This is a genomic window from Lentibacillus sp. CBA3610 (assembly GCF_013373365.1).
Classification (GTDB): domain Bacteria; phylum Bacillota; class Bacilli; order Bacillales; family Amphibacillaceae; genus Lentibacillus.
The window spans coordinates 3686871-3744541 of the sequence record NZ_CP035925.1; the positions used below are offsets into that span (position 1 = coordinate 3686871).

Genomic DNA, 57671 nt, shown 5'->3' on the forward strand with positions numbered 1-57671 from the left:
ACATGGTTTCGCCGAAGCTAAAACAGTACATGGGCTGGATCGTGCCAACAGCAGAGGGCTGGACTGTATGCAGGAACAAGCACTCTGTACCGCCATCGTTCAAAATCTTAAGAAGTTAAGCCGGTTCAAAGGTAAAAGGCCCAGGACCGGTGTTTCAGCATGCGCTGAAACGAAAAATCGGGATGAAAGAAACCACGACAATCACTTTATTTCCTTTATTTTTAAGAGAATCCGGGAAAAATTCGGATCTTTGTACGCATCTTTGGTGGATGAAAAACTATAATTTCAGCTAAAAATAATATGACGTCCTACTGTATATCCTGAAAATATAAAATCAGATATTAGCACTTTTACCTTTGTGCCAACTTTTGTATGGTACTTGCTGAAATATCGAGTCCACGGTATTTTGCTGTTAACCGGGCTTATTCTCTTGCCTCTGACTTTTTTCACCGGCCTTCTAAGAGAAAGCGAATAAACTATCGGATTTCAATCTTTAAGAATAGGGCGGGATAATCGAATAGTGCGCAGGAAAATTTATTAATTTGTTGAATTCTCTTAAAGAATTTATATAAAGGAGTTGATGTTTGTATGAACAGAATTAATCTCATTACTTTAGGTGTAAGAGATATTGGAAAATCGCTGAAATTTTACCGCGACATCGGTTTTGAAGCGTCGGTCACAGGTGATGAGGAAAAACCCGTTATTGTGTTCTTTAAGAATGAAGGATCAAAGTTAGAGTTATTTCCAATTGAAGAATTGGCAAAGGATATCAATGAGGAAAATCCTCCCGAATTATCAGAAGGGGGTTTCTCGGGTATCACCCTTGCTTATAATGCGAAATCTGAAACTGAGGTTGATGATATTCTTCAATCAGTAAAAAAAGTCGGTGCCAGGGTTGTGAAGGAGCCCAAAAAATTATCATGGGGAGGATATGGAGGATATTTCATCGACCCTGATGGTTATTATTGGGAGGTTGCTTACGGCTCAAACTGGGAATTCGATGACTCAAATCATTAGATTTAAAAATCACCATTAATCCAATCGGTAATAGATGGCACTCGTTTTACAACGAATACCGGTCTTCAATTAAAGGGCGCGATAACCGAATAAATATGTGCTGCAATAGGGCCATTTAATGGAATAACTCTAAGTGTATTTTCAACCCAACGATTATTGGTTGTAGGCCATGATTCCTTTATCGCTTGACATTCTCTTGCATATGCTATATTTTAATTTTAAGTATTAGACCGATTAAATTCGTTGACGAGAACGAGTATGCATAACCCCTGTTCCACAGAGAGTTGGTATCTTGCTGAAAGCCAATGTTCAGATTATGTTGAAAATCTTCTCTGAGAAGAAAAGTTGAAGGTTTACTGTAGGCTTTTCCGGGAATCCGTCGTTAAAAGGATTGCGTATGATAGTACGTTGAATGAGTGCTGGATCATTGCCTGAAAAGGTGATTTCCAGAATCAGGGTGGTAACACGGGTTAAAAACTCGTCCCTATTTATAGGGGCGAGTTTTTGTATTTTATAAAGAAATAAGGAGTGATGTTATGGAAAAGGTAGATACAAATGAAAGCCCTTTACAGCGAGAAAATCGGGTTAAAGCTTTATGGGATAAGGAAAAAACGTTTGAGAAATCCATTTCCAATCGTGAAGGAAGTGAAACGTTTGTTTTTTATGAGGGACCGCCTACAGCAAATGGACTGCCGCACGCCGGTCATGTGTTAGGGCGGGTTATTAAAGATTTTATTGCACGATACAAAACAATGCAGGGATACCAGGTTATCCGAAAAGCTGGTTGGGATACACACGGCCTTCCAGTTGAGCTAGGTGTGGAAAAGAAAATCGGTATTTCTGGAAAAAAAGAGATTGAAGATTATGGAGTAGAAAAATTCATTGAAGAGTGTAAGAAAAGTGTTTTTGATTATGAACGTCAATGGCGTATTTTTACAGAGGCAATCGGTTATTGGGTCAACATGGATGATCCGTATGTAACACTTCATAATGAATATATCGAAAGTGTTTGGTATATCCTGTCGACGATTCATAAAAAAGGATTGTTGAACCGCGGGCATCGCGTTACCCCTTACTGTCCTAGCTGTCAAACCTCCTTAAGCTCGCATGAAGTTGCTCAAGGCTATAAAGATGTTAAAGATTTATCTGTTACAGCCAAATTTAAAGTGGTAGGTGTGAAAAATGAATATTTTCTAGGCTGGACGACAACACCTTGGACACTGCCGGCCAATGTTGCACTTGCTGTTCATAATGATTTGGATTATGTGAAAGTAAAGCAAGGCGACGAGGTATATATTGTTGCACAAAATCTTGTGGATCAAGTGTTGGACAAAGGAATCGAAGTCATAAGTAAGCACAAAGGGAGTGAGTTCATAGGCTACTCTTATCAGCCGCCTTTTGACTACTGAAAGTGGATACTGGTACTGGGTTTCATCTTGCACCGGGGCAACATTGGTGACGGGGGATGACTACGATGTAGGTTAAATGGTAAACGGACTTGGATTTCGTAAATAATGTCGTTGATCAAGCAGGGTGGCTATAACAAGGATTTTTCCCACCATTGGGCCGGTGATTTGCGAAGGATAGCGATGTTGCCATTATAAAAATGCTGGCAGACAAAAGGGTGTGTTTATATCTAAAAAAAATATGAACACAGCTATCCGCATGTCTGGCGCGTACTCTCCACTTATTTTATTATGCGATGGAGGGGTGGGTTTGTAAAAACAACTGCAGTTAAAGATACCATTCTTCGCAATACGAATCAATTTACCCTGGCATCCGGATCATATGAAGCACGGTCGTTTCGGGAAATTCCTTGAAAACATGGGTCGATTGGATTTAGGGCCGCATTCGTTTATTTGGGGAACACCACTAAACGTTTGGATTTGTAAATCTTGTGACCACCAATACGCACCCAAGAGCGTACAGGATCTTAGAAATCATGCCAATCATTCGGTTCCTGATGATTTGGAACTTCATAAGCCGTACGTGGATAAAATCACTCTTACCTGTCTGAAGTGCCAAGGGGAAATGGAACGTACAAAAGAGGTGATCGATGTATGGTTTGATAGTGGCTCTATGCCATTCGCACAATATCATTATCCATTTGAAAATAAAGGGTTGTTTGAAAAACAATTTCCCGCAGATGTCGTTGTAGAAGGAGTTGACCAAACGCGCGGTTGGTTCTACAGTCTTCTGGCGGTGTCTTCTCTTTTTACAGGTAAACCATTCTTTACAAACGGGTACTTTTCTCTTGGTCACATTCTTGATGAAGATGGCAGAAAATGTCCCAAAAGTAAAGGGAATGTGATCAACCCAATGGATTTTGTAGAGAAATATGGGCAGATGCACTTCGTTGGTCCCTCTTTCTGGTCGATAGTGCGCCATGGAACATAAGCGCTTCTCTTACAATATCCGTTATCAAGGCGAAATCAAAACTGGTTGACACCCTTGTCAATGTACATTCCTTTTACACGCTTTATGCGGCAATTGATCAATTTAATCCTGATGAACATGATACAGGAGTAAAATCATTATTAGATGAATGGGTGTTGTCAAGACTTCATACGGTTACTAAACAAGTCAAAAGCACTCTTGATAACTATGATTTCACTGCTGCGGCAAGAGAACTTGCAGTTTACGTGGAGCAGATAAGCAACTGGTATATCCGCAGGTCTCGTGATCGCTTTTGGAGTGAGGGAATAAATCATGACAAATTGGCTGCTTATCATACGTTATATAAGGTGTTAACAACGACAAGTAAACTGCTTGCACCATTTACACCATTTGTTACGGAGGATATTCATACCAATCTAACCAGCGAAAGTGTTCATCTGTCAGAATTCCCTAAACCAGACGAAGCATGGAAAAATCAGAAACTTGAGGAGGAAATGGAGGGTGTTCTTCAGGTTGTTGAACTTGCTCGCCGTGCTCGAAACGTATCGAATATCAAAACGAAACAACCTCTATCTGAATTGACTGTTGTTGGGGATGATCGGGTTACAAATTATTTAGCTAAGTATAGTTATATTATTGAAGATGAAGTCAATGTAAAGCAGGTTAATTTTCAGGAAAATGCTGGGGGATCTGTTCAGTATGAAATTAAATTAAACTTTCCAACCGCAGGACCAAAGTTAGGAAAGCAAGTTGGAAGTGTTCAAAGGGCTCTAAAAGAGTTATCGGTTGGTGAAGCAAAAAATGTTGCAGAAAAAGGTTATTTTGAGTTGGAATCTCAATACGGGGAATCTATTCGTGTTGAAAAAGAAGATTTACTCATGAATCAAACGACCCGGCAAGGGTTGGAGATGGCTACCAATGATTCCTACATTGTGCTCCTAAACACTGAAATTAATGATAATCTTCGTAGGGAAGGTATTGTACGTGAACTTATTCGTGCTGTTCAACAGTATCGCAAAGAATTAAATTTGCCTGTTGAGCAACGGGTAAATCTTACATTTCATTTAGATGACTCATTAAAAGTGGCTATTGAACAATATAAAGATCTTCTGGAACGTAATCTGTTAATCAAAAGTATAAGGTTTAATGAAAGCCTAAATATGAAATATGTTGAGGTTGAAAACAAAACAGTTGGAATTGAGATTACCATTTGATATTTAATCGTTCAAATTAAATCTTAACTAATTGAAAATGATGGGCTGTGCTTAAACAGTCCATCTTCCATTATCGGGCGCATTTAAGGAGTAACTACAACACTTTCCAGTCGAGGGGAGGTTTATTATGGAGGAGAGTAAGTTTACTGTAATTTCGTATTTGTTATTTATTGTTCCTTTAATCTTCATTATCAATTTCCTTTTTGATTTTGTTCCACTTGAAGAAATACAGGGTTTACCCATATTCTTTCCATTTGTATTTTGTAGTGTCGGTTTATATTTTGCTTCAAAAGCATATCGAGTACAAAAGAGTTCTTTGTCCATTGGTGCTGTTATTGCAAACATAGTCTTATTGGCATTTCCCTTTATTTATATGATTGGCGGTACTGTGATATTTGGTGTTTAGCTGGTCGGAGCTTTTTCTTAAATTCTTCTGGAAAAGGGCGCTTATATATAAGAAATATGTAGTTCTATGTTATCTGAAGGGAACTGTTTAAAGGAGAAGGTTGAAGTGAAACTGATTGACAAAATTCAGGAAAGATATAAGGAAAGAAACAAGGTATTTTTGACTTTGGATATACTCTTTACCCTTTTATCGATGGGGGTTGCAATTTGGATGCTATTTCTTGCAATACCCGCGTTAACAGGATCAAGTCAATCAACCCATTTTTTAGTTATTCTCACCATTGTTATGACGATTTTTTTAGGAATGACTTATGGTATTCGGGTTATTGAAATGATAGTTACAGGTAAGAGGGAATATTTTGCTTTAATGCTTTTTGTTACAATTCTTATGTTCGGAATTGCAACATTTGAATGGTGGCTGTTAGTTTAACAGGTTTAAGCAAACGGGCGCGCTAATGTAATAACTTTGTGCGTGAATCGGAGCCTTTAGTTGAATAAGTTTTCTTGAAGAAGGGAGCAAAAGTAATGTCCAAAGGTTTAAAAATAATGTTATTTTGGTCACTTGGATTTCCAGTTATTCTTACTGCTCTTCGCATTACTACAGATTACTTTTTAGGTCGTGACGTTGAATTATTCTCATATTCGGCAGTTTTCTTGGGGACAGCTGCCGCAGGATTAATTTTTGCTGGGCCTTTGAATTATTATATATCAAAATCACAAGAAGAATAAAAATAGCTTATCAGCGTTCTTCTGTTATAGGGTGCGCTAATCGAATAGCGGTCCTTTCAATAGGGCCAATGGATTACTGTAAAACGGAAGTGAGGTTCAAAGATGAAGATTGTTAATCAAGAAACCCGAGATTTTTCGATTAAATCCTTGGAATCAACTTTTAATAAACTTTCAAACGCTTATAAAAGCATGACAGAGAAAGGTTCAAATACAAACCAAGTCAAAAAGAGAAAAAATGCTGTACAAATTGGTTTAGAAAGCCTTAAAGATTCTTGGAATGGGGAAGGTTTTCCCCACGACGAAGAAACCACATTGACCGCAAAGGAAGTTCTACAAAGTCTCATTCCATCTATCGAAAAGCAGATAGCAAAAGCAAATGAAGGTAGTTCTCAAAAAACATTAAATGAGCGTCGTTTAATTGCATTTAAACTGGCAATTGAATCCTTGGAGAACCGTCTTAAATAATTCCGTTTGTCGATTATCATAGTTCTGAGGACGCTAATCAGGACATAGTTAAAGAATTTTTAGTAATTCAATTCGCTGTTGATTCATCGAAGAAATAACTTACATAGATCTGGCAAATCGTCTTGCTTATTATAGAAACGGGAGCCATTCCGGAATAGGACTCGGCACCTATTCTACGCACAAGAGCCATATTGTGGAGAAAAATGGAAAGCGATTGTTGTATAATTGATTATTTAGGGGGGAGGTATTTTGAAGAGGGTTCTAGTATTAATACTGTGCTGTTCGCTTCTTTTTACCACTTTATCTGCTTGCCAAAAGGAATATAACGGAGAATATATAGAATGGGGAGAAAATACGACGAATAGCAATGCTACCGAATTGCTAGAGGATCATAATATACCTTATGAGATAAGAGATGGAATGATATATATTCCAGAAGACACTTTTGACAAAGCTATTTATTGTTGTTCTTAATAATCAATGTGAATTATTATCGAGCACTTTTCCCTAATAAGTAATAGTGCCGATACTGTATTAGGACCAGATGCTGGATAATTTATCAAATAAGGATGTAATGATTTCTATGAAATATGTTTAAAGGATTTATTGCAGCCTATTTTAAACTTCGGAACAAATGAAATTACCTATGCTTTGATTCTTCACGCATTTTTGGGTGTTCCTATAGTACTGTTAGGAGCCTTAATAATAGAATCGATAAACAATTCAAACACATCAAAAAAACTGATGAACATATTTGCTGGTTTTATTTACGGGGTATCGTATTCCTTACTTTTTAGTGGCGGGGTTGATTTAGATTATTACATTTTAGTAAGTACTGGTTTTTTTTTCCTGTTTAGGATTTTTCGTTTATTTATATTTTAGAAGGGGAAAATCTACCAGCCAATAGCAGAAAAGACTATTTCATTATCGGGCGCCTAATTAGCCTGTTCACCAATCGGGCGCAAGAATTGAATAAGAATTGTGCCCTTTCCTGGTTTATAGGCACTTCTGGAATAAATGACAGCGCCCAACTGACCATTAACAAGTGATATGGAAACAATGGTGATAAGGAGTTGGATTTTATTGAATGATAAACTTTGGAAAACCTTGCAGTATTCGAGTATTACAACAATGATTATAATAGCGGTGTTTGGCTTGACAGCTTTTCCGAGAGAACGAACCCCTGATGGAGGTTGGCAGTATTATTTTCCTAATGCATTTTTGCAATACACTATGGCTGTAGTTGTGCTTTGTCTCCTATTTCTTTTTATGTTTTCAACATTTGTCAGAAGAGAAGAAGAAGTATCTATTGGGGTGGCAAAAAAATCATTAACTTATATAGTAGGTATTGGTATTTGGTATCTTTTTATTAAATGGGTGATATAAAAGAGCAATTTTTTACATAAACGGGCGCATTTCAGGAATAACATTATGCCAATGAATATATAACAAGGAAATCGTTAGGGATGGATTTTTATGAAAGAAAAGGGGTCTCCCTTTGTTATTGCAATTGCTGGGGTTTCTGGTGGAGGAAAGACAGCAGTTACAGCACGATTGATTCAGGAACTAAATAATTCAAAGGCACTTTATTTTGATGACTACGATTTTAAAGGTCCTGAGGATATTATAAAGTGGGTCGAGAGTGGATCCGATTATAATTTATGGAATTTAACACCTCTCATAAGGGATTTAGAGATGCTTTGCGACCTCAATTATATTGTCTTGGATTTTCCATTCGCCTATAAACATTTCAAAACAAGTAAATTTATTGACCTCACTGTATTTATTGATACTCCATTGGATATTGCGTTAGCGCGCCGGGTTGCAAGGGACTTTAAACAGGCATCTACCGAAGATATCCTGTCAGATATGAAGAATTACATCTCTCAAGGAAGAAAAGGTTATATTGAAATGTTAAATACAATTAAGCCAAACTCCGATATTATCATTGATGGAACACAACCGATATCAAAAATTGTAGATCGAATATACGAACAGGTAGAATAATTTTATGAATATCTTCTGTCTAAGAATGGGCGTATGTAATTTTATTGAGAGAGGTGATTGCCTTTGCTTATAAGAAAAGCTGAAAAAGGTGATAATGAAAGCAATTTGGAAAAGTGCATTACAGATGCTATAAAGAATGTTGGCAGCTTCTCATTATTACCCCCATCAAGTAAATGCCTGGGCAGGAAAAATAAAGCCAAATTCTTATTTGGAGAGCATTGAAAATAAGGAAATGCTCGTAGCAGAAATAAATGATGAAATCGTGGGATTTGGTCAACTTAATCTTAGTAATGGTGAAATTGAAGCCATATATGTTAGCTCGAATAATCTTAAAATGGGTCTAGGTCAGCAGTTGTTCCAAAATCTTGAAAGTATTGCCAAAGATAATAGACTGCAAAAGTTAAACTTGATTTCTTCACTAAATGCTTTGGGATTTTATAATCGGTTGGGTTTTATTCCAAAGAAAGAAATGGTTCATAATATTTCAGATGAAACGATCTTGGAATGTGTAGAGATGGAAAAAGATATTTTAAAATAGTTAATAGAGAAACTTCCGTTATTACGGATCGGCGCGATTGCGGAAGAACACAGCGGGCAATGATCAAAATTATTTTATAAAAATTGTATACTAATTCATAAGGAGATGAAATCCATTTGATCAATCTTTTCAAACGGATCTTTTTATTTGCCCTAGAAAACTAGAATGGGTTTTTGCGGGAATATTTTGATTAAAACATTTCCAAAGCTACATAAGTCGGGTACACAGATGCACGATGTGAATTAATAATTTAGTTGTATTTTTTCATGCGTGATAGTGCCACAGAGATCATGCTCATGGATTCCTGTGACGTCCCGTCGCAAGATACTTCGGCGTTTTTTCCGCACACCGCACCGCCCTCCTCGACAGACGTCTAACAGAGGTCCGGTCCTACAGACCGGTGTGCGTACAGGTTGTTTGTCGCGTGCGTACATAATATCGGAATATATTCCGATATCCTTCGAGCGCGAGCTCGAACTTACGCACGCGGTTTTAAACGATTTGTATTTGCGGAGCGGGAGTACCGAAATAGTTTTCGGTACGGGAGCGAAAGCGCTGCTTTTTATAATTAGAAAGCGACGAACAGGAGCTTTCGAATGAGCAGTCCGGAGCGCAGCGTAGGACCAAGATTACAGACGCGTAAGCGTCTCGTAATCGCAGTAAGAAACCCGGTCAGCTATGCTGACTGACATGGAGCGAAGCGAAATGTCATACGGGTTTCTTATGCTCTTTCCCCTACACCATACCGAAATACCACACCGTCATCCCGAAGCAACCCCGAACCCCCGGTGCGACAGGCGGTACGGCATACCGGGGCGATATCCACCCCAATAGCCACCACGTCCATCGCACCCGCAGAACCCGCACCGTTAAGCGATTCGTCGAATGCCACGTACCCCTTCCAATCAGATAATGCGTATGACGAATGCCATCGGCCCACCCCGGCACGCAATTCCGCCCCGAGATGCCCTTATCAGGGGCGTGTTTCGTGCTGAGATTACGGTGCGGGATTTCGTCTGAAAAAATAGATGCACATAGATAAGAGGGAGGAGGAGCTGCCAGAAAATCAGGTAGGGGAAGTTGTCAAAAAAGTGGTAGAGAAGCGGAGCGGATCGTCAGGAAAAGAATGTCGAGAGATCGAACCTGGAGTCCAACAGCGTGCCTGATTGAAATAAAGCGAGGCGGTTGTATGTCAAAAAATCGCACTCTGTACGCACGGATGTGCGAGTAGAAAAAGTCAGGAAAAACCACCGAGCGGAGGAAGGTTCCGCGCTGCTTGGGTGAAAGGTTTTTTCGTGAATTCTGGACGGGAAGCCCGGAGCGGTTATATGAGCGATAGCGAAAAAGTCAACAAATACCACCGACGGGCGCGGGACCCGGCCAGAAGTCACGGGTTGAATTTGATTAGATTGATCTTTTCGCGCATTGCGGGACGGGGAGGAACGAGCGGTTATATGAGCGAAGCGAAAAAGTCGATAAAGACCACTAAGTGACGCAGGACCCGGACCGAAAGGCGCGCGTTGGTCTTTAATCGATATCAGGAGAAGGGTTTTACGGTCTGGTGTTTCAGGTAAATCAGGATCTGTTGTCAAAAAAAAGAGAAGTTCACGGCGTGAATCACGCAGCGCACACCCGGTGCGATATACCGTGCGACATTTTGGACACACGCTGGACACGCTCCGGTCACACTCTGGTCATACGATGGACACAGTCCGGGCACACGACCTGCATTTCATACTCCGGTCACACGCTGGTCACACCAACTGCATATAAAAGACACACCGGAGTCATACTGCGGGCACACGCCCAGAATTATACAGGGGGTCACATAAATTGCATACTGGGTGTGACTTGCAGGACATACGCCAGTCACACGGTCCGCGAATATAGTCCGTGTGACAATCAGTCCACAAAAAAGACACACTCCGGTCACACGCTGGTCACACTATAAGCATACTGTTTGTGACTTGCAGTGCACATGCCCGCATTGTATACAGTGGGACACATAAAAGCCATACCCCGTGTGACAAAACGTGCATACGTCATATGACTTGCGGCGCATACTCTGGTCATACAGGGTGTGTATAGCGTGTGACCGCCTTGTGATCGTCACGTGACCGACCGGACACATGATATGAAGTGTCGTGTACCTGTGCGGAAATACCGTCACGGGATCGGTCCGGTGTTGGGTAATAAAAAAGTTGAAAAAATCTATATACTTTCGAAGAGATGTGATATTATTTAAGCAAACGGTTATTCAAGAATCGGGTCATATTGCGGAAGAAAGGTTCTGTTATAATCTTGTTAGATAATAGTAGTTTTAAAAAATAGTGGGATGGTGAGAAAGTGATAAGGGTAGATGTAGCATACGGACTTATTTGTGAGCAAGAAAAGGTCCTGATTGTTAATAATCGGGGTGGTGGCTGGTCTCTTCCTGGTGGAGCGGTTGAAAAGGGGGAAACGTTTGAACAGGCAGTTATTCGCGAGGTTAAAGAAGAGACAGGGTTAACAGTAGATGTTGAACACATTGTTTCGGTTAACGAAGCCCTTTTTAAGGAAAGGGGGCATCACGCTTTGTTTACAACATTCAAAGCAAAAATAATTAACGGAAGCCCTTCAATTCAATATGAAAATGAAATTGAAGAGATAAAGTGGGTGGATTTTCAAACAGCAAACAAGTTAATGCCTTATAATCCCAGTGGCATAGAAGGACTGCTTGAATCTTTCGCTCCTTACACTTTCCAAGGTTAAAATAACCTTCTCATTGTTCAATCATCGGGCGCAAGAATGGAATAATAATTACGATTTTTCTTGGCTTATCGGGCCACTAAATAATGTTGGTTATGACGTCCAAGTTAGGAAAAAGGGGGTGTAATAATTGAACTGGGCAGTACTAAAAGATGCAAAATGGTGGTCATTAACAGCAACGTCTTTATTATTAGGGGTTATTGGCATAGTGTTGGCAGTATACAATAATAGCTACTGGGCGTATTTTGTTATTATTTCAGCAATATTCACGCTTTTAGGCTCGAATAGAGGAGATCAATTAACGGGTTTGTAAAGCAAACGGGCGCTTTCGCGGAATAAGAATCAGCGTCCGTATTGTATATAATGGCCAGCTTTTTGAGTAAGTTATGTCAATATTGAACCAGTAAAGGATACGTGAGAAAGGAATGATTACAATGCCGATTTGTGAGAATTGTCATAATAAGTGGAGTTGGAAACAAACCATTAAAAAGACCTTTCCCTTGGATCCTAGAATGACTTGCCCCTATTGCGGAGAAACACAATATCAAATACAAAAATCAAAAACAAAAGGTGGTTTTTTAATTGGCACTGTTTTTTTCTTACTGCTTTTAATTCAAAACTTCTTTGACATTTCAGTAGCTGGCTCCCTTAGTTTACTTCCTGTTATGCTCATTATTATTTTTCTCTTATATCCGTTCTTAGTGGAGTTAAACAGCAGAGAAGAAGGTATCTTCAACTAAAGGGCGCGATTGCGGAATAACAGCAAATGTCTTTATTCTCGCTTAAAATGCGGATGTGTACAATTATAATTTTCGTGGTATAATGACGGTAGCGCTAACAATATCCATTGGAAGCACCTCCCTCCCTGGGAGGTTTTCCATTGAGTGAATCAATCAAAGTAATGGCCAGAGTAAAATTAAAAAACGTCTTTAAACTTCTCAGACAATTGATATAATAGAAATATGCAATAATCGCGTTTTCCTCAAGGGAGGTCGGCACATTCCTGTCGGTTGTAGTGTTTTGCGATACGCTATAACGGAAGGGGGTGTTGCCTATGTCTGTTTTTGAGACAATGGTCATCATGATCGCTTTCGCAACACTCGTTGTGACGATTTTAGACCACAAAAAATAGACCTCCCTTGGTTTATCAGCCGGTGAGGTCTATTCTTCACTAGCGCTGACCCCTCTTGAAGGGGAAGCGATTCATTGCTGGCCGAAGATATGACTGTATCTTCGGTCGTTATTAGTTTATGCCTTTTTTCTGTTTCTATGTTTATTATAACACGAAAAAACGATTTGCAAACAAAAATTAAACTGACAGGAGTGGTTATTTTTTTACGGTCAGTTTCACAAAAAAAACCGATAACCCTATTATTAATAAGGTTACCGGTTTAGCATGCGTCCGCATAATAGAACATCATATCTGCATAGTCAATCGTCCGTGTGCTTGGGATATAGACAATATCGCCAGACTGAATCACGGATGCGCCTGATCGTGGCGCGATGTTTTCACACTGGATATATTGCTCTAGCTCGTGTATAGCAAGGTCTTTGTCTTCGCTGGCTATATAATCGAGTTCCAGTTCGGGAATCACGAAATAGGGTTTGTTTAGTTCGAACGTTAATGTTTCTGGTTCCATTTATCATCACTCCTAAATTTAATTTTGTTTAAGCATTAATGAGCGAAACATATAAAAACACTAGCGCACCGGTAAACATGCATAGATAACCCCAATCCGTTTTGTTTTTCGGCATGTCTTTTTGAATCGAATTTTTGATAGATATAATTAGTTTGGCGAATCCTGCATTCATGTGTGACCTCTCCTTTTATAAATGATGTCACGCGTTTTGTTGGTTGCGGAACAGCCGTGGAGCAACGGGTTTTCCGGTTTTGAATTATCACCGGTAACGCGTGATTACAAAAAAAAAAACCGACAATCCCGTTAAAGGACTGTCGGTTTAAATGTTTTAAGCCGTCACTTTCGTTTTATCGTTCACAGACGTCAGTACGGCTTCTTTGCCGTCCTGGAACTCGTTATATTCGATTTGTGATTTGGTTTTGATACTCAAAATATCATTACCAAACAGCGCTATCAGAACAGGGTGCAGCGCGTTGTACATAAAGTGCTGGATTGTGTCTTCGTTTTTGGCCACAGCTGGAAGATACAGCTTTAGCATAGGGATATTCTTGATGTTGGTATCTTGCACATTCACGCGTTTGTAGGCTTCAGGTGTATTTTCCGGAAGTTCGGATTCATCCGGGTAACAGACATAATCATGGTCGTAAAGATACTGGAAAGCGTCTGAACCGATAACATTTTGATACGTTTCTTTATTAAATTCGATTTCTTCGACTTGTTGTTGCAGGGTGTCGATTGCACTTGCTAATACGTTCAGTTTCTCTGTGTTTTCCTCGTTTTCTTTGATATAGGCGGTTAATCCCAAATATTTGTAATCTGCCATGAGTATCGCTCCTTATTTTTTTGAGTTATTTTCGATTCGGTATTTTGATCGGGTTGCGCGTAGCAACCGTGTTTTGCGAAGGGTTGTTCGAACACCGCACCGAATCACGAAAAGAAACCGATACGGGTGTGCCCGCACCGGTTGTGTTGCGTTGTTCAATTATTTTTGTTTCTTATCTGAGGTTTTATTGATGCTTTTCCGTAGATTGAACAAGAGGATGATTAGTTAAAGTGAATCGTGGTTGTTACATCGATATCGACCGAGTCGGCAAGCTCAATCATTGTGTCGATGTTTATTTCGAAATAGAAGATGCTAATGACAATCGTTGATGTCACAGCGATTGAAATAGTTATCTTCTTGAGAAAGGTCTTCAGTTTCTGCACAGTTCCACCTCTCTTCTTTTTGAAAAAAACCTATGCAGTGATGCCCCCTTTCAAAATGTTAATCGGGCTTGACCTCGTTCAAACCCCACACTACCTTTGTGACTTAATTATAAAATCCCTTTATTTATTTTCTAAAAAATTATGAATCGATGAACACGTCGAACACCGGGGCGTATTTCGCCGCGGAGTGGGTATGAAATCTGCTGCCTTAAAATCATGCTGTGTCTGCTGTCAAAAAAAAACCGATAGCGTGTGGACTATCGGTACTTTGCGTTCAGGGTTTACGGTACAACATTCAGTGTGCAACAGGGAATGTTTTGTCATATAACCGTTTAATATATCCAGTCATTTGAAACACTCTGTCAATCTCTCTTTGATTTTTTGGTAACTCCATGTATTGCAGTTCGTCCGCCATGTCGTGGAATCCGTTCTTGCGGTATGTTTCATTCATATAATTAAAATATCCAAGCATGGCTTCCCGGTTTCCGATCTTGTGAAGCGTGCCGGTTGTGCTGTCAAATACCGCAGCGGGATTTTCGACTGTGTTGTATACGATACCTTTTCCATCTCTTATTTCAAATGTCATATAATAGACCTCCTGGTTTAGTTTATGTCGTTTAGAACATCAATCGTTTTACCGGTTGCGTGTATAGCGCAACAAGCGCTTGTTCTAGTGTGCCGGGTGTTTACGAAAAAAAAAAAACCGCAGAGGGGTTACTCCTCTGCGTTATACACGGATGTCAAGGACACTGCCAGCTTGTTCATGCCATGATGACATCATGTTTTGGTTTATTTGTATCATTTGTTTGGCGATAGTCGCCTGAGTCGATGCTTCGGTTAAATCCGCATCTTGCATATTGGATAAGGATTTCGTTAAAATTTCTTCTTTTGTCTTTTCATAATTGGCTTTCGATTCTAAGATCGTGGTCGATGTACCGACCCGGCTTTTCGACCCTGCGATTTCATTGGTAAGATTCTCTTGGATGAATTCCGGGTCTAATATATCCGAGATGGTTTTACCTTCAAGCACGGCTCCGTCGTTTTTCCGGATATCATAGGTACTCGGGTCATTTTCGTTCTTGCTGATGCGAAACAGCGATGTATCCTGGTCGAACGGATTGGTTTGATTATACGAGGCTTCTGTGAATGTATCAGCCATCGCGTTCAGTAAATCTTTTGCCTGTGTTTCCATTTGAGGTTTATCCGCATCTTCTGCTTGGTATCTCATAGCGATGCTAGATAGCTCATCGCCGTTCGCACGGGCAGATTCCAGTGTCGCTTCTATCATGGCATTGCGGTTGATGCCGTCTTCTAAAGCACCCTGTGTCCACTTGGATTCATTGAGTTGTGCTTTGGTGCGTTCAATTCGGCCAATCATACTCGGATCATCCGCAGCGGAATTCACCCGTTTTCCAGTCGCCATTTGCTGATTTGCCTTATATAATTTCTCCGTGTAGTTTTCCTGGTTTCGGGCCATCATCATCATGTGGCTTGCCATTTCGCCAATTCGCATGGTATTCGCTCCCTTTTTGTTGATTTTTTGGACTTCGAATACTTGCTCGGGTTGCGAACGGCAACCTTGTCTATAGACCGGAAAAAAAGAAAGCCCGTACCGTGAATTACGGTGCGGGGTAAACGTTTGAAGGAGTTCTCGAGATGCAAATGCAAAGAAAGACGAGGCGTCGTTTTTGATATATACTGGAGAAAAAGGAGGCTATATGATGAAAAATACCGGTATTGTGAGGAAAATCGACGAGTTGGGGCGCATCGTTCTTCCGATGGAACTAAGAAAAAGTTTAGATATACAGGAAAGAGATCCCTTGGAGATATTCGTGGATGAAGAACGAATTGTCATGCAGAAATACAGGGAAGATAAGCGTTGTTTTATCACAGGAGAAGTAGATGAAGGGAATGTGCAATTACCCGGTGGGTATTATATAAGTCCAAAAGGGAAAGAAATTCTGAGAGAGTATCTATTTTCTACTGGTTCCCAAAAATAAAAACACAGGTGTGATAATCTAAGGGGTTCAGTTCCAGGTGAGAAAAATGCAATAATCAAGGGGAAAAACGCAATAATTGGTTTCATTTTAACCTGCAAATTAACAATATACATAGCAAACGAAAACGCTCAGACACATTCTGAGCGTTTTTAAAGCATTATAATTTGTTTTTCCTTTTCAACAATCGCGCCCGATTGCGGCATAAAGCCTTGTAAACATTTTTAGTTACTGTTGAATACTGCTTTTTTTGTTATTGTTAATTACTAAGTTAATAACTAGCCATATTGCTTGGATTATTGCTGGAATTAAAAATGCAAGCAATAAAACCAAAAACGATAATAATTTAGTCTCAGGTGTTTGTACAGCGCCTGAACCATCAACCTCTCTTGACCAAACGAACACAGTACCTACAACAAAAAGAATCATCCAAAAAACATTTGATATCCACCAAAAAATCCATGATATCTTCAAATTATTTTATACCCCCTTATTTACTACTTGAAATTCTTTCCTTTGGTAGCTGTCTGCAAATGCGCTCTGTAATTTAACATCTAAAACATAAATCTATAATATTTATACGGTATCTAACACCATAAGTTTCATCTTACACAACACTACCACCCTATATACGATATTAGCGCCTTTCCTTATTAGGGAAAAGCGCCCGATTGCGGAAAATTCAAATTACATAATTCCCAACTACTTCATCTTGCATAATTTTATAAAAACGCTCCGTTTCCTCAATAAAAGGGGTGTGGGATGAATTTTCAAAGGTGAACATTTTCTTGTATGGAGCTTTTATCGATTCATAAAAACGCTTAGCCTGAGTGAGTGTTGTTTGATAATCGTGCTGACCCTGAAGTATAAAGACCGGGAGATCAAGCGTTGGAACAAGTTCGACTAGATCGGTTGTTGCCATCACATGACCTAATGACTGGTAGCTGGAAAAACTCCCCCGAAAAATATTCACTCGTTCTTTGAACGTATAATTTGGACAAGAAAAAATATGTCTTAAATTTTCTAAGTTTGAGTACCCGCTTCGTTTAAAGCCACCCCCGTACTTGTTCGTGAATTTAGCCCTGACTGCACCATATGAATGATTTTTATAATAATTTTCATCAAATGTTACATTTTTTATTTGTTTCATTGCACGTTTATCGTTTTTATTGGTTGCCGTTTTTAGAATAAAGTTATATGTCTCATGCTCCGATTCTTTTGCTGAACCTACTTGACCAACTCCAATATAAGCATGGAAAAGGTCAGGGTTTTTATGTGCTGCAAGGCTCCCAAGGTAAGACCCCCATGAATGGCCAAGCAGAAATACTTTGTCTTGTGCATATTTTTCCCTCAAATAGTTTACGACTTGAATTGTATCGCCCACTAGCTGTTCAACGCTTAGTGGTTCATTGGATTCTTTATCATAATATGACATTCCTGTTCCTCTTTGATCCCAATAACACACGTCGAAAAACTGTTCAAGACGTACACCATGGGCTTTGATGACGGGGTAAGCAGGAAATCCGGGACCACCATGCAAAAATAATAGCAATGGGTTTCCTTGATTTAAAGACTCAATGATTAACCCTTGTCTAACTCCATTAATTTCTATGTATTCCTTTGTTATAGTTCCTCTTCCATTTTGCTCACTTATGTTATTCAATGGTTTTTCAAAAGACTCTAAAAGCACTGTCACACCTCTTTTCCAATAATGTGTTTGCTTATACTTTTCAATAGCATTATTTTTTCCATTACCCTTATCCTTCTCATTAACTTAAGACATTTCTTCACAATCTCGTCGCTTTTATTATTTAAGAATATAGCCCTATGTACTAATCGGGCGTAACCATTATTCCGGATATGCGCCCTATTGCGGAATAAGATTGATTACTTAATTAATAAATATACTAAAATATGTTTTATGTTGCTTGTTCAAATGTATAGAGGGCACATAATAATAAACGTGAATCAATGTCATCAGTAAAAATTCTTAATTCATTATGTATTGTGGGTAGTCTTTTCACATATTTTAATTCAGCAATCGTGTTCTCCTCGGAGTACACAGTTGTTATTTTTTCTCCAAAATCGTGTTCAATCTTATAATTTTTCTGTCCTACCTCAAATTCGGCCCGAGGATTAGTGCTTACAACACTTTTATCTTTTAACCTTATGGCTTCGTTTGTTCCGTCGTTTTTTTGTATTTCAATATCCCACTTATTTCGTCCAAGAGTAAAAATATCTTTTGATTTAACAACAGTTTTAGAGTTTTCGATAACTTTTATATTAGTAAAAAAACCAGGTCTGATTGAGCTTAGGATGAGTTCAATTTTATTCTTGAAAAACTTTTGCAGGGTTAGCACTTCTACACCATTTTGATCCTCAACGCTTACTTCATCCCTTGAATTTACCCTTATAGGGGTTACGAATTCGAGATGTTCTAACATTAAAACTCTCCTTTAATATTATTCTGCATAATGGCCCGATTGTTGTATACCAATACTTATTTTAACATAATGAATTCGTGCCTTCTAAAAACTCGGAAATTTTGTTTAACTTTTTATAAATAATCACATCAAACAGTATTACAAATAACAAGCATTTTGGCAGACATATTAACAAGTGTACATAAATTTATCTACATCTGATAATTCGTATGTTATTTGGTTTGTTTTTCGTTGTATAAGTTGAATCGACCACTGTCATATCAATAAAAAAGGGGATACTACATCACATGTGATTTGTATCCCTAAAATTTATGTTATTTTGTATTTTCCCTCCCAGAACTGATCCCGTTAGCGCCAATCACACCGGTTTCTTGCTTATTTCCGCCCGAAATCAGCTTTGGACTCGCCCCAGGTTTTCGTCTCCCATTTGAGCAAAGGGTTAGCATAATCATGATCGTGCAGCCACTGAATGGCTTCGTCGATATCCCGCCACAGTGCTTCGGTATCGGCGTTTCGATTCAGGTTGGTATTGACACGTTTCTTCCGGACCCATGCAATGGCACTCACCGAATCCGAATAGACCGGTATCTCTGATCCTTTTTCATGCAGGTATCGCAGTGCACGAACAACGGCGAGAAATTCACCCAGGTTATTCGTACCGACTGGATAGACGCTGGACGCCAAAGATTTGCGCGCCGGTATCGGTATGGACTCCCTGGAATTCCATCGCGCCGGGATTGCCGCTGCAGGCGGCGTCCACAGAAATACTCTCTTTTACATAATCTTTAGTTTTTTGTTGTGGTTTATTCTTTTTAGGTTTCACGCTGGCCTTCCAGCCGTGAATTAGTGCGTGTTCTGCGGCGGTTTTGTCTGGAAAGCGTTTGAACATCCGAGATAACAAATATACTCAACGAGGAAGATGTTCAGGATGATGAAACAGTGAAACGTAACAAAAAACCTGTTACAAAAAATGTAATACTAAAACGTGTGAATAAAATTGACCCATCTTTGGAATACGGTAAATCAAATCGAGAAAATGATACAAAAACCATTATAATCTATTTTGAGTCCTCCTTGGTTTGGTTAATTTAGGAGTCGATACATCGACATCCCGTATGATATCAAGGAGGTTCATTTTTTGTTAAATCTCAAATTTTTTCATGACAGGAATGCTCCCTTTATGAACGAAGTAATGTTTCAAGGGATTTAGAAGGCCGGTGAAAAAGTCAGAGGCAAGAGAATAAGCCTGGTTAACAGCAAAATACCGTGGACTCGATATTTCAGCAAGTACGATACAAAAATTGGCACAAAGGTAAAAGTGCTATTATCTGATTTTATATTTTCAGGATATACAGTAGGATGTCATATTATTTTTAGCTGAAATTATAGTTTTTCACCGGGCTTTTGGGTAATTAAAAAAACGTATATCGCCTCATTCATAGATCGAGAGATTTGTCAATGACTTTTTTTAAACCTTTTGTATATTCATGTGAACAATTGTTCTTAGGGGACTATTGATAGTATTTAATATTGTGTTTTATCCTTGTATTAACAAATTAACAAAGAAAATGGAGGTTTGGGATATGTCGAAAAATAGAGTTTTCGCGGGAGCTCGTATTAAGGAAGAAAATGCAGCTAAAATCGATGAATTGATAGAACATCTTCAAGGACAAACACCCCTTGGAAGTGTACGCAAACAGGACGTTGTCGATTTGGCAATCGAAAAAATTTACGAAGAAATCTTCCCGGGCTGCAGATGATACATGATGGCAGTTCAGTCACACAAGTTACAAGCAGCGTGATCACCATCAAGTGCAAATAGATGGACGACCAATCCACCGAGCGCAGACATAACAAAAGCCGAGCTAATTACCACGATGGTTTAGGCAGAGGAGCGATGATGGTGAAGTAGCTCAGTGAGGAAGAAATGGATCTAAACAATCCTTTTAGACTGAAAGAAACAGAGGCAAAAAAATAGCCCCTCGAAGCGACATTTGCAACAGGAGCACAGATTTTAAGTTGCTGACCGGTCCAGGGTCAGAACTACTTTACGTTGAGTTATACAAGACACGTCACCAAACAAATATAAGAGAGGTGTATGCCATATGGTCGACACAACCATGGTATCTACTACTAATAATAACACTAATTCCGAAAAAATCAAGAACCAAAGAGTTATATACGATGAAGGATTCGAATTCATATCGAACGACGACAAATATAGCGCTATACCGGTGAGCGATAATGCTACTGGTGGTAATGGTGGAAACAACGATAATGGAAATGTAACAGGTAGTAGTAGTGATGGCGATAATCAGTCGAATAATCGTGTGCAGGTCCCGGATGATGTTCACGTTCCGGAGTACCTTTCACGGTTTTTGAACGATCTTAAACTACCGGAAAAAATTAATAGAAAGTTCTTACTGCGTGTTGGTCAAGATGCGCTTAACTGTAAAATACAACACGTAGAGGAATTCAACATCGCCATCAAATCAGGAAAAAAGCGAATTCCTGACAAGCTGGAATTTGACGATGTAGCCGTCATTATGATGTCTATATTCACATTCCGAAACATCCAGATGACAGAACGGGTGGTGGATACGCTACTTGCAGTGCATGACAACAACAACACATCGCCTAAGATGGGTATATACAATTCGAGCAGGGGATATCTTTACGAGATAATGGAGCGGCTGGCGCCAAAATTTGACCAGCGCGAAATGGACAAAGTAATTCACAAAATCGAACGTTCAGTGCCGACAGTCGAGCAGACGAAGGAGCGTCACTTGTTTGCTGTGAACAACGGAATCTTTAATCAGCAAACGAAACAACTAATGCCATTTCATTCTAAATATGTGTTTCTCACAAAGATCCCTGTGGATTATAAGCCACACCCAATAAACCCTGTATTTACAGCGCCGGATGGTTATCAGTGGGACGTGGAGTCATGGCTACACGATACTATGGACAATGACGTGGATTCAACAACTTTAATATGGCAGGTTATTGCGGACTGCTTACAACCTAACTACTCACGTCACAAGAGCATATGGTTCTATTCAGAGAAAGGAAACAACGGGAAAGGGACTGTCGGTCAGTTAATTAAGAACTTACTCGGTAAAGGGAATTACGCATCGCTCGCTGTCGCGGATTTCAACCATCCATTTTTGAAATCTACCCTGCTAGGGGTTGCGGCGAACATCGCGGATGAAAACGACGTGGATGTATTTATTGATAGTGTGAAGGACTACAAGGCGTCTGTCACAGGTGATGATATGAACATTGATATAAAAAATAAAGCACCATTGCGTATGCAGTTTAACGGGACGAACATTCAGATGATGAATGGTTTGCCGAAAACAAAAGATAAATCCGAGTCGTTCTATCGCCGCATTATTCTTGTTCCGTTCTTGAAGTCGTTCACGAACAACGGGGAGCGGAAATATATCAAGGATGACTATATTAACCGTAAAGATGTGCTGGAGTACGTGTTATGCAAAGCACTCAGCATGAACTTTGAGGAGTTCATCGTACCGGAGCGTTCGGCTGCGTTTCTTGACCAATATCGCGAAAAGAACAATCCTGTAATGGATTTCTGGAACGAGAATAAGGACGAGTTTGTATGGGACTTACTTCCATCGCAATTCTTATACGATATGTACTGCAAATGGCATATGAAGAATAACCCGAGCGGAAAGCCGATGTCGAAAACTAGCTTCCTTGAGCAATTACGTAGCGTGATTGGGTCACAAGGTGATCCATGGGAAGACAGAACAGGAGAAACTAGAAAGGTTCGGTCGAAAGGGAAAATGGATGACGACGAACCGTTGATTAGTCATTTCGGTTTGGACGTACCAGAAAGAATCGGTCAACCGACCGAGTGGATGGACCCGTTTTACAATGGAAACAACAATCAAAAAAAACGTGAATTTATCCGGAAAACAACGTACCGTGGGTTCCTGAGAATCTAAGAAACTTGTACCACTAATGTACCACTACGGAGCGTTTTGTACCACTAAAGATTGATTTGTACCACTTCGAAATGGTAATAAGCAGGAAAAATGGTGGAATCGCTCCGGAAGTCACAGGAAAAAGGAGAGAATTGTACCACTAAGGAGCCCAATGTACCATCAATGTACCACTATATTTTCAAAAAGTGGTACAGCTTAAACGCAGTCGTACCAAGGGTTACAGTGCTTTGTACCACTTGTACCACTATTATTCTATTAATTTAATAATAAAATAAAAAAGTAGATATGGAAAATATGTAAGAATAAGTCGTTTTTTAGTGGTACAAGTGGTACATTTGCTTTTTGTGAGGAAATAATGCTCTTATTTCAGCCGACCTCCTTGTATACAACAACTGAATTTTTTCTGTGTGACAATGCAAGGATTGAATGCATGTGGCATACCGGATTATTTGGCATGCCTATTCACAATTATCTATGGAGGTACATAAGTATTATTACCAGATTTCTTCCCCTTCTGGCCTTCCCCAATCAACTTCTTCGTGCTGATTTTCTTTTGTGACCCCCGCCATTAATTCTTCTAATGTTGGGTCTTTTGGATTTTGGGCAGTTGTGGACATGTGATTCACTCCCTTTATTGTCCTTTTAGTATTGTTCTATGTCCATCCTCAATCTGTGGCTTTTCATAGAATCTGTCGAAATGCGCCTCATATTATGGCATAATATGAAGATGTATAGATTTAAGACAAGGTTGTGTATCACGATGACAAATTCGAAAGAGAAGAACACAGAGAAAAAAATGCAAATCTATCAATCAAATGATTTGGTTGAAGCGATTTATGAGGATGATTTGACAGCAACCGAGCATAAAATCATCCGATATGCTGCCGGTAAAGTTAGTAAATCACCCGAATCTTTTCCCGATGTTTCGTTTACAATCTCAGAGTTCATCAAAGTAGCAGGCATTTCCGGTAATGATTATCATGCCAAAGTGGAGAAAATAATGGACGAACTCACGAAGAAAAACATCATGATTAAAACGGAATTACAATCCGGTTGGTTTCCTTGGTTTAAAGGGATCGTGTATGAAGACGATATGGTACATATTCAATTCAATGATGTGATCGAGCCGTATCTCATGAACGCCGAAACATTAAAACTATACCCTTGATTGTGACCGCAAGCTACAGGCTTGCGGGATCTAGGGATTGATGCGCATGGACTCTTGTGACGTTGCGCTGGGATAGGAATATATACTTGACAGTGAAAAAGGAGGAACCCTGAATGTTGACTGGTTAGATGTAATGCAACGCCTTATGTTCCCACTCTACATTGATTCAAATTCCGCCAAAATCAAAATTAATAATATCTACTCTTGAATTATTACTTTTAACGTTAATTTGCACTAATTTAAGTGCTGTTTTGCACCTGATTCTTTTAATAAACAAAATTCGTGAGTTATGAACTTTCATTCCCTTCCTTACTTAAATAACGGTACAGCGTAGCCTTGCTGATTCCGGTCATTTCTTCAATTTCTTTCACACTGTATTCCTCGGTATGATATAGTTTGATGGCCTTAGTAATGTCTTTTTGATTCACTGTTGGACGTCCGCCTTTTCTACCTCTGGCTCTGGCACTTTTCAATCCTTCTTTCGTGCGTTCTACAATCAAATCCCTTTCAAATTGGCTGAATGCCTGAAATACGGTCATCATCAACCTTCCTTGCGGCGTAGATGTATCAAAGTTTTCTTTGTTGCTGACCAATTTTACATCATGCTCTTCAAAGTAATTGACCAGATTAATTAAATCCTTCGTGCTTCTGCCGAGTCTTGAGAAACTTTCAACGACAACCATGTCACCGGGTCTTATTTTATCTTTCAAACGTTCTAATTCAGGTCGATCAGCCTTGGTCCCGGTCATTTTTTCCGTCAATATTTCATTGCAGTAATAGGATTCCAGTAAATCAACCTGTCGGGATAAATCTTGCTGCTGGGTACTCACTCTTGCATAGCCATAAATGTATTGAGGCATGACATAACCACCTTTCAAGTCAGATTGTATCACAAAAGGTAGTTTTAAATACATAGTTTTTGAATAAACTTTTGAAACTAATTATCTTGTCGTTATCAAAGAAAAAATAAGTTATTCCACGTTGTATCAAAAACATTCGTTTTTAATACAACACTTATTAGATAAAGTTAACAATTTATAAAATAATTCTGATACAATACAATTAAACAAACGAACCATTTTGCAGAATAACTGTTGGTTCTATAATGTTAAATAAAAGGGTTGATTTGCGTACGGTATACTAACTGTGTGTTACTATAAAAGAAAATTAAGACCTGCATTGAAGAACGAGATTGGCGTTTGATTGAAACATTGATTGAGATTCAGAAAACGAAACTTTTTACTGATACAAAGCAAGATCACGGGTTCTTCTAGCGGCTTTAAAAGAATGAATTTAGGGATTCCTAAAAAATTTTTGAAATGATATAGAAAAGCATCCGACTGGAATGATTATCCGTTAAAAACATCATAATAAAGGTGATTTAAAATGTTTCAATATGAATTTTTACTATCATATAAAAAAGCAAATGAAGGAGAACTTATAGGGAGATACCCTGATAGTAATTTCGTTAATCCACTTGTTAAACGAAAAAGGTTACAGGAACTCCAAAGAAAATATGAGCTGGAAGAGCCTTTTTCGGAAGAAGATACTATTTCGATCAATACATGGTATGTGGAAATAAACAAGCATTATTTTGAAGTACAAAAGGAATTGTTAAAATTGTTTACTGACGCTAGTAAACAAAAAAAGAAAAAAGAATTAAAGGAAACTCGCAAAAATCTTACTTCAACACAATTAGAAGCGATGAAGCTTATGAAAGAAGGGGATCTATTCTCGGAATTATTGGATATTGAAAATCCCTATGATGGAGCTAGATTTAGAGAAAACCTTCGATCACAAAAATATGAAGCAAATGAATTTATACATAGGATTCAAAGTCTTATAGATGGAGAAATAACCCAAATAGACAATAAGAGAATGCAAATTTTAAGTTTAACACTTTCTGTAGTGGCAATAATTATTGCTATTTTTAGTATGTAGTGGCAAAAAATGCGAAAATTGTACGGTAAGTTCAATAAAAAGAATACTTACCACAATTAGGAATTTTAAACGCGAGAAATCGGCCAGATGATCGAGCATATGTTAGGATCGTCTTACTCGGTAACGACGGTAAGCAACATCACAGATGCGATGATTGAAAACATTGAGGCCTGGCAACAACGTCCATTACAAAAGCGATATTCCGTTCTTTACCTCGACGGAACCTATCTGAAATTGCGTCGTGATGATGTCGCTAACGAAGTCGTCTACATCGTCATTGGTGTAATAGAAGAAGGATACCGTGAAATCCTAGGATTCTATGTGGGCGGCCAGGAAAGTGCTCTTGGCTGGAAAGATATCCTTTGTGATATTTACGAACGGGGAGCCAAAGAAGTGCTGCTTGGGGTGTTTGGCGGCCTCCCAGGATTAGAGGAAGCAATGAAGGAAATATATCCAAAAGCCGATGTTAACGTTGCGTCGTCCATAAAATTCGAAATGCCTTAAATACCGTACGTAAAAAGGATCAGACCGCCATTGCAGAAGATTTAAAACCTATTTATGAGGCAAGCACAAAGGAAGATGCTAAAAAGCAATTTAAGGCTTTTAATCTCGAAGTGCTTTTGACATTTCTGGATTATCCGTCTTCCATCCAACGTATCATTTACAAGACAACATCATAGGAGAGACCATGAGAGAAATCAAGAAAACGCACAAAGACGATGAACAGTTTGCCCAGCGAAAGGGCTACAGAAAAGGTGGTATATCTTCAGGTTACTGATTACAACCAAAGATGGGCAGAACGGAAACTGAGAGGATTCGCAAGTGCTTATCAGCAGCTGCAGGATATGTTCGAAAGTGGTACGGAAATGACCGGGGATGATTTAACCTAACTTTCAGACATCACCACCCCGGGTACCCGGGGTGGTGATGTCTGAAAATCCAATTCTATTCTGTAGGATATCCTATAAGATTTACACAAAATTATTGACACTACCTTTCCCCTAATAAAGATAATAAACTTTTAGGTTTGGTAAAGGAGTATACAACTGGTAATAAGGATTCTCATGATAATATTTCAATCATCATTTATTATATATTACTGCAATGGATAGTTGAAAAGTCTATTTAATTCAAAAATCGATCTTATTGAATAGAAGCAAAAAACGTTATTCTTGGGGCAAGCTATGATTGCAACCTGTACTTGGCAACTACACCACCAATCCTACCGCTCGGCAGATCCTGATCCTGCTCGCTACCGTTACTGTCATGAAGTGGTATGACCGTGATAATCAAAAATAGTACCGGGAAGTTCGATACGAAGATGAATTGAAAAAGGTGTTTAATCTGCTTCAATTTGACCCTGAAGCCTACGTTACCGTGTCAGAACACTATAGCCATACGCTTAAAGACCATTAATCCAACTTCGTTTATCTCGTCATGATGGGGTGTAAAAAAATTTAATATGTCTATTCAAGGTGCGGAATGTGAGATGCAAACAAGGTACAAAAAGTAATTAGGATAATTGTTGTTCCGCAAATTCCTTGTACAGATTATGAGTTTTTACGAGTTCGTCATGTGTCCCTTCTCCAGTTATATGGCCATCTTCTATAAAAATAATCTTATCTGCGTTTATAATTGTTGATAATCGGTGGGCGATTAAAAAGGTCGTTCTACCTTGCATTAGTTTTGTTAAAGCTTGTTGTACCATTCCTTCTGATTGGCTATCTAAACTTACAGTTGCCTCGTCCATCATTAGAATTTTTGGGTTTCTCAAGATTGCTCTTGCAATTGCAATTCGCTGTCGTTGCCCTCCTGATAGCTTAACCCCTCGCTCGCCAACCTCTGTATCGAGGCCTTTAGGAAAGTCAGATATAAATTGATCGGCAAAAGCCATCTTAGCAACTTCCCATAAACGTTCGTCATCAATATCTTTTTGATCTTCTAAACCGTAGCATAAATTCTCTCTTATCGAACCGAGAACCATAGGGCTATCCTGGGATACATAACCAATCTGTCTTCTCCAGGAATAAATGGATAATTCTTTAATAGAAATTTTTCCGATATATATCTCCCCTTTTGTTGGTCGATAAAATTGTTCAAGCAACCCGAACATAGTTGTTTTTCCACTTCCGCTAGGTCCAGCTAAAGCGACAACTGTTCCAGGAGTAACGTTGAAGCTCATTTTTCTTAATACAGGATTCTCTTCATTATAGAAAAAAGATACATTGTCAATATGAATTGGTTGGTTGGAGACATCCAGTTCTTTGTCACCATCACTGCTTTCTTCTTCAACATTTAAAATCTCAGTAATCCTCTCTGATGCACCTTGTGCTTTTTGTAGTTGGGTAAAAAATATTGCGAAAGAGGTAATGGGAAATATGATTTGAAATAAATAAAGCAGAAAGGCCACAAGAGTTCCAGTAGTCATCGAACCTTGAGTAACTCGAATTCCCCCATATCCTATAATAAAGACAATAACAACCATAATCACGAGATAAATGATCGGTGCAATTAAAGCAAAAATTCGACCTTCCTTCATGCCAAGCGACAATAAGTTATTAATACCTAGAATACCTTTTTTTTCTTCAGTTGTTTCAGCATTCGATGCTTTCATTAAGCGTATTTCACTTAGAGTTTGCTGAACAAGTCCTGTAAAATGAGCTGTTTCATCTTGTAAACTTCGTGAAATTTTTGACATTCTATGACCTAATGGCATAATAAACAAAGCAGTGAATGGAACTGCTATTAACATTAATACAGTCATTCTCCAATCCATTACTAACAATACACTGACAGCACCAACTACCGTGACAACTCCCCCAAAAAACTGGGGAAATTGTTGTGAAATTAAGTCTTTTACAATTCCTGTATCATTCACAACACGGCTCACAGTTTCACCACTCTTCGTTTTATCAAAATAAGAAACTGGTAATCGAACTAATTTTAACCACATTTTTTCACGTAAACTAGCAACGATTCGTTGTCCCACATATGTAAGTGCATATAACGATGTTCCTTCAAGTATGGCTTGTAACATAAAAACAAGAAAAATAATCCCGATAAGAATCCAATTAATCGATTCAACTGAGAAGCCATCAATTAATTCTCTTGTCAAAAGGGGTATTGATAACGAAACAACAGTTGTAATTAGACTTCCAACTAGTCCCAGGGTCAGCGCAATTTTTGGAATATTGGTTGAATATATAAGTTGTAGGAATTTATTTGTTTTTTTTTCACTATTTTTTTTCAATTCATTTTCCCCCTTTGAAAGAAATTACTTAATTTGTATCTCCCTTTTGATTAGTACATTCTTTCTAGATTTAATTCCAAATTTTTAGATGCAGTCTCAAAGGCATTAATCATTTTCTTACGATGGCAAACACTCTATCTTTGGATTCTGGGTTTTCAATTTTGCGATCTAAATCTCTTAATGTTGCAAAATAAACTGATGTAAACCCTGTCTGATAAAGAGAGCGCTCCACTTCACTAAGTGAAAAAATAGTGTTAGATATAGTCTCATCGTACTTAAAATAATGTTCTGTTGATGGTTCTTTAATGAATCCATAATAACGACAATACGCCTTATTCCATGTTGAATCGTAAAATGATTGAGCCATATTGAAATGATTTTCATCTTCACTCAATAAACCACCGTTAGGTTTTGACAGCCCTTGCTTTGTATTTAAGTCAAATATGAAATATCCATTTTCATCTAAGTGAGAGTAGGCATTCTTAAAAGTGTCGGACAGTAGAGTGAAATTGTCTAAATGGTTTAATGAGTCATACGTAGAGAGTATAATTGAATAACGATTGGCTAAACTGAAGTTTGTTACATCCCCATGTATGAAAGTTGCTTTTCCTGCTCGTATATAATTTGTGTTAATATTTTTTGCGTGTGAGAGCATATATTTTGATAGATCAATGCCGGTTACATGATATCCTTTTTTTAAAAAATAATAGGCCAAATGACCAGTACCACAGCATAAATCTAATAAATTTCGATTGTCTACTTTTTGCTCTAAAAAATTATATATAGTTGAAGAGATTCTCATTGGGAATTGGGTTAGATTATTCATATATATTTTTGACAAGTGATATCCGTAAGACATATTTTTAGCTCCCTTAAAGATGGTTAGACTACCCTTTTTAAGGGTAGTCTCTAAAATTAGTGCAGTAACATTAAGTTGTAGATGAGCATGTTGAACAAGACCCGCAACATGAACATGCACCATTTGTTGCTGAACCACTAGTAGCAGCAGTTTCTGGTAATGCTGTCGCTTCCTTGATTTCAACAAATTCTAATTCCTCTAAATCACTAAATAGTTCATCCACAATTTGACTTTCAGTTACCGTATTTGTTGAATCCGTCATAAGTTTTCACCTCCTTTCAAAGTTTAAAGAATTTAAATGATAGTATAACCATAATCCACGGCTATGTTCTGTCCTCTAATTCCATCGCTTTTATCAGAAAGCAGAAATTGGATAATATTGGCTACTTCCAGAGGTTTAACTAATTTTTCGTAAGGATTTCTTTCTAAGTATTTCTTTCCAGGGTATGTTGCGAAAAATTGTTCATTATAAGAATCTTGTATATAGCCAGGTGAGATAGCATTAATCTTAAGATTAATATTTGAATATTTAGTGAAATCAACCGTTAAGTTTTTAACAAGCTGGATAATTGCTGCTTTTGATGGGCCATATATGATTCTATCTTCATGACCGATACATCCGTTTTGAGAAGCGATACATACTATTGAGACTTTAAGAGAAAGTAAATCATAAAGTCTTTTTAAAACGTAAATAATTGAATTTACGTTAACGTCAATCACTTCGTTTATGGAATTTCTATGTAGTGAGAAAAAACTATCTTTGTTGGTAACCCCTGCTGCAAATACAATTCCATCAATAGATATTTTATTTTCTTTTATTTTGCAATATGCTGCATTGAGTTCTTCTTTATCAGTAATATCGCACTCGATATCTATAATGCCTGTTTCTTGGTTTTCTCGTTTAATTTGCTTATCTAAGCAAATTAAATTGTAATTACTATATAATATCCGTTGAATTTCTTTTCCTATTAGCCCCTCGGATCCAACAACCAGTATTCTCTTCATTTAATCCACCCTTAATAAATAGAGTTTATGTTTTTAACAATTATTTCTAATGTTTTTTCAAACTTTTTTAAATTGATATTGAAATGAGGGAAGAGTGAAATCCCTGATTTATATGTAAGATTCTCTCTATACGAGTAGTTAGCTACAAGTATTCCTTCTTGTGCTAATTTAGAATAAATAAAGTCTGAGTATTTTATATTATCTATTGGAATTGAGTAAAGTGCTCCTTTCCCAGATAATTTATAATCTGAAAAATAGGTATTAATTAAATAATCAATTTTCCTAATATTTTCTAAAAGTTGATTTTCATTTTTAATTAAGTAATCTAAAACTACTGTTGAAGATATAATTCCTAAAATATTGCCATTTTGGGTTGAAAAGTGGTCAATAAATGATCCGTCTAGTAGATTTGCAACTTCTTTGTTAATAACAACCGCTCCAAAGGGTAAGAGGCCGTTATTAATATTTTTGCTTAAAAGAACTATGTCTGGTTTATGGTTAAAGCGATTGAAATAAAATCGCTCACCAGTACGGAAGAAACCTGTAGCAACCTCATCAAAAATAGTGATAATTCCATATCTTTTACAAGTCTCTAAAAGTTCTTCAGTAAACTCCTCAGGGATAATGGTAGTCCCCGCTGACCCAAGTATGGGTTCGAATATGAAAGAACTTATGTGTGTATGTTCTTTTTCAATATAGTTAATAAGGTATTCAAATCGCTCTCTAGTTGTTGGCGGTGCGAAAAAAGAGACATTTTCTTTTCCGTTTAGGAATTTTTTGTTAACATCTGAGGCTATACCACTAACTGCCATTCCGCCAAAATACGTACCATGAAATCCGTTGGCATAAGCGACAGTTTTTTTATTAGGGAAAATAGAACTTGCCATTTTCAAAGCTAATTCAATTGTTTCTGACCCACTATTTGAATAAAAAATAGTTTTGAAAAAATTATCAGATTGGTTTATAAAACCTAGCAATTTTTTTGCATAATTCTGGTATAAGTCTGTAGTGAATTTTCTACTGTCGAGATAAAACATGCCTTTATTCAAATTTTTACTTATTTCTTCTTGGAAACCATTTAAAATTGCATTATTATAACCCAAACTTACATTCCATAATCCACTTCTTAAATCTAAATATTTTTTCCCATTTTTACTTATTAAATATTCATCTCGGGCATTAGTAATATTAATTAAATTTTGTGGGTTTTTGCTTTGATCCATAAAAACTGGAATATCATAATAATTTGTCATACTGTTCCCTTTCAATTTTCGACATAAATTTAAAAAAAGAATCTTTATATTGTTGTAATTTATTTGGAAAATAATTTTTAAGTTGTTTGGAGTCAAGATTTTCTTTTAAATAAAACTCTAAAAGTATAAGAAATTGTTTTGGAACCTCATACTTTATATTGTTTTTGTTATTTAGTATATAAAACTTCTCATCTGCTATGATTCCAATTAAGTTAAAGTATGTGTATGAATTCCATCTATCAGCATGAATTAAAATATTGTACGGCGTAATAAGATGTAATTTCCTTTTTGCTTTTAAATGTTTGGATACATTTATTAGGTAAGGAAATATTTGCTCTTCTGGATTGAAATTTTTCTTTTTAAAGTAACTATTAAAATTAATAATCTGTGAGTAAGTAGTATCTAAGCGTTTGGAGAGAAGGTCATTGTTTTGAAAATCACGATAAATTCTTTGATTGGAATAAAAAAGTCGATTATTTCTTGACATTTCAAGTAAAGAAAAATAATCAATTGGTATATTTAACCAAGTACGATTAACTTCTCCTTTTTCACGAAAATTAGCAACAGACAACATAATTTCTTCTTTACTTTCCTTTTTGTATTTATCAATGTATTTGTTTATTGTTTCTGTCGCACATTTAATAGGAAAGTAATTATCAATATCATTAGAATAATCTGTAAATATAATACTATTCATTGAACAGTTTTCAAATACAGTGCTGTGAATATATTCAAGAGAGTCTCTCGATGAAATATGTATATGCTTTATTAGGTTGTTACGATAATCGAATGGGTAATCGGCTGTAATTAATTGATGTATATCTTCCTCTAAAGTATAAGGAGATGAAAAAAATCCTAAGTTCTCACTAAGGTAATTTTGTATTTGAACCTGCAATTCATCTTCTAAGACATCTTTATTGCCAGCTATTAAGTTTGCTTGAAAATCAAAAATATGAAATATGGTTGTTGCAAATGAGTTAACAAAATTGACTATTTTATTAATTCTCTTACCATTACTAAAAATAATATATTCAGTTATTTCATGATATCGGAGATAATCGACGAAATCTAAGGGTGAATTAACATCAAAATTAAAATCATCTATGAATACATTATCATTTGGGCTTATGTTAATTTGAGAAGGAACAAAAGGTATAATTTTACCAATTTCATCTTCATAAATTATTATAATACTTTTCATTATTTAGCTCCTTTTCTATAAAAAAATATATGAATTATTACCAATTTATGTCTATTCAAAATATAACAGTTATGTTATGGTTTTGTAAACACCCAATTCAAATTTTTCCTAAAAATAAAACTAAAAAAGGTGGTAATATTTTGCCTATATCTATTTATAATTACGAAAAAACAAAACTTAATTTATTGCTAGATTTGGTGAAAAATTCTTCGATTAAAAATGGATTCAATGAGTTTTATTTTGATAGTGATTGGGAAAACGGTCCGAATATTTTTATTGTATATAAAGACAGTTATAGAGAATATCAAAAGATTCCCGAATTAAAAGAATGTGTTGATAATTACTTAGACTTTAATAAACTTGATCCTAGATATATTAAAAAAGAACAGATTAAGTACCTCAAACAACAGCAGAGATTAGCAAAACTTGAAGGAAGATCAGGAATAAAAGATAGCTCTATACGTAACCATGGTGAAGTCATTATAAGAAACCCTAAAAGTGGGGTTTATAATTCTGAATATCACTTAACTAAATTTAGTCATTATAGAAGAAAATTAAACCCGTTGCTTATTAATATACTTGAAGATTTTGTTGAAATGGATAGTCATGAGAAAGCTCACTTATTCTTATATAAGTTTCGTTTTATAGCCACTCTGTTTGAAGATGGGCCAGCGAATGGTTGTTTATCTTTTCTATCTCAAGCACAAGGGTTTTTATCTTCAGTAGAAAACTGGGGATACAAGACAAATTTTATAAATCAATTTGAAGAAAAACGAAAATCGATTTTTAAAGACAATGAAATAGTCGTTAATCCTTACGTAAAAAATAAGCTTTTAGAATGGGAATTAGCTTGGAAGGAAATTGCAGCAGATATGAATGAGAATTTTTCGTTAGATAACTATAAAGATGATTCTATGATTAGTATAGAGGAGCAGCTTTCCAGATTAAAAACTACGATTTCTCCATTAAAAAATAAATTTCATGGGGACTTAAAACGTATGGAAGATTTAGAAGGGTTCATTACTTCAAAAAAAATGATGGTATATCGGGACATTGTGAATCTATTCTATTTAAGCTTACCGTTATTCGAACAAAGTGTAATAAATAAGCAATTTTATGCGTATTCAGCAGTAAAATATTATGAAGAGTTACTACCAGATGAAATACAATATTCTTTTGAGGTGATTGAATGACGACGGTTAATCCGTTTATATTAAATCGGAAAAATCATTTATTAAAAGAAAAATTTCTAACAAATAATTTCAGGAAATATAATAATTTTGGGAACCTGATAAGCCATGAAAGTAAGCATCTTGAAGAACTAAAGTTAACAATATTGGAATTATTAAAAAAGGAGAAAAAAGAAAATTACAGTCATAGTTTATTGGATCTTGTGAGGGCTATAAAAAAAGGTAATATAAACAAAATTAGTTTTTTAATGAATGAAAATATCGATTCTTTAAACAATGAATTAAAAACTAATTTAAAAAAATATCTTCAATCCCAATTGAAGATCGATAAGCTCCATACAGAAATTGATAGAGATTATGAGGAGAGGTTATTTCATTCTAGATTTATAATGCAGCAACAACTATTAGATAATACCTATTTACAAAGAAGTCTTCTAATGATGAACCGCACCATATACTCTAAATTATATTCATATTTAATAACTCCCATAAACGATCATAAGAAAAAACAAAGAAAACTAGAAGATACTCTCTACAAATTTTTGACAAGGGCTGCTTTTAAGACAAGTCCTTTAGGTGAATTGACGAGTGTAGGAAGAGCTCAGCTACCGAACAAAGGGGAAAAAACAATTAGTGACAATAACTTTAAAAAGGAAGTTGCACTTAATTTTTCATTCCTTTACAGAATTACTTTCTTTTATTTAAATAATGCTAATCAGTTTATAACTGATATGTATTACGCTTTACCGCCTATGTCTTTTTTTGAGAAAAATGGTGTTCCTTATTTAGAGTTTGTTTCTCTAAGAGAAGATAGTAACGCAAATAAAATTTATTCTGCTTCAGAGGGAGTAATACAATTTAGAATCAATCACAATTTGAAAATGCTGTTTGAAGATAAATTAAATAAAAGCGAGTGGATACATTTTGAAGAAATTCATAAGGCAATCTCACAAAATATAAGTAAGGATAAGGTTGTTAAGATAATCCAAAAATATATTGAACTAGGACTGTTGACACCAGCTATTGATTTTGATGAAAGGAGCAGTGAACGACTCATAAATGATATTCGTATTAAGACAAAAAAATTTTTACCTGATGAAACTTATCAAGAATTAATATATTTTTTAGACACTGCTGAGAAATTAGTAAAACAATTATCAGAGGAGGAAACATTAGAAGGGAAAAATACAGGGATAGCAGAAATTGTAGAATTATTAAATAATATAGAAACCCAAACAGGATTAATTTTTTCTGCTTTAGATATTTTTTATGAAGATAGCTACACACCTGATGAGAAAATCAAAAACAATTTTATTGAAAAGCAGTTGAATCCATTAAGTAATTTACAATTATTCTCAATTATTTTTGATACAAAAATACGGACAAGATGTGAGTTAGGAGCTAGATTAAAAAAGGATAATGACAATAATTTATTAGAAATGGATAGTGATTTTTCATCAGAATTGTTTGATCTATCTAAAACAATGATAGATTATTGGGCAGACCCCACCTTTATTAATGATAAGGACATTATTTCAGAAGAAGTTAGAATACTTGATTCCCTTAAAAAAGACTTTATTAATGAACTAAATGATTATTTAAAACATCGTGATAGTGAAGAAATTAATATAAAAAAAGTATTAGAAAAATACCAAAATAAAATCCCAAGCAATATAAAGGATAGAGTCTCTTTAAATAGTAGTTTTTTTATTCAACTAGCTAAAGGTCGGCTAATTGTAAATAACATCTATGAAGGTAATGAGAGGTACCATGCAAGGTTTATGAATAACTATTTAGAATATTTAACAAAAGATGAAAACTATCAGCAGTTTCTAGAAGACCATTATAATAGAAATAATTTTTATGAAATTACAGATACTTTTGGTTTTAATGGAAATGTAAAAATTCATAGATTAAAAAATGAATGTTATATGCAAGGGGCTGGAAGGAGGCGTTTTTCAAAAGGAGAACAGGACAATTTAGTTAAATTTGAAGACTTCAAAGTGAAATTAGAACATGATACAAACATGGTAAAGTTTGTGGATAAGAATGACCAAGAATCTAACATTTGTTTCAGGGGTTCACTTACTCCGATGTATATGCCTAGTTATGTGGCTACCATACAACACATTTTCAATTCCGGAGAAATGTTTTATAAGATATCAGATTTTGTCAATCAACAAATCATACCAAGGCTAACTTATGATCAAATTATATTAACAAGAAAACGGTATAGATTTGATTTATTTGTTAGTTCACTTGATGAAAAGTCGACAGAACAGGATATAGAATATTTTCATAAGATAAATATAATTTTTAATAAAATTGATTTACCAAATCAATTTTTTGTCGTAATCAATAAAGCTATAGATACGGAGGATGAGACTTGGTATAATTTCAAACCTTTTTTTGTTAATCTCCTTGATCCGATATCAGTCAAAGTGTTTCGTAAATTTTTAAATAATCTTAGAGCCAGTGATCATACTATATTTTTTTTAGAAGAGTATTTAAGTAATGATGACGAGACGGCTGAAGAATATAATTTTGAAATTTATCAGGATGGTGAAAAAGTATGAAAGGTGCACTCGTTTTTAATAGAGAGATTACGATGGTTTATAAAGAAAAGGATAAAGTTGAAATAACTAACTACTTTAAGAAGATAACTATAAGACTTAATGATGAAGAATACGCTATTCTTGTCAATATATTAAATTATGAAGGAGAAGTATTAGTTTATGACTTAACATCAAAAGTGCAGGGGGATCAAAAAACAAAATTAAAATTACTAAAATTATTGATTGATATCGGTTCATTCTTTATTTATGAGGAAGAACGTAGTTTAGTTGAATTTCAAGAGAAAGAGTGGTTTTTAACTGTAGTACAGTATCTCCCTCAGAATAATGATATTTACGAAGTATGTAATCTGCTTTACAATGTCAAATTAAGAATTAGTGGTAAAGTTGAAAATTTACTTCCTGGTTTGGTGGATCAGTTTGAAAAACACGATATAATGGTTAATTCTATAAATACAGATGAGGTCGAAAACGATTGGTTAATTTGTTTACCGAATGAAATAAAACAAAGAAATTGTGTAGAGTTGGATTTGGAATCAGATCGTATTGTTGGTGCGAAAGTATCCTTGAACAAAAGAATAGGTGAAGAAGAACTGTTAGAAGTAAAGCAGAAAAGTAATTATTTTGTTGCTGATTCTCTATTGGTAAAAATCAGTCCAATCTATATTGTATTGTATACATTAAAAGTAATGGGAGGGTTCGGGAAAGATTACTTTTCTATAAATTATCAAGGGAAATTTTACGAGTATAATTTAAATACTCTAGATATAACGGAAACAGTACCAGAAACATACGAAGTAGCAACAGCTGACATTGCAAAAGACAAAACGTTATTAGACTCGATTAAAGAACTTGAAGAGGACATTAATACAAAGGGCTTCCCAATTGAACCATTAGGATTAAACAATAATGTGTTCTCTAACTTGTACCATCTAGGTTATTCTGTGTATGGGTTGAAATCAAATGATCAAGAAGATGCTTTTTTGTTTGCAGGTTTAGATTATGAAGCAACTGTAATAGAGGGTATAAGCAGAGGGATTAAAAAGATATTAATGGAACGATCTAATTCACAATGGTTGGTTTCAACACCAGAAAGCTATTTATTCAATAAGAACATATTGTTATTAGAGAATATTGATGAAGCGGTTGAATATTATAGGGTTTATTCTATACCTAAAGGCAAGGACGGGTTATTTGAAAGTTCGAATATTTTGAAAAACAATGTGGAGTTTTTCGTGAAAAAATATTTGGAATCAGAGAGTTATCAAGTATTTTTAGGCGTGGATACACCAACAGGTATGGAATACTATACGAATCACATAAGAACCTTTAAACCCATAAAAATGATGAATGAATTAAATGTAAATTATTTACTACTTAATTTAAACCAAGACAAGGATTTTTTCGGAGTTTTGGATAAAGTTAAAATAAATGAACCTATAAAACAAAAGATAAGTTATCAAACATTGCAGCAGTGTTATATAAATATAGATCAGAAAAATGAAGAAATTTTAAAGTTACTTTCTGCAAACAGAATATTTTATACGGAAAAACCGTGGAAATATGAAAAGAAGATGGCTAATTCAAAATTAATTATACGTAGAATAGAGGTGGATGGAAATTAATAACATAGCAACGTACAAACATAATGAATATATTTTTATTGCGTATGAGCAACATGAACGTGGGTGTATCACATGCATCAAAAAGAGAATAAAGGCAAAGAAAAATCCTGCATTCATCAAATTTTTAAATACTACAACTTTTGACAAACACTTAATTAATATATTAAAAGATGAAATAAGATCATATGATGGACAGTATTATTTCGTTTTGAATTTAATGACAAAAGAGTGTAAGAAAGTGAGGATGTATAAATATCCTCAATGTGAAGGGTGTAGTGAGGAAGATACAATTATAAAGAATGAACAATTTAGAATAATTGATTCAAAAGCGAAGATGTTATATGGTATTCGTTCTAAATCTCTAAATACCGTTATAAAGAAGATAGAAGAAAACCTTGATAGTTTCGTAAATTCTGATTTTGGTTTATTTGACAAGGTTACAAGAAGTATATCTGATAGTATGCCCTTACTAAGTACAGAATTTTTTATAGGAGATCGAATTATTGATGCTCATGGCAGGACAGATACATTTAAAGGTTCTTATTATACAGCATTATTAGAAGGTTTAGAACGACTTCAAGGGGCTATTCCGAATTTTACTAGTTGTTTTTATAATAGTGAGGAGGAACTTATGAACCATAATGAGGATTATATCCCCCTCAGTACTTTTATACATTTTTCTGAGGAACAGTATGCAAATTCAGATTTTCCTTACAAGCCATATAAAATTTCTGATAGGATCTTTTGGAAATATGCTTATTCCATAAAAAGAAAAAAATACATACTAGTTCCCGAGCAAATAATATATTTTGCTCTTGATAGTTACCCTGATGTAAAGAAAAAGTCTTTTCTGGGTTCAAGTTCAAATGGGGTTGCTTTAGGTGCAAATTATTATGAAGCAGCAATAACTGGATTATTTGAAATAATTGAAAGAGACTCATTTTTTGTTTATTGGTTTTCAAAGTCTTCTCCAGAAAGACTTACTGATGTTCAAGGTTTAGGAGACCAAAATATTAATATGATGATTAATTATTTGTGGTTTTTTGGTTACAAAACACATATCTTTGATATAACACTTGAAAGCCAGGTTCCTTCATACTGGGTATTATTAGAACGTCAAAATTCAGACGATTATAAATTAGCTTTTTATACAGCTGCCGGATCGAACATAGACCCAATTAAAGCAATTGAATCCGCATTAGTGGAAGCTTCCACTTCTATTAGAGCATTTTTACGTTTTAAAGATACACGTTATGAGAGCAAAAATATAAAGGATTTTCTTAAAGACTACTCCAATGTTAGAAACCTTGAAGATCATTTATTCTTATACTCTTCTATTCATATGAAAAAAGCATTAGCATTTGCTCTTGAGACTCCTCATAGTATTAAAGCAGAAGATTCTATAAAAAAACGGTCTGTTTTATTGAGGAAAAGGAACTTAACTCAAATGGAATTTTTTGAAGAAATCACAAATGATATAATGGAATTTCATGATGATATATTAATTGTAAATTTAACAAATCGCTCGCTACAAGATTTAGATTTAAATTGTGTTAAGGTTGTGATACCTACTATGCAGGATATTAGTTTTGGTTATATTCTTCAAAATGTTAATAGTACGAGAATCTCAGATGGAGTGAGGATAAACGAATTAAAAGGAAGTGAGGAAGTTGTCAATCATGAACCACACCCTTTCCCATAACACAGTTAAAGAATTGGAAGAAAGTTACTATAAACATTATTCCGAAGAAAGATATATTTCTAATAATGAAAATCATATTGTTACAGTAACTTCGTTCTCCAAAGAATATATAGTAGCTAAAAATAGAAAAGAATATGATCAATCATGGAAGGAGAATGTATTTTTAAATAGTATTATTAATCATTCTCTTAGAATTAGAAGATTTGATTTACTAAGTAATTATAACGATCATAACAATTCTCCTTCCGCCAGAAGTTTTCATTCAACCAGGTTAGTTTTCATCATTAACGGATATGCATATTATTATGCGATGTACACGGATCAATTCCTGCTAATATCATCAAAAAAAATGAGTACGGAGGTTTTTGATGAGAAAAAAACTTACTTAATAGGAGTAAGTGATATACTTAATCTATCTCGATTGTACAATGAATTCTCCTTATATATTAGCATGTTAGACTCGGGTCATTTATTGTATAACATTAAAAATGAGTTAGGCAACTATCGTTTAAATTATTATCAATATACAAAATTTAATAGCCAAGAATTTTATTCTCATGTAAATCTTGATAAAAGGTATTCCTACGTCTCTTTTGCTTTAGAAATTGAAATGGACCTATCAGAAGTAATAAATGTTGATAATAGTTTACTTGGGTATGATAAAAGGTTAGATATCTCCCTCGATGAACTTTGTGCAGCCCCCCATTTACGTCCTTTAATCGATTGTTACAACAATGAAAAAGAAATCCAGAAAGTCGAGAAGTTTAGCGAGGGATTCTACAGTATTCCTTTTATTAACGTTGAAAAAAGAAACTCAGCACATACAATTGTTGGAAACTATAATAAAGGAGATTTATTTGAGAAAGTGAAACCAGATAAAATCTTGTCATTAATTAAAACAAATAAAAAATTTTTTAATAATAAGGATATACAATTGATGATTTTGAAAAAAGAGAGTGAAGGGACTATTGCCTGGTTTGAGAACGGAAATCATTACAAAGTAGATATTAACTATAGTTATTTAATGTATGATAACCGTAATATCTTTGATATGAATTCCTATAATACAGTCGTTATTGGATATTCAACCAAAGATATGATTTCAAATTTTGGTTTGCGTAACCATATTACTTCTTTTGGTGAGGTGATGCAATTCATTGGAATTTATATTAATAGATTTCAGTATTCCTTTAGACCAATGAAAAATCATAATGACTCATATATAAAAGATAAACTAAATCTTCAGACAGAATGTACGATCAATTATATGGGCGTAGTATGTAACGCACCAACTCAACAAGTAAGTTATTACATGTAATGGGGGAAGGCAAATGTGGTATTCACTTCACGGCTATATTCATGACTATAAAGCATTGGATGTTTATTTAAAACATGATTTTGAGCAATTTATTAAACAAACTAAACTAGAGAAGTTTTTTTTTATTCGTTATTGGTTAGGAGGTCCACATGTTAGGTTAAGATTCAAATGTAAAGAGGAAAACTACAAAATTATTAAGGAGTGTTTTGCTGACTCTATCAGAGAGTTTCTTAAATATTATGAAGTTAATCTTGTAGATAAATATAGTTTTTATGACAACATTTCTATTGGTATGGAGGGAGTTCATCACACTTATTGGTGCAAACATGGATCGGTAGTAGAAATTGATTACAATCCTGAATATGATCGATATGGAGGAAGAGATTCCATGTCTGACTCTGAAGATGTTTTTTGTGAGAGTAGTAAAATGGCGTTGAAATTAAACAAATTAGATTTTACTAAAAGAATAATCTTAGGGTTTGATCTAATCTATTTATCCTTTGAACGTTTGGACAATAGAAAAACAGCGATAGAGAATTATAGAGATTTTTGGAGGAATTATGCAGTAAATAGCAATATTAAGAAAGATCAGTCTTTTCGACTAAAATACTATACAAAACGGTTAAATGAACTAAGGGTTACAAGTTTAAGAAATAATAAATTGTATTCTGAGTATATTAATAGTTTAGAGGAGAATGGGATATTTAATGAATATTCTTTGCTAATGTCTCATGTCCACATGACTAATAACCGATTAGGTATAAGTCCTTCTTTAGAGTACGAGCTTGCAGATAATTTACTGTCGGTTATAGTAAGTCAGTGAAAAATAAAAGTGTAAACGATTAATTTAGTACATGTGGAAACTAGTTTGAAGTAGAAATATCTACTCACCATTTATATATGATAATATAAGCGAAGTTTCTAATTTAGGAGGTAGTCAATGTTAAGTATTAATGGGGTAAATAAGTTTTATGGAGATACTAAAGTGCTGGACAATATTGAATTTGAAGTAGAGAAAGGTTCAATATTCGCAATTTTAGGCCATAATGGGGCAGGCAAATCAACATTAATTAATTGCATAATGAACTTAACAAAGTACGAAGGTGAAATTAAATATCCATTCGATAAAAATCATTTATATAAAAAAGTGGGGCTTCAAATGCAGTCCTCTTCTTTTGAAGAAGGGGCAAAAGTAAAAGAAATATGTCAACTTTATAAGAACATATTGAAAACAGACGTAAATATTGAAGCATTGTTGAAGGAATTTGATTTAATTGAATTTAAAAATAATAATGTAACTAAGTTATCTGGAGGAGAGAAACAGAAGCTTTCAATTTTATTAACACTGATCGGAAAACCTGAAATAATCATTTTTGATGAAATTACAACAGGATTAGATGTTATCGCTAGAAGAAAAATATGGAGTATAATAAAGAAAATAAATTCAGAAAGAGAAATAACAGTTATACTTACAAGCCATTTTCTAGAAGAAATAGAGTATTTAGCTGATTATGTCCTCATTATTGAAAAAGGGACAAAGAAGATTGAAGGTTCTGTAAAAGAAATCATCAATAATACGTTTGGTCAGAAGAAAATTGTAAGTTTCACACTAGATGATATAAATGTAAAGGAACTCAGTGAAGAATTTAATATAAGTAATTTGGGAGAAGGTAGATATACAATTGAGTTTTCCCCTGTTAATGAAGCCTATGTTTTAAAGGAGCTCTCAATATTAGGGGCGGAAGATATATTAATGAAAAATCATACCTTTGAAGATGCATTTTTGAAAAATTTAGGTTATGTTATTGATCAGAAAGGGGAGACCCTATATGTCTAATCTTACTACATTTTCTTTTTTTCAACTTAAACTCCTTATGAGAGGTTATAAGGATACAGCTATAGGTTTTTTCTTGCCTGTGGCAATGTTTATTATATTCAGTAATGTATTTGCGGGCGAAATAATAGAAGAAACAGGTTTTAGTTTAGTAGACTATTTATTGCCTGCATTTATATTAATCATTATTATCAATGCAGTGATTGTCATTTATGGACAATACTATTCAGTTTATAAAGAACAAGGCAATTTATTGAAGTATCGTTTACTTGGCTTAGACCACTTCACAATTTCTATAGGTATTTTATTACCTACTCTTATCTTTCAATTTGTGGCTATTATGCTACTAGTGATAACTGCAATTATAACATCGGATGTGCCAATTCCGATTGATAATATACTTTCAGTTGTCACGGTAATCGGTTTAGTTAATTTATTCCAATATTCTTTAGCTGCGATTATTTTCACAGTAACTTCAAAGAGTGCTGGTTACCAGTCTGTTGCGCTTTTGTTTTTTTTCTATCAGATGTTTCTCGGAGGGCTAACATTTCCTCCAGAGATGTTTCCTGATTCTTTGGAAACAATTGTAGAGTTTTTAAATCCAATTTACTACGCTTTAATTGCATTTAGAGGAGTATGGACTGAAGGAGAACCGATATATGTGTATTATCAAGAGTTAAGTATAATTGTTATTGTAACAATTGTACTATTGTTAATTGGATATATTTTAACGAAGAAAAAACGTGTCATAGAATAAAAAGAAAAACCTGCTTGATAGTTTGGTAAAGTCTGTCGTGAGGAACTTTAAGTTTTTTAAGGTACTTTTGAGTCTAGTAATTTCACTAAATAGGAAAAACCGTTTCTTACCAGTAGACTGACAAATTGACACTTTTTAATAAAATAATGGAAAGGTTGAGTATATGCGTTCACTTCTCCGCAATATAATTGTGGTCGGACTTATTTGCGTGGCTTTATACATTATTATAGAATTGATTAGAAATAATAGTCTTTCATTATTGACTATGTTGAGTGTATTTATGGGCGTAGCATTATTTATGATTGTTTGTCGTTCATTATATAAAGCAAATTCAAACCCAAACAAAAATGACTAGTGAAACATTTCAAAAGTCCTTTCCCGGCTAAGTTGTCTGCGGGTAAACATTTTTCAGGAAAGGCAAATGTTTGAGTTAAAAAGGTAACCAATTCTACTTGTTGGCGAACAAAACATATTATTTTGAATATATCGTTTGTCTTTAGTACCTAAAAAAGACATACCCCTCATATTTGTCACAAGATTATTTTAAAAATTCGAGTTGTCCATATTTAACTGCTGACCATCCAACCTACCAGGAAGCCAGGGCAAAGGCGAAATCATTTGTCAGTAACGTGACCATTTCATCCATGGTCCCTCTGAAGGGTGTGGATTCCCATTTTCCACGGTGGTCAGCCATGCCAAGTTGGTAGTACTGGGCCGTAACCTTTGTCAATCTCGCCCGGTTTACTTTTTCGTCGTCTTCCACCGAATAAATGACGAGATGGTTCCCGTGTTTACGGACGTTCAGGTGGGTGAATCCTTTCCGTTCCAGGATACCTTCCAGCACATCTTTTTCCGTTGGATCGATTTTCATGTTATGCAGCCTCCTTAGGTTCATGTTGCATCGGATAGCCGCCGAATGTCCAGTTAAACGGATGGGCTTCTTCCTGATTCCATTGATCAATGAAAGCCAGTACAGCTTCTTTTAATGCCTCTGCGGAACAGAAACTGCTCCATTTCAGACAGCGTTTATGCAGGATGGCGAAAAAGATCTCCACCTGGTTGACCCAGGAGGCATGAATAGGCGTATAGTGGAAAGAAAATCGGTTATTATGTTTTTCGTTAAACCTACTCCATCTCTGGGATGGGCCATCCTTATGAATGTTTAAATTATCCCAAATGATGATGACGTTTTGATCGGGATAGGCACAGGCCAGTTTCTCCATAAATGCCAGCAGGTCATCAGCCTTACGGGTAGGACGTACCTGAGCGACAACCTTGCCAGTGTTAATCTCGAACCCGGCAATCAGCGATTCTGTGCCATGACGTATATATTCATGCTCATAACGTCCTGATTTGCCCGGCAATGCGGGCTGGGGTTCCATTTTACGTTCCAGGGCCTGCATGCCGGTTTTTTCATCAACGGAAATGACCACGGCATCTTTTGGCGGATCAAGATAAAGCGATACGACATCATTCACTTTTTCGCGGAACCTCGGATCTTTACTGTGTAGCCACATCTCATAACTTTGCGGGTGGAGATCGTTACGTTTTAGCGTACGTTGGACGCTCGAACGACTCATGACTGGACCCTGTGCGTTATGCGCTGCTGCTTCAGAGAGAATATCCAGGTTCCAATGAGTGTGAGTCGAATAACCATAATTCCATGGCTGGTCACAGGCTATCGCAATGACTTCACATCGCTGCTGAACGTTAAACTTGGCAGGAGCACCGGATCGGTAACGGTCGTAAAGTCCGCCTTCCCGGTTTTCCGCATAACGATTGCGCCATTTTTTAACGGTTTTTACCGAGATGTCCAGATTTTCCGCAACTTGATATTCTGTTTGATTTTCCTGGGTTAATTGCCAGATGATTGTTGTAAAGACTCACTTTATTCGATCCAAAACAGGCTTACTTTATTCAAAATCCTCCAGTGTAATTTCTGTACTTTCCTGAAGTAATATGCTAAATTTTTTGCATATTATAAGGGGGAGTTTTTTTATGATTCTTGTACACGATTTTGGAATTGATCTTGAGGAATATAATGAACGAGGATTAGATAACGATTTCCCGGTATTTAATCGATGTCCCGATTGCAACTGTATAGCTCAAGGAAATCTGCATCGGAACGGTTTCTACTGGCGATATGGCATTAATGAGGATGAAGCATTTCATATCCCTATATGTCGATTTAGCTCTTAGCTTGCAAGGTTAATATCTCTATTCTCCCAAGCTTTTTAATTCCTTATTTCCAACATACAATCCATACGATTGTTGGGAGAGTGCGTGAATTTCTGGAGGAGAAAAAAGTACATGGTTACCGCCAACAACTGGCTCAGTATTTAAAGCGTTTTTGTGAGCGCCTTCACTGGATTCATAGCTTTTTCATGGATTTAGGCTATCAACTCGGGTTGTCGAAAGACATCAAAAAAGAAGCCCTAAAATATGTGAAAATAATCCAGGATTTAGGCGAATCCACCTTCTTTCGAAGGAGCTGTGGTCACTTATCATCATATTTTATGGGCAAATTAATTGTACCATATTTGAGGCGCGATTTGGGGCGTGTCAAAATAAATTGTTATCCCACATAAATCTTCCTATGAATCTTTTGCCGAAAAAAGTAGAATGAAAGCAATGGATAACCGGTTGTCCTTCTATCAAAAGGAGGAAAATTTCATGAATGAAAAAACACGGGAGGAAATTGCTTTATTTCGCTATGGGTTGATTGCCCCACTGTTGAACGGACATATGGAGGCAAAAGAATACTTTCAAGAATTGGAGGGGAAAATTCATCAGGTTCCTTATTATGGAGAACGGAAGGTTGCAGCTAAAACAATGCAAGAATGGCTTCTTCATTATCGAAGGACGGGATTTGATGCATTGAAACAAAAGACGTTCAGATCGAGGAATTCCCAGGAGATTTGTCCTGGATGATAGGATCATATTTTAGAAATAAGAAAGAATTTCTCACATGCCGGTCAGCGTGTTCTACGAACAGCTGATTAAACAGGGGGAGATACAAGAACATGAGGTCTCCTATGCCACTATCAATCGATTATTGAAAAAGCACAGTATGGCCGGCAGGAATCATATAAGCTTTCACTCAGAAAAAGAACGAAAACGTTTTGCCTACGATAAGGTTAATGTATTGTGGCAGGCGGATTTATCACATGGTCCATATATATCGATAAATGGCAAAATGAAGAAAACCTTTTTGATTGCCTATATTGATGACTGTTCAAGGCTTGTTCCTTACGCACAGTTTTTTACTTCGGAGAAGTTTGATGGGTTGCGGGAGGTCACAAGGGAAGCATTGATACGGCGTGGAAAACCAAGCATTATTTACGCAGATAACGGTAAAATTTATCGTTCAGAAACGCTTCAACATGCATGTGCCCAATTGGGAATAACGTTGGCCCATACGCAACCATACAATCCCAAAGCAAAGGGTTATGTATAGTAAATGATAATGTAAAGTAAATCTTTTCTTTGCAGTCAAAGCAGGGTATTATGCTAAAATACTTTACATTATCATTTGTTCTTATTTATTGAAGCTGTTCAGCCACGTCAATAGGTTCTCATTTTCTTGCCACTCAGGTTCATCAGAAAGGTGTTACATCAGTATATATGCCTTTCTTATTGCTTCTCTTTTTGTTTTGAAATCTGTCTTGGCATAAATTTCTGTTACCTGTACAGAACTATGACCAAGAATATCTCTTATATATACAAGATTTACACCGGCTTGAAGTAGGTGCATTGCTTTTGAGTGTCTGAGACAATGGCAGGTAAACACTTCCGGAATCAATGTTTTATTTTCTTCCCGAGCTAAATTTTTGTATTTGGCTAATACATAATTTACCCCGGCTTCTGTCAGTTTTCCTCCTTCTGTTATTGAAACAAAAGGATATAAATCGAAGAATTTTTAAAAGGTCTTGTTCTTCATATATCGCTCAGTATTTGTACCGTTGGTCCATTAAAGGTACAAATCCTGGCTTTGTTTCCTTTGGCCAATCAATTTAATAGTATAGGTTTATCGAGCCGGAACCATGATGTGTTAGTCTATTATTTCCTGAACCCTGGCACCCGTTTCATACATGAGTGTTTAATAAAGTTAAATCGCGGCGTCCAGCCGTTGTTTTCTATATTTGGCATTTTAAACAGTAACTCTACCCCGTTAGAGTTAGATAGTTTATGGTTTTCTTTTTGTCTTTTTGACTGGAATAGAGAGGACTTTCTGCCATTCCAATAAATTATCCGGATTCCTCGTATTGGAGATATTTAAAAAAGAATGATTGCTGCCAATCGCAACATTTCTCGTTGCTGTGCTGCATCTACGCATTTTTTCCATCCAATCTAAATATTCCACCACTATATTTTTGGTTACCATATTCAAGGTCAAATTATCCGCAGGAATGTTCTTTTCATCGCTTAGGAAACGAAGAAAAAGAATAAACGTATCTCTATAGGAGGCAATGGTGTTTTTGCTTGCTCCAGCTTCGCCTGGAAGATATTTTGTGAGAAACCTTGTAAGATAATAGGAAAAATCAGTAGGTTTCATTCTGACTTCACCTCCGGAAATAAGTATGAACACAGATTATTTACATCTTGAATTAATTCCGGATACATATCCGAGGTTAATCTGACATACTTGTCCGTAGCTTCCAATGAATTGTGACCCAAATATTTAGACAGAATTGGGAGAGAATAGTATAGATCCAGTCCCTTACGGGACATTTCTGCCAATGAATGCACACTAAATGAATGTCGAAAAAAATCCAAACGTTTGGATTTTTTTCGTTATCCAAACTTAAATAAAATCCAAACCTTTTCAAAGATACTTGATATCTAAGCGTTTTAATGAAAAAAGGTTTGGATTTTTTCTTTACTTTTTCATTGACTTAACACCACAGAATTCGGCCAGTCCGTCTTTTGTGTTTTTCCATTTCTTTGATACCTTTTTGTCATTCTCATCTTCTAGTGTTGCAAGGGCTTTTAATTCCTGCTCTATGGTAATGTCTAGATATACCATTGTGGTCTGTAACTGTTCATGCCCTAACATAAATGAAATCTGTACAATATTCATACCATCTTCCAACCAGTGGGAGGCCTTGGCGTGCCTCAGCTGATGAGCATGGAGATCTCGTGGAACTTCAGCACATATTTCGTGTGCGTCACTAGCATGTTTTTTTAGTTGCTTGTTTACTGCAGTCTGACTCATTTTTCCTTGTAATCCGGTATTCCTTGAATAAAAAACATAAGCTTCCGGATTTGGAGTTTTACCATGGAATTCTTTCAGGTATCCCTTTAAATGTGCAACTGCCTTAGGAAGAAGATACATAGTTCTTATTTTGCTTCCCTTTCCGATGATGGTGACATTCGGCTTTTCCACGTCTAAACGCAGGTGTTCTATTTTTAAAGACAGTATTTCATCGATTCTGGCGGCAGTGCTATATATGATAATCATAAGTGCCAAGTCTCTTCGACCCGCTTTTGTGGATAAATCCGGAACGGATAACAATACCTGTACTGCTTTTTTGCTCATCCCTTTTACTTTTTTGCGTACTTCCTTTTTCCGTGGAATTCTTGTTGCATCCTCAAAAAGATACAGCATGGAGATTTCCCTGCTCCCCAGATATTTTAGAAACGCTCTTAAGGATGCCAAACGGTTATTACAAGTTTCCGGACTGCAGCCACGATGTTCCATCAACCATAGTAGCCATTCCTCGATGATTGTTCTTTTGAAACATCCACCAAACAGATTTTCTGGACGGATCCCTTTTTCTGTCTCCAGAAAACCAATATATAAGGTCAGTGCATACTGATAGGATTTTAATGTATGGTTGCTTCGGATTTTCTGGGAAGGAACGTATTCATTCAAAAAGGCATGGATATGGCGTGCGATTATAATGGATTCATTCGTCGCTTTCTTCATAATCCACCTCCGGAACAATGCTGTCGAAATCCATCCCTGTTTTTTCTTCCAAGATGTTAGCCATTCCCGGAACAAGGGAATAATAATACTTTGTGCTTTCCAGTGTACTGTGTCCCATGCTTTTGCTAAGATAAAGCAGTTTTGCATCAAATCCAAAGCCTTCATCTGTCCAGCGGTTAATGTTTTCTATGGCATAATGGTGTCTGAGTTCATATGCAGTAGCATGAGAGCTGTTATATTTATTCCATAATTCCCGGAAGTTTGTCTGTACCCATTTCCTCGTATGGAAAGTGTCGCCCCTAGCAGGGAAAAAATAATCCCTATGAGGGTACTGCTTCCGTATTGCTGTATCATATCTTTTCAAAAGTTCAAGCATGGAGTCGTGCAGCACTACATAATGTTGGGCATGTCCTTTGGAATAACCGATGTTCAGAATCCCATGGCGTAAGTCGACATCCTCAACCCTTAGCATTCTGGCCTCATTTGTTCGTATTCCACTACTGTAAAGAAGGCGAAAGAATACAGGGATCGTTATCTTCCTGGAACGCTGTTCGGGTGTGTACGATACGGAAGGCAGGCTGTCACAGGCGCGAAAAAAATTCTCCAGTTCAGTATCTGTAAAAGAATGGGGAATATAAGTGCGCCGTTCTTTCCTTGGAATTTCAGGTATCATAACGTCTGTTTTTCCGCGCTTTCTCAAGTATCGTATAAAACTTACAACAACATAGATTCTTGATCTGCATGAATTGTTGGTTTCTGTGTCACGCTTATGGCACCATTCATCCACCATTTCCTGAGACAGAAGTGCAGCTTTCGGATACTGTTTTTTGCAATACCGGTCAAACAGGACGAGGTTTGGTTCATAAGAGGCCTCATTCCAATGTCTGGATGCTTTTTGGTAAGAAACATATGCCTGCATGAGCGGTGCAAGAAAAGAAGTGAACCTATTCATGAGAGAACACCTCCTCTGGCACAGGGAAACACTCTATGTCGATAGAGCATTCTTTCAGATGCGGAAAATCCGCACTTAAATATGCCTCAAGGGAATCCGGTGAAGTGTGACCAAGCGTTCTGCTGATGACAGGCTGGGGGATTCCATTTCCCAATAGGGCAGTGGCAAGGTGATGGCGGAAAATATGAAATCCCTTTCGGTCTCCTTTGGACTGCCGAATGCCTGCAGCTTTCATGATCCGGACTGCCACGTTGCCAATGCTTCTGTGCTGCAGTCTGTCGTACGGTTTATGTTGTGAAAGAAAAAGATACCTACTTTCTGTGTGAGGGCGTTCTGATGTCAGATAGGCATATATAGCATTTCCGACAACCGCCGTTAAAGGAAGTTCAAGAAGGAACTCCGTTTTCTGCTGTTTGATACAAATTAAATCCCTGTCCCAGTCAATGTCGCCAAGTTTCAATCCTGCAATATCGCAGCCACGTAGTCCTGTATAAAGTGCAAGTATACCGATAGCTTTATCGCAGAGTGTAAGCGAATTTCCAGCATTTACGAGTGCTTCCTTAACTTTCTGGATTTCTTCTGACGTTAGATACTGTATATTTTTTCTGGTTTCTCTTAAGACGGGAAGAAAAACCAAGATCCGGTGGCAGGTTTCTGGATGATAAGGAATACACGCCTTAAACACGGCTGAGACGTTTTTCTTATATGAGTAGCTCCTACGGAGCTTCCCATCTGATGACATGAATACAGCAAGCACGGCTTCTTCCGTAATACTATCCAAACTGTCCATGCCACTCTGCTGAAGAGCTAATAAAAATGTAGATGCATTGTGGGATTCCGTATAAATGGTTGAAGCTTTCTTGCCCCGCTTTCTTTCAATCTCACAATAACAATCAATGATAGATTTGAATTCTAGTGACAACAACGGATAAGCACCTTTTTTGAAAAGCTGATGTCTGCGCCTTCCGTCCGGGTATTTACCATGAACATCAAACTGTTCAATAGCCCCAATAATAGTCCGTATTTCACGGAGATAATCAGGGGAGTTTGATATTTTGGTGTAATCCAGATATACATCTGTATAGCATGACCATCCCTCTGAATCCACAGCCGACAGGATTTTTTCAATCTCCCGTTTGAACCTGTCAACGTATGTTTTTGAGTAACCGTTTGTTTCCATGTAGGAAATGAGTTTGGGATAATTATTCCGCAGGTTTTGTACATTCATTTGTATGACCTCCTATTCATTTGATAAGTAAATCATACAATAAAAGAATAAAATCCAAACCTTTTTTTAATTAAATTTCTGAAGTATCGGCTTTTTATTAAAAAGGTTTGGATTTTATTTAAGTTTGGATAACTAAGGTCATGTACCCGTGGTCCCAAACCTTTCCCACCATGCGAGATACCGGCTTCCCAGAGAATTTTACGAAACCATCTATATACTGTGTCCGGGGCGTAACGGTTACCATTCAACTGTATAAAAAAGTAGCCCTCGGAGTCGTTTGAAGAAATATGAACTTTATATTGTTTACAAATCGTTATTAAAGAATCGGAAAGGGGAAGTATCCGGTCACATCCATTTTTCGTTTCCCTGACAATAATATAATTTTCGTCAAGGTTTACATCCTTATTTTTAAGTGACATTACCTCATTTATCCTTAATCCGCAGCCGTAAATGACACGAAAAACGACAGGAAGGATAAATTTCATATTAGATTTACCATTTACCTTGATCGTATCACAAGCAGTAAAAAATGATTTTAGCTCATCTTTTGAAAAAATATATGGTGTGAAAGTTGTCTGATACTTTTTAGGCGTTCTCGGAATGTAAGACTGATAGCCTAATTGATTCAGGTAGATGCAAAAGTTGGCAATATCATTAACTCTTTTATAGCGCGTGACGTCAGATTCATTCGGGCGTTTTTCTTTCCATTTCTCTGCCAATCCTTTCGTCAAACCGATTGAAGTTGCGCCGTTATTGATTGTAAAATCGTCAAACGTTTTGAAGTTATAAGTGTTGCTCAGGGCATAGCCCATATTTCTTTTGAATGCTATATATTGCTCAATCAAATAAGCATTGACTCCTGATAGTTCCATCTCAGTTCACCTCCTGGTAATGAGGTGATTGGATTTTAGGTACCTCTAGGGCGCATTGCCGAAGAGATGTAAGATCAATTCTGAGATAAGTTTTTGTACTCTCCGTATTCGAATGTCCAAGTACCTCCGAAATAACTGGAATTGGTGTCTTCTGTTCCAGAAGAATTCCCGCGAGACTGTGCCGCAATGCATGTGGTCCATGCTTTTTTTGATCAATATTGCTGATACCTGCGCGCTTTAAATAAAAGGAAACTATACTGTGAAGCGTAGGTTCTTCAAGTTTGTCATATGGTTGCCCGGCACGTAAAAATATATACGGAAGATCTGACATAGGCCTTCCGTATTTCAGATAATCGATAATCGCGTTTCCGAGCTCAACTAAAAGAGGGAGTTCGATTTTTTCTTGGGTTTTTCTTTGAGTAAGGTGTATTGTATTGGTTCCCCAATGTATATTTTCAAATTTCAAACCACAGATATCTGAAGCCCTTAATCCGAGCCTGGCCGCTAATAGTATCATAGCGATATCCCTTTTGCCTTTGGGGCTGGCCGTATCCACGGCGTTCAACAGAAGTTCCACCTCATCTTTTGTATAGGTTGTAGGAAGACGTGCTTCTTTTCTATAGCTGCTTTTAGGTACAAGATACGTTAAATCGGAATCTAAATATTCAGTATCAAATAAATACCTTAGAAAGCAACGCAATGAACAAAGTGTACAATGAATCGTTGATTTTGAGGCAGAGCCAAGTCCGTTGATAAACCCCAGAATATGTTTTTTATCAAGATCAGATAGAGCCAAAACCCTGTTCGAATCAAGATAGCTCAAAAACCTGTGGAGATACAATTTGTTGTTATTTATAATGTCTTCCGACAACCCTGCGGTTTCTGTAGGTTAAAAAAATCCTGTATCAGGTTTCCTATTTCACCTTCAAATTTATATTCTTTCGAAACAGACCGGAAATCTTATCATACCAGTGGTTTTGGTACTCCGGTGAGTACATTTGGTGCTTCCGTATTACGTCCTTTTCTTTTCCCTGGCTAAGATCCGTATAGAATCTTTTTGTCAATACACTTGATATGAACACATCAGCTACCTTCGCATCAAAAAACTCTATTCGATGCTTTTCCATGAATTTCTTTAGAAGTTTCCATCCATTATTGTAAACCCTGATTCTCACTTTGTGGTATGAAAGGCTGTTAAAATAAGCCTCTACCTCCGATGTAATTTCATAAAGTGTTTGTTTCTTTTCACCCATCATTTTGAAGACCTCCCGATATTTTATTAGGCAACTGCTAATCTTTAATATCGGGTGATAATGTGAAGTAAATCAACTAAAAACACTGGATTTTACGTGAATAAATTAATTTACTTTACATTACCATTTACTATACATAACCTTTTTTATGCAAAGCTTTGCATAACAAAGGCAAAATAGAAAGGGTGTTCAAAACGATACAAACGCGGTTTTATCCGTTATTAAAGGCCAATCCCGTACATTCCTTAGAGGAATTAAATGAAAGGTTTTGGGAATGGTTGGAGGTGGATTATCATCGTAAAAAGCATGCATCGCTAGATGGTAAAACACCCCATCAACTATTCCAATCTCAATTAGATAATATCACGTTTATGGAGGATTTGTCCATTTTGGACACTATCTTTTTAAAGCGCGCGGAGCGTAAAGTGAAGCTGGATGGAACCATAACATTAGAAAAAAAGTTATACGAGGTGCCATCTAAGTATATCGGGCAGAAAATCGAGGTTCGATTGGATGAACAAGCCGTGTATGTTTTTGAAGACGGCCAAAAAGTGACAGAAGCTACCCCGGTTACTATACATGACAATGCGCATGTCAAACGGGGGCCATCACCGTTCGCCGTTTCCAATACGAAGCATCAAGGGGAGGAAACGGATCATGTATAAACCATTTTATTCACTGGCAAGAGAGCCATTTTCAAAGGACACGCGATCGGCTGATGCGTTTCACTCAACAAGCTACCAGGAAGCCCTTAACGGCCTTGAATATTTACAGAAATCCAAGGGGATTGGTTTAATCATTGGTGATCCGGGTGCCGGCAAGACATTTACTTTACGGTCCTTCAAGAATCGCTTATCCTGCATATACCATGTGGTCTATTTCCATTGTCCACTGGTGTTTTGGATTTCTACCGGTGTCTGTGGGGGAAGATCAAGTTTCGCCAAAGTCGATTTATTTCGCCAAATTCAGCAGGGATTGAACGGATGGACCAGGAGCGCAAAGTCACACGGTTTTTATTCTGGATGAAATTGCATTGTGGCAAAGGATGAGTTTTTTACAGGATTTAGCAATCCTTTTCAATTTCCAGATTGGATCATCGAATCCTTTATCCTTGTATTGGCCGGCCTCACATTTAAAACACGATTAAATCTTAAACCTCATCCCCCCCGGGCGTATCGTTATGCGGGTATCAATTACGCCATTAAATAAAGATGATGTTACATTTATATTGTATATCATTATGAGCTGGCTGGAGCCAAAATGCCCATATTTACATCGGCTGTGCCTGAGCCGATCCGCGCTCGCAGGGGGTTGGCCACGCCTTATCAACACCTTAACAATTAATAGTCTACTGTTCGGGGCGCAGCAAAAGAAAGAACAGATCGATGAGGAGATCATCCAGATGGCCGTCGGGGAGAGTGGTCTCTAATGCGGGAAGGTATAATGGCCTTTGATGAAGTTGAACAAGTGTGGCGGATTAAAATAGGCCGCGAATCTTTTGAAACGTTTACCGGCATGAATTTGGAAATTGGTATTCTAAATCGTTATTACGCGGCATGCTTTGAAACTGACTACGGTGATTGGTTCATAACACTTGAAGACGATGTGGACTTCTCGCTACGGTTGGTCGAAGAATATAGGGTCCGAATTTCAGAAAACGAATTGATACCAGCATTCGATCTCCCTTTTTGAGGGGGATCCTTTTTTTACCTATTCGTGTGGATATGGAATAATATGCTTAATTATTTTCAAATCTGAAACAAAGTGAGAAGTAGTGCATATTACCCCAGATTTTTAGCTGAATTAATCTGATATATGATGTCTGGGATAATGTGCTGATTTACATGATTGTTGCTCTTAATTTCATTCGATATTCAATGCTTTGGCCATTTTTCCAGTGATGCAACACATTTTTTTCGCGTCTTGAAAGAAATAACATGGTCGCTCACCTCTTAGTAATTGATAGATTGGATTCTATTTCCAGTCTAACAAGCTAAGCGGGAGTATGTTAAAATTAAACTGGAAGGAATTTCTGGTATGTTCCACTAGTGCATAATGGTGGAATTCGTAAACCCACTCTTATATATGCAAGATTTTCCCTTAATAGGTCCAATGGAATGGTTTTGCAAGGTTTTTGTTGTAATAATCAATAAACTGTTTGATTTGGTATTCTAATTGTTCAACCGAAGTAAAACTACTCCGATTATTAAGCAAGCGCCGGGACAAGGTTTTAAATCTGCTTCTTTTAAAAAACGTGTGACACTCCGGGTTGAAATGCTTTCAACGATGTTTTCGTTCTCCTGCTTGGTGGGCTAATGCTCCGGGTGTCCAATGGCTAAACGGGAAACCCTTGTCCTCCGGTGGCTGGCAGGCCATAGCCAAAATTTCGGCGACTTGTTCCTCACGAAAATAACGTGGGCGCCCTGACCGGTGATCACCGTCTAATGTTGTTGTAAGGAATTAATGATAAGGTAAGAATCCCTTTTGTCGGGAGGGTGTGACCATTATGCCGTTTATTGTGAAAGCCCCGATAGAATAAAGGCTTGTAGTATCATTCCTTTTGTGTCTAAGAGTCATAATCTGGAACAAATTTAGATAGGGATTCAAAAGAATATTTAAAATACACGCACGGTTTAGTTTTAACGAATACGAACATTTGTTTTTGTTTTATTAGTAGTTTATAATATAAATTGGATTTCGCTGATTCTAAAATTTGAGATCCTATTCAATATTATTTTGCAGGTCAATAGGGAGGGGGATTGAATGATTAAAATTGTATATTTTGATGAAGATTCAGCTACTGATTATTTAGACATAAAGCATGGAGGGAATTCCCAAACAACGGGGGAAGAAGTAGATGAAAAGGCGAAGAAGGCTTTGGCAAGATTAGAAACACAAGCTGGCGCTGGCCTAAAATTTCTCCATGTTTTAAAAGGGGCATTTAGTGCTGAAGCGAACGGGGAGATAACAAAACAAGGTACAA

Annotated in this window: 60 protein-coding genes, 7 pseudogenes and 1 other annotated feature (2 of these 68 cut by a window edge); of the genes and pseudogenes, 36 read left to right on the forward strand and 31 right to left on the reverse strand. The window is 36.5% G+C overall.

Annotated elements, in window-relative coordinates; all coding sequences use genetic code 11:
* The 15 genes and pseudogenes from Len3610_RS18460 to Len3610_RS21985 form a co-directional block, all read left to right on the forward strand.
* Positions 1–185, forward strand: a pseudogene (locus tag Len3610_RS18460) (transposase) (its annotated part extends 968 nt beyond the left edge of the window); the annotation flags it as partial.
* Positions 186–588: 403 nt separating this feature from the next.
* Positions 589–1017 (forward strand): VOC family protein, encoded by a 429-nt coding sequence (locus Len3610_RS18465; RefSeq protein ID WP_176449221.1) that lies wholly within the window; start codon positions 589–591, stop codon positions 1015–1017.
* Positions 1018–1251: 234 nt separating this feature from the next.
* Positions 1252–1506: a binding site (T-box leader), on the forward strand.
* Positions 1507–1553: 47 nt separating this feature from the next.
* Positions 1554–4628, forward strand: a pseudogene (gene ileS, locus Len3610_RS21980) (isoleucine--tRNA ligase).
* 127 nt (positions 4629–4755) lie between these two features.
* The gene (locus Len3610_RS18485; RefSeq protein WP_176449225.1) at positions 4756–5034 is read left to right on the forward strand and encodes a hypothetical protein; all 279 of its coding nucleotides are present in this window, start codon (positions 4756–4758) and stop codon (positions 5032–5034) included.
* A gap of 105 nt (positions 5035–5139) precedes the next feature.
* Positions 5140–5463 (forward strand): hypothetical protein, encoded by a 324-nt coding sequence (locus tag Len3610_RS18490; RefSeq protein ID WP_176449226.1) that lies wholly within the window; start codon positions 5140–5142, stop codon positions 5461–5463.
* 95 nt (positions 5464–5558) lie between these two features.
* Positions 5559–5762 (forward strand): hypothetical protein, encoded by a 204-nt coding sequence (locus tag Len3610_RS18495; protein ID WP_090085133.1) that lies wholly within the window; start codon positions 5559–5561, stop codon positions 5760–5762.
* A 102-nt stretch (positions 5763–5864) separates the two neighbouring features.
* The gene (locus Len3610_RS18500) at positions 5865–6227 is read left to right on the forward strand and encodes a hypothetical protein (RefSeq protein WP_090085131.1); all 363 of its coding nucleotides are present in this window, start codon (positions 5865–5867) and stop codon (positions 6225–6227) included.
* Positions 6228–6476: 249 nt separating this feature from the next.
* Positions 6477–6701, forward strand: a complete 225-nt coding sequence (locus Len3610_RS18505) for a hypothetical protein (RefSeq protein ID WP_176449227.1) — start codon at positions 6477–6479, stop codon at positions 6699–6701.
* A gap of 609 nt (positions 6702–7310) precedes the next feature.
* On the forward strand, positions 7311–7613 hold the full coding sequence (locus Len3610_RS18510; protein ID WP_176449228.1) for a hypothetical protein: 303 nt from the start codon (positions 7311–7313) through the stop codon (positions 7611–7613).
* 90 nt (positions 7614–7703) lie between these two features.
* Complete coding sequence (locus tag Len3610_RS18515; protein WP_176449229.1) at positions 7704–8234, forward strand: nucleoside/nucleotide kinase family protein; 531 nt, start codon at positions 7704–7706, stop codon at positions 8232–8234.
* 136 nt (positions 8235–8370) lie between these two features.
* Positions 8371–8772 (forward strand): GNAT family N-acetyltransferase, encoded by a 402-nt coding sequence (locus Len3610_RS18520; RefSeq protein WP_176449230.1) that lies wholly within the window; start codon positions 8371–8373, stop codon positions 8770–8772.
* A gap of 2346 nt (positions 8773–11118) precedes the next feature.
* On the forward strand, positions 11119–11523 hold the full coding sequence (locus Len3610_RS18525; RefSeq protein WP_176449231.1) for an NUDIX hydrolase: 405 nt from the start codon (positions 11119–11121) through the stop codon (positions 11521–11523).
* Positions 11524–11650: 127 nt separating this feature from the next.
* Positions 11651–11833, forward strand: a complete 183-nt coding sequence (locus Len3610_RS18530) for a hypothetical protein (protein ID WP_068446700.1) — start codon at positions 11651–11653, stop codon at positions 11831–11833.
* 121 nt (positions 11834–11954) lie between these two features.
* Positions 11955–12260: a TIGR04104 family putative zinc finger protein gene (locus Len3610_RS18535; RefSeq protein WP_176449232.1), complete on the forward strand. Its 306-nt coding sequence runs from the start codon at positions 11955–11957 to the stop codon at positions 12258–12260.
* A gap of 314 nt (positions 12261–12574) precedes the next feature.
* Complete coding sequence (locus tag Len3610_RS21985) at positions 12575–12652, forward strand: putative holin-like toxin (RefSeq protein ID WP_369693701.1); 78 nt, start codon at positions 12575–12577, stop codon at positions 12650–12652.
* A 259-nt stretch (positions 12653–12911) separates the two neighbouring features.
* Here Len3610_RS21985 and Len3610_RS18540 read toward each other — a convergent pair whose 3' ends face one another.
* From Len3610_RS18540 to Len3610_RS18565, 6 genes are all read right to left on the reverse strand, one after another.
* Positions 12912–13160, reverse strand: a complete 249-nt coding sequence (locus Len3610_RS18540; protein WP_176449233.1) for a hypothetical protein — start codon at positions 13158–13160, stop codon at positions 12912–12914.
* 28 nt (positions 13161–13188) lie between these two features.
* Positions 13189–13332, reverse strand: a complete 144-nt coding sequence (locus tag Len3610_RS18545; RefSeq protein WP_176449234.1) for a hypothetical protein — start codon at positions 13330–13332, stop codon at positions 13189–13191.
* A 156-nt stretch (positions 13333–13488) separates the two neighbouring features.
* Complete coding sequence (locus tag Len3610_RS18550; RefSeq protein WP_176449235.1) at positions 13489–13983, reverse strand: hypothetical protein; 495 nt, start codon at positions 13981–13983, stop codon at positions 13489–13491.
* A 221-nt stretch (positions 13984–14204) separates the two neighbouring features.
* Complete coding sequence (locus Len3610_RS18555) at positions 14205–14366, reverse strand: hypothetical protein (protein ID WP_176449236.1); 162 nt, start codon at positions 14364–14366, stop codon at positions 14205–14207.
* Between the two features lie 295 nt (positions 14367–14661).
* Positions 14662–14952, reverse strand: coding sequence for a hypothetical protein (locus tag Len3610_RS18560; protein ID WP_176449237.1), 291 nt, complete (start codon positions 14950–14952; stop codon positions 14662–14664).
* A 141-nt stretch (positions 14953–15093) separates the two neighbouring features.
* The gene (locus tag Len3610_RS18565; RefSeq protein WP_176449238.1) at positions 15094–15879 is read right to left on the reverse strand and encodes a flagellin; all 786 of its coding nucleotides are present in this window, start codon (positions 15877–15879) and stop codon (positions 15094–15096) included.
* Positions 15880–16087: 208 nt separating this feature from the next.
* Between Len3610_RS18565 and Len3610_RS18570 the strand changes: the two genes are divergently transcribed.
* Positions 16088–16366, forward strand: coding sequence for an AbrB/MazE/SpoVT family DNA-binding domain-containing protein (locus Len3610_RS18570; RefSeq protein ID WP_176449744.1), 279 nt, complete (start codon positions 16088–16090; stop codon positions 16364–16366).
* A gap of 225 nt (positions 16367–16591) precedes the next feature.
* On the opposite strand, the gene Len3610_RS18575 is transcribed toward Len3610_RS18570, so the two are convergent.
* From Len3610_RS18575 to Len3610_RS18595, 5 genes are all read right to left on the reverse strand, one after another.
* Positions 16592–16837, reverse strand: coding sequence for a DUF3923 family protein (locus tag Len3610_RS18575; protein WP_176449239.1), 246 nt, complete (start codon positions 16835–16837; stop codon positions 16592–16594).
* Positions 16838–17045: 208 nt separating this feature from the next.
* Positions 17046–18053, reverse strand: a complete 1008-nt coding sequence (locus tag Len3610_RS18580; protein ID WP_176449240.1) for an alpha/beta fold hydrolase — start codon at positions 18051–18053, stop codon at positions 17046–17048.
* Between the two features lie 229 nt (positions 18054–18282).
* A complete protein-coding gene (locus Len3610_RS18585; RefSeq protein WP_176449241.1) occupies positions 18283–18807 on the reverse strand; it encodes a tubby C-terminal domain-like protein in 525 nt (174 codons plus the stop codon).
* A 375-nt stretch (positions 18808–19182) separates the two neighbouring features.
* A complete protein-coding gene (locus tag Len3610_RS18590; protein ID WP_176449242.1) occupies positions 19183–19491 on the reverse strand; it encodes a ribonuclease H family protein in 309 nt (102 codons plus the stop codon).
* Positions 19457–19630: a ribonuclease H family protein gene (locus tag Len3610_RS18595; protein ID WP_176449243.1), complete on the reverse strand. Its 174-nt coding sequence runs from the start codon at positions 19628–19630 to the stop codon at positions 19457–19459. The genes Len3610_RS18590 and Len3610_RS18595 overlap by 35 nt, the downstream gene beginning before the upstream one ends.
* A gap of 760 nt (positions 19631–20390) precedes the next feature.
* Here Len3610_RS18595 and Len3610_RS18600 point away from each other — a divergent pair.
* Both Len3610_RS18600 and Len3610_RS18605 read left to right on the forward strand, forming a co-directional pair.
* Positions 20391–20567 (forward strand): hypothetical protein, encoded by a 177-nt coding sequence (locus tag Len3610_RS18600; RefSeq protein WP_176449244.1) that lies wholly within the window; start codon positions 20391–20393, stop codon positions 20565–20567.
* A 345-nt stretch (positions 20568–20912) separates the two neighbouring features.
* Positions 20913–22778, forward strand: a complete 1866-nt coding sequence (locus Len3610_RS18605) for a DNA primase family protein (protein ID WP_176449245.1) — start codon at positions 20913–20915, stop codon at positions 22776–22778.
* Positions 22779–23272: 494 nt separating this feature from the next.
* Here Len3610_RS18605 and Len3610_RS21295 read toward each other — a convergent pair whose 3' ends face one another.
* Positions 23273–23395: an AbrB/MazE/SpoVT family DNA-binding domain-containing protein gene (locus Len3610_RS21295; RefSeq protein WP_255259684.1), complete on the reverse strand. Its 123-nt coding sequence runs from the start codon at positions 23393–23395 to the stop codon at positions 23273–23275.
* A gap of 143 nt (positions 23396–23538) precedes the next feature.
* Between Len3610_RS21295 and Len3610_RS18610 the strand changes: the two genes are divergently transcribed.
* Positions 23539–23946: a replication initiation protein gene (locus Len3610_RS18610; RefSeq protein WP_176449246.1), complete on the forward strand. Its 408-nt coding sequence runs from the start codon at positions 23539–23541 to the stop codon at positions 23944–23946.
* 287 nt (positions 23947–24233) lie between these two features.
* Here the strand turns inward: Len3610_RS18610 and Len3610_RS18615 are convergent, their stop codons facing one another.
* Positions 24234–24806, reverse strand: a complete 573-nt coding sequence (locus tag Len3610_RS18615; RefSeq protein WP_176449247.1) for a recombinase family protein — start codon at positions 24804–24806, stop codon at positions 24234–24236.
* 526 nt (positions 24807–25332) lie between these two features.
* On the opposite strand from Len3610_RS18615, the gene Len3610_RS18620 reads away from it, so the two are divergent.
* On the forward strand, positions 25333–25887 hold the full coding sequence (locus Len3610_RS18620) for a hypothetical protein (protein ID WP_176449248.1): 555 nt from the start codon (positions 25333–25335) through the stop codon (positions 25885–25887).
* Between the two features lie 69 nt (positions 25888–25956).
* A pseudogene (locus Len3610_RS18625) lies at positions 25957–26777 on the forward strand (IS256 family transposase); the annotation flags it as partial.
* A 623-nt stretch (positions 26778–27400) separates the two neighbouring features.
* On the opposite strand, the gene Len3610_RS18630 reads toward Len3610_RS18625, so the two are convergent.
* The 6 genes from Len3610_RS18630 to Len3610_RS18655 form a co-directional block, all read right to left on the reverse strand.
* Positions 27401–29137 carry an ABC transporter ATP-binding protein gene (locus Len3610_RS18630; protein ID WP_176449249.1) on the reverse strand — a complete coding sequence of 579 codons (1737 nt, stop codon included), beginning with the start codon at positions 29135–29137 and terminating at the stop codon, positions 27401–27403.
* 109 nt (positions 29138–29246) lie between these two features.
* A complete protein-coding gene (locus Len3610_RS18635) occupies positions 29247–29996 on the reverse strand; it encodes a class I SAM-dependent DNA methyltransferase (RefSeq protein ID WP_176449250.1) in 750 nt (249 codons plus the stop codon).
* Between the two features lie 70 nt (positions 29997–30066).
* A complete protein-coding gene (locus Len3610_RS18640; RefSeq protein WP_176449251.1) occupies positions 30067–30258 on the reverse strand; it encodes a thiazolylpeptide-type bacteriocin in 192 nt (63 codons plus the stop codon).
* 32 nt (positions 30259–30290) lie between these two features.
* A complete protein-coding gene (locus tag Len3610_RS18645) occupies positions 30291–31001 on the reverse strand; it encodes an SDR family oxidoreductase (RefSeq protein ID WP_176449252.1) in 711 nt (236 codons plus the stop codon).
* A gap of 11 nt (positions 31002–31012) precedes the next feature.
* Positions 31013–32254, reverse strand: a complete 1242-nt coding sequence (locus tag Len3610_RS18650; protein ID WP_176449253.1) for an aminotransferase class III-fold pyridoxal phosphate-dependent enzyme — start codon at positions 32252–32254, stop codon at positions 31013–31015.
* Positions 32238–33455, reverse strand: coding sequence for a hypothetical protein (locus Len3610_RS18655; protein ID WP_176449254.1), 1218 nt, complete (start codon positions 33453–33455; stop codon positions 32238–32240). Before Len3610_RS18655 ends, Len3610_RS18650 begins: the two co-directional genes overlap by 17 nt.
* A 47-nt stretch (positions 33456–33502) precedes the next feature.
* Here Len3610_RS18655 and Len3610_RS18660 point away from each other — a divergent pair, with 47 nt between their 5' ends.
* From Len3610_RS18660 to Len3610_RS18695, 8 genes are all read left to right on the forward strand, one after another.
* Positions 33503–34648 carry a hypothetical protein gene (locus Len3610_RS18660; protein ID WP_176449255.1) on the forward strand — a complete coding sequence of 382 codons (1146 nt, stop codon included), beginning with the start codon at positions 33503–33505 and terminating at the stop codon, positions 34646–34648.
* Positions 34645–37221, forward strand: a complete 2577-nt coding sequence (locus Len3610_RS18665) for a hypothetical protein (RefSeq protein WP_176449256.1) — start codon at positions 34645–34647, stop codon at positions 37219–37221. The genes Len3610_RS18660 and Len3610_RS18665 overlap by 4 nt, the downstream gene beginning before the upstream one ends.
* A complete protein-coding gene (locus Len3610_RS18670) occupies positions 37218–38843 on the forward strand; it encodes a hypothetical protein (RefSeq protein ID WP_176449257.1) in 1626 nt (541 codons plus the stop codon). The genes Len3610_RS18665 and Len3610_RS18670 overlap by 4 nt, the downstream gene beginning before the upstream one ends.
* Positions 38833–40545, forward strand: coding sequence for a YcaO-like family protein (locus tag Len3610_RS18675; RefSeq protein ID WP_176449258.1), 1713 nt, complete (start codon positions 38833–38835; stop codon positions 40543–40545). Before Len3610_RS18670 ends, Len3610_RS18675 begins: the two co-directional genes overlap by 11 nt.
* On the forward strand, positions 40523–41863 hold the full coding sequence (locus Len3610_RS18680) for a hypothetical protein (protein WP_176449259.1): 1341 nt from the start codon (positions 40523–40525) through the stop codon (positions 41861–41863). Before Len3610_RS18675 ends, Len3610_RS18680 begins: the two co-directional genes overlap by 23 nt.
* A 13-nt stretch (positions 41864–41876) precedes the next feature.
* Complete coding sequence (locus tag Len3610_RS18685; protein ID WP_176449260.1) at positions 41877–42686, forward strand: lantibiotic dehydratase C-terminal domain-containing protein; 810 nt, start codon at positions 41877–41879, stop codon at positions 42684–42686.
* Positions 42687–42803: 117 nt separating this feature from the next.
* The gene (locus Len3610_RS18690) at positions 42804–43700 is read left to right on the forward strand and encodes an ABC transporter ATP-binding protein (RefSeq protein WP_176449261.1); all 897 of its coding nucleotides are present in this window, start codon (positions 42804–42806) and stop codon (positions 43698–43700) included.
* Positions 43693–44454 (forward strand): ABC transporter permease, encoded by a 762-nt coding sequence (locus tag Len3610_RS18695; protein WP_176449262.1) that lies wholly within the window; start codon positions 43693–43695, stop codon positions 44452–44454. The genes Len3610_RS18690 and Len3610_RS18695 overlap by 8 nt, the downstream gene beginning before the upstream one ends.
* 586 nt (positions 44455–45040) lie before the next feature.
* On the opposite strand, the gene Len3610_RS18700 is transcribed toward Len3610_RS18695, so the two are convergent.
* Positions 45041–45325, reverse strand: coding sequence for a hypothetical protein (locus Len3610_RS18700; RefSeq protein ID WP_176449263.1), 285 nt, complete (start codon positions 45323–45325; stop codon positions 45041–45043).
* Between the two features lies 1 nt (position 45326).
* A complete protein-coding gene (locus Len3610_RS18705; RefSeq protein WP_176449745.1) occupies positions 45327–46325 on the reverse strand; it encodes an IS630 family transposase in 999 nt (332 codons plus the stop codon).
* A gap of 127 nt (positions 46326–46452) precedes the next feature.
* On the opposite strand from Len3610_RS18705, the gene Len3610_RS18710 reads away from it, so the two are divergent.
* The 3 genes and pseudogenes from Len3610_RS18710 to Len3610_RS21300 all read left to right on the forward strand — a co-directional run.
* Positions 46453–46653, forward strand: coding sequence for a hypothetical protein (locus tag Len3610_RS18710; RefSeq protein ID WP_176449264.1), 201 nt, complete (start codon positions 46453–46455; stop codon positions 46651–46653).
* 80 nt (positions 46654–46733) lie between these two features.
* Positions 46734–47042 carry a hypothetical protein gene (locus Len3610_RS18715; RefSeq protein WP_176449265.1) on the forward strand — a complete coding sequence of 103 codons (309 nt, stop codon included), beginning with the start codon at positions 46734–46736 and terminating at the stop codon, positions 47040–47042.
* 85 nt (positions 47043–47127) lie between these two features.
* Positions 47128–47902, forward strand: a pseudogene (locus Len3610_RS21300) (DDE-type integrase/transposase/recombinase); the annotation flags it as partial.
* 162 nt (positions 47903–48064) lie between these two features.
* On the opposite strand, the gene Len3610_RS21990 reads toward Len3610_RS21300, so the two are convergent.
* From Len3610_RS21990 to Len3610_RS18760, 8 genes are all read right to left on the reverse strand, one after another.
* The gene (locus tag Len3610_RS21990; RefSeq protein WP_217994071.1) at positions 48065–48343 is read right to left on the reverse strand and encodes a tyrosine-type recombinase/integrase; all 279 of its coding nucleotides are present in this window, start codon (positions 48341–48343) and stop codon (positions 48065–48067) included.
* A 297-nt stretch (positions 48344–48640) separates the two neighbouring features.
* Positions 48641–49009: a site-specific integrase gene (locus Len3610_RS20325; RefSeq protein WP_217994039.1), complete on the reverse strand. Its 369-nt coding sequence runs from the start codon at positions 49007–49009 to the stop codon at positions 48641–48643.
* 324 nt (positions 49010–49333) lie between these two features.
* Entirely contained in the window at positions 49334–50329 is a 996-nt protein-coding gene (locus tag Len3610_RS18735) for a tyrosine-type recombinase/integrase (protein ID WP_217994040.1), read from the reverse strand.
* Positions 50330–50363: 34 nt separating this feature from the next.
* Complete coding sequence (locus tag Len3610_RS18740; protein WP_176449269.1) at positions 50364–51335, reverse strand: tyrosine-type recombinase/integrase; 972 nt, start codon at positions 51333–51335, stop codon at positions 50364–50366.
* Positions 51328–52563, reverse strand: coding sequence for a tyrosine-type recombinase/integrase (locus Len3610_RS18745; RefSeq protein ID WP_176449270.1), 1236 nt, complete (start codon positions 52561–52563; stop codon positions 51328–51330). The genes Len3610_RS18740 and Len3610_RS18745 overlap by 8 nt, the downstream gene beginning before the upstream one ends.
* A 32-nt stretch (positions 52564–52595) precedes the next feature.
* Entirely contained in the window at positions 52596–53435 is an 840-nt protein-coding gene (locus Len3610_RS18750) for a tyrosine-type recombinase/integrase (protein ID WP_176449271.1), read from the reverse strand.
* 1 nt (position 53436) lies between these two features.
* The gene (locus Len3610_RS18755) at positions 53437–54306 is read right to left on the reverse strand and encodes a site-specific integrase (RefSeq protein WP_176449272.1); all 870 of its coding nucleotides are present in this window, start codon (positions 54304–54306) and stop codon (positions 53437–53439) included.
* A gap of 43 nt (positions 54307–54349) precedes the next feature.
* Positions 54350–54691 (reverse strand): hypothetical protein, encoded by a 342-nt coding sequence (locus Len3610_RS18760; RefSeq protein ID WP_176449273.1) that lies wholly within the window; start codon positions 54689–54691, stop codon positions 54350–54352.
* Between the two features lie 161 nt (positions 54692–54852).
* Between Len3610_RS18760 and Len3610_RS18765 the strand changes: the two are divergent.
* The 3 genes and pseudogenes from Len3610_RS18765 to Len3610_RS18775 all read left to right on the forward strand — a co-directional run.
* Positions 54853–55353, forward strand: a pseudogene (locus Len3610_RS18765) (Mu transposase C-terminal domain-containing protein); the annotation flags it as partial.
* A complete protein-coding gene (locus Len3610_RS21305; RefSeq protein ID WP_255259685.1) occupies positions 55346–55714 on the forward strand; it encodes an ATP-binding protein in 369 nt (122 codons plus the stop codon). The pseudogene Len3610_RS18765 and the gene Len3610_RS21305, both read left to right, overlap by 8 nt.
* A gap of 402 nt (positions 55715–56116) precedes the next feature.
* Positions 56117–56380, forward strand: a complete 264-nt coding sequence (locus Len3610_RS18775) for a hypothetical protein (RefSeq protein ID WP_176449275.1) — start codon at positions 56117–56119, stop codon at positions 56378–56380.
* Positions 56381–56788: 408 nt separating this feature from the next.
* On the opposite strand, the pseudogene Len3610_RS21995 reads toward Len3610_RS18775, so the two are convergent.
* Both Len3610_RS21995 and Len3610_RS22000 read right to left on the reverse strand, forming a co-directional pair.
* Positions 56789–56917 (reverse strand): annotated as a pseudogene (locus Len3610_RS21995) (IS630 family transposase); the annotation flags it as partial.
* Positions 56918–56968: 51 nt separating this feature from the next.
* Positions 56969–57121, reverse strand: a pseudogene (locus Len3610_RS22000) (helix-turn-helix domain-containing protein); the annotation flags it as partial.
* A gap of 330 nt (positions 57122–57451) precedes the next feature.
* On the opposite strand from Len3610_RS22000, the gene Len3610_RS18785 reads away from it, so the two are divergent.
* Positions 57452–57671: the start of a DUF6414 family protein gene (locus Len3610_RS18785; protein WP_176449277.1), read on the forward strand. It continues 527 nt past the right edge of the window; only the first 220 of its 747 coding nucleotides appear in the window; its start codon is at positions 57452–57454; its stop codon lies beyond the right edge, outside the window.

Bases quoted from the DNA above. Each gene is read 5' to 3' on its own strand.
- Len3610_RS18465 (WP_176449221.1), top strand. From the start codon at position 589: ATGAACAGAATTAATCTCATTACTTTAGGTGTAAGAGATATTGGAAAA.
- Len3610_RS18485 (WP_176449225.1), top strand. From the start codon at position 4,756: ATGGAGGAGAGTAAGTTTACTGTAATTTCGTATTTGTTATTTATTGTT.
- Len3610_RS18495 (WP_090085133.1), top strand. From the start codon at position 5,559: ATGTCCAAAGGTTTAAAAATAATGTTATTTTGGTCACTTGGATTTCCA.
- Len3610_RS18500 (WP_090085131.1), top strand. From the start codon at position 5,865: ATGAAGATTGTTAATCAAGAAACCCGAGATTTTTCGATTAAATCCTTG.
- Len3610_RS18515 (WP_176449229.1), top strand. From the start codon at position 7,704: ATGAAAGAAAAGGGGTCTCCCTTTGTTATTGCAATTGCTGGGGTTTCT.
- Len3610_RS18520 (WP_176449230.1), top strand. From the start codon at position 8,371: ATGTTGGCAGCTTCTCATTATTACCCCCATCAAGTAAATGCCTGGGCA.
- Len3610_RS18535 (WP_176449232.1), top strand. From the start codon at position 11,955: ATGCCGATTTGTGAGAATTGTCATAATAAGTGGAGTTGGAAACAAACC.
- Len3610_RS21985 (WP_369693701.1), top strand. From the start codon at position 12,575: ATGTCTGTTTTTGAGACAATGGTCATCATGATCGCTTTCGCAACACTC.
- Len3610_RS18540 (WP_176449233.1), bottom strand. From the start codon at position 13,160: ATGGAACCAGAAACATTAACGTTCGAACTAAACAAACCCTATTTCGTG.
- Len3610_RS18545 (WP_176449234.1), bottom strand. From the start codon at position 13,332: ATGAATGCAGGATTCGCCAAACTAATTATATCTATCAAAAATTCGATT.
- Len3610_RS18550 (WP_176449235.1), bottom strand. From the start codon at position 13,983: ATGGCAGATTACAAATATTTGGGATTAACCGCCTATATCAAAGAAAAC.
- Len3610_RS18560 (WP_176449237.1), bottom strand. From the start codon at position 14,952: ATGACATTTGAAATAAGAGATGGAAAAGGTATCGTATACAACACAGTC.
- Len3610_RS18565 (WP_176449238.1), bottom strand. From the start codon at position 15,879: ATGCGAATTGGCGAAATGGCAAGCCACATGATGATGATGGCCCGAAAC.
- Len3610_RS18570 (WP_176449744.1), top strand. From the start codon at position 16,088: ATGAAAAATACCGGTATTGTGAGGAAAATCGACGAGTTGGGGCGCATC.
- Len3610_RS18585 (WP_176449241.1), bottom strand. From the start codon at position 18,807: ATGTTAGAACATCTCGAATTCGTAACCCCTATAAGGGTAAATTCAAGG.
- Len3610_RS18600 (WP_176449244.1), top strand. From the start codon at position 20,391: ATGTCGAAAAATAGAGTTTTCGCGGGAGCTCGTATTAAGGAAGAAAAT.
- Len3610_RS18605 (WP_176449245.1), top strand. From the start codon at position 20,913: ATGGTCGACACAACCATGGTATCTACTACTAATAATAACACTAATTCC.
- Len3610_RS21295 (WP_255259684.1), bottom strand. From the start codon at position 23,395: ATGTCCACAACTGCCCAAAATCCAAAAGACCCAACATTAGAAGAATTA.
- Len3610_RS18610 (WP_176449246.1), top strand. From the start codon at position 23,539: ATGACAAATTCGAAAGAGAAGAACACAGAGAAAAAAATGCAAATCTAT.
- Len3610_RS18615 (WP_176449247.1), bottom strand. From the start codon at position 24,806: ATGCCTCAATACATTTATGGCTATGCAAGAGTGAGTACCCAGCAGCAA.
- Len3610_RS18620 (WP_176449248.1), top strand. From the start codon at position 25,333: ATGTTTCAATATGAATTTTTACTATCATATAAAAAAGCAAATGAAGGA.
- Len3610_RS18635 (WP_176449250.1), bottom strand. From the start codon at position 29,996: ATGTCTTACGGATATCACTTGTCAAAAATATATATGAATAATCTAACC.
- Len3610_RS18640 (WP_176449251.1), bottom strand. From the start codon at position 30,258: ATGACGGATTCAACAAATACGGTAACTGAAAGTCAAATTGTGGATGAA.
- Len3610_RS18645 (WP_176449252.1), bottom strand. From the start codon at position 31,001: ATGAAGAGAATACTGGTTGTTGGATCCGAGGGGCTAATAGGAAAAGAA.
- Len3610_RS18650 (WP_176449253.1), bottom strand. From the start codon at position 32,254: ATGACAAATTATTATGATATTCCAGTTTTTATGGATCAAAGCAAAAAC.
- Len3610_RS18655 (WP_176449254.1), bottom strand. From the start codon at position 33,455: ATGAAAAGTATTATAATAATTTATGAAGATGAAATTGGTAAAATTATA.
- Len3610_RS18660 (WP_176449255.1), top strand. From the start codon at position 33,503: ATGTCTATTCAAAATATAACAGTTATGTTATGGTTTTGTAAACACCCA.
- Len3610_RS18665 (WP_176449256.1), top strand. From the start codon at position 34,645: ATGACGACGGTTAATCCGTTTATATTAAATCGGAAAAATCATTTATTA.
- Len3610_RS18670 (WP_176449257.1), top strand. From the start codon at position 37,218: ATGAAAGGTGCACTCGTTTTTAATAGAGAGATTACGATGGTTTATAAA.
- Len3610_RS18675 (WP_176449258.1), top strand. From the start codon at position 38,833: ATGGAAATTAATAACATAGCAACGTACAAACATAATGAATATATTTTT.
- Len3610_RS18680 (WP_176449259.1), top strand. From the start codon at position 40,523: ATGAACCACACCCTTTCCCATAACACAGTTAAAGAATTGGAAGAAAGT.
- Len3610_RS18685 (WP_176449260.1), top strand. From the start codon at position 41,877: ATGTGGTATTCACTTCACGGCTATATTCATGACTATAAAGCATTGGAT.
- Len3610_RS18690 (WP_176449261.1), top strand. From the start codon at position 42,804: ATGTTAAGTATTAATGGGGTAAATAAGTTTTATGGAGATACTAAAGTG.
- Len3610_RS18695 (WP_176449262.1), top strand. From the start codon at position 43,693: ATGTCTAATCTTACTACATTTTCTTTTTTTCAACTTAAACTCCTTATG.
- Len3610_RS18700 (WP_176449263.1), bottom strand. From the start codon at position 45,325: ATGAAAATCGATCCAACGGAAAAAGATGTGCTGGAAGGTATCCTGGAA.
- Len3610_RS18710 (WP_176449264.1), top strand. From the start codon at position 46,453: ATGATTCTTGTACACGATTTTGGAATTGATCTTGAGGAATATAATGAA.
- Len3610_RS20325 (WP_217994039.1), bottom strand. From the start codon at position 49,009: ATGAAACCTACTGATTTTTCCTATTATCTTACAAGGTTTCTCACAAAA.
- Len3610_RS18740 (WP_176449269.1), bottom strand. From the start codon at position 51,335: ATGAATAGGTTCACTTCTTTTCTTGCACCGCTCATGCAGGCATATGTT.
- Len3610_RS18745 (WP_176449270.1), bottom strand. From the start codon at position 52,563: ATGAATGTACAAAACCTGCGGAATAATTATCCCAAACTCATTTCCTAC.
- Len3610_RS18750 (WP_176449271.1), bottom strand. From the start codon at position 53,435: ATGGAACTATCAGGAGTCAATGCTTATTTGATTGAGCAATATATAGCA.
- Len3610_RS18760 (WP_176449273.1), bottom strand. From the start codon at position 54,691: ATGATGGGTGAAAAGAAACAAACACTTTATGAAATTACATCGGAGGTA.
- Len3610_RS21305 (WP_255259685.1), top strand. From the start codon at position 55,346: ATGTATAAACCATTTTATTCACTGGCAAGAGAGCCATTTTCAAAGGAC.
- Len3610_RS18775 (WP_176449275.1), top strand. From the start codon at position 56,117: ATGCGGGAAGGTATAATGGCCTTTGATGAAGTTGAACAAGTGTGGCGG.